The sequence below is a fragment of the Massilia psychrophila genome (assembly GCF_002760665.1).
GTDB lineage: Bacteria > Pseudomonadota > Gammaproteobacteria > Burkholderiales > Burkholderiaceae_D > JAFCUW01.
The window spans coordinates 1-56,615 of sequence record NZ_PDOB01000027.1; the positions used below are offsets into that span (position 1 = coordinate 1).

General features: G+C 60.6%; 53 protein-coding genes and 3 pseudogenes (1 of these 56 running past the window's edge). 29 read left to right on the top strand and 27 right to left on the bottom strand.

What is annotated here, in order from left to right; all coding sequences use genetic code 11:
* Positions 1–154: 154 nt before the first annotated feature.
* From CR103_RS15600 to CR103_RS22770, 3 genes are all read right to left on the bottom strand, one after another.
* The gene (locus CR103_RS15600; protein WP_218968492.1) at positions 155–577 is read right to left on the bottom strand and encodes a very short patch repair endonuclease; all 423 of its coding nucleotides are present in this window, start codon (positions 575–577) and stop codon (positions 155–157) included.
* Positions 578–619: 42 nt separating this feature from the next.
* A complete protein-coding gene (gene dcm / locus CR103_RS15605; protein ID WP_099916880.1) occupies positions 620–1,984 on the bottom strand; it encodes a DNA (cytosine-5-)-methyltransferase in 1,365 nt (454 codons plus the stop codon).
* Between the two features lie 258 nt (positions 1,985–2,242).
* Entirely contained in the window at positions 2,243–2,446 is a 204-nt protein-coding gene (locus tag CR103_RS22770) for a hypothetical protein (RefSeq protein WP_180279414.1), read from the bottom strand.
* Between the two features lie 73 nt (positions 2,447–2,519).
* Here CR103_RS22770 and CR103_RS15610 point away from each other — a divergent pair, with 73 nt between their 5' ends.
* Positions 2,520–3,212 carry an IS6 family transposase gene (locus tag CR103_RS15610; RefSeq protein ID WP_099916881.1) on the top strand — a complete coding sequence of 231 codons (693 nt, stop codon included), beginning with the start codon at positions 2,520–2,522 and terminating at the stop codon, positions 3,210–3,212.
* A gap of 56 nt (positions 3,213–3,268) precedes the next feature.
* On the opposite strand, the pseudogene ssb reads toward CR103_RS15610, so the two are convergent.
* The 8 genes and pseudogenes from ssb to traJ form a co-directional block, all read right to left on the bottom strand.
* Positions 3,269–3,469, bottom strand: a pseudogene (gene ssb / locus CR103_RS15615) (single-stranded DNA-binding protein); the annotation flags it as partial.
* A gap of 57 nt (positions 3,470–3,526) precedes the next feature.
* Entirely contained in the window at positions 3,527–7,723 is a 4,197-nt protein-coding gene (locus CR103_RS23495) for a zincin-like metallopeptidase domain-containing protein (RefSeq protein WP_307719713.1), read from the bottom strand.
* 46 nt (positions 7,724–7,769) lie between these two features.
* Positions 7,770–8,036, bottom strand: a complete 267-nt coding sequence (locus CR103_RS23500; protein ID WP_229443170.1) for a protein TraD — start codon at positions 8,034–8,036, stop codon at positions 7,770–7,772.
* A 21-nt stretch (positions 8,037–8,057) separates the two neighbouring features.
* Positions 8,058–10,256 carry a DNA topoisomerase 3 gene (locus tag CR103_RS15630; RefSeq protein ID WP_099916882.1) on the bottom strand — a complete coding sequence of 733 codons (2,199 nt, stop codon included), beginning with the start codon at positions 10,254–10,256 and terminating at the stop codon, positions 8,058–8,060.
* Between the two features lie 9 nt (positions 10,257–10,265).
* Positions 10,266–10,802, bottom strand: coding sequence for a conjugative transfer signal peptidase TraF (traF, locus tag CR103_RS15635; RefSeq protein WP_099916883.1), 537 nt, complete (start codon positions 10,800–10,802; stop codon positions 10,266–10,268).
* On the bottom strand, positions 10,799–12,778 hold the full coding sequence (locus CR103_RS15640; protein ID WP_099916884.1) for a type IV secretory system conjugative DNA transfer family protein: 1,980 nt from the start codon (positions 12,776–12,778) through the stop codon (positions 10,799–10,801). Before CR103_RS15640 ends, traF begins: the two co-directional genes overlap by 4 nt.
* Positions 12,775–15,219, bottom strand: coding sequence for a TraI/MobA(P) family conjugative relaxase (gene traI, locus CR103_RS15645; RefSeq protein WP_099916885.1), 2,445 nt, complete (start codon positions 15,217–15,219; stop codon positions 12,775–12,777). Before traI ends, CR103_RS15640 begins: the two co-directional genes overlap by 4 nt.
* 33 nt (positions 15,220–15,252) lie before the next feature.
* Positions 15,253–15,630, bottom strand: coding sequence for a conjugal transfer transcriptional regulator TraJ (gene traJ / locus CR103_RS15650; protein ID WP_099916886.1), 378 nt, complete (start codon positions 15,628–15,630; stop codon positions 15,253–15,255).
* Positions 15,631–15,923: 293 nt separating this feature from the next.
* On the opposite strand from traJ, the gene CR103_RS15655 reads away from it, so the two are divergent.
* Genes CR103_RS15655 through traM form a run of 3 tightly spaced genes read left to right on the top strand, consistent with a single transcriptional unit; the run spans position 15,924 to position 17,568 of the window.
* On the top strand, positions 15,924–16,409 hold the full coding sequence (locus CR103_RS15655) for a TraK family protein (RefSeq protein ID WP_229443183.1): 486 nt from the start codon (positions 15,924–15,926) through the stop codon (positions 16,407–16,409).
* Complete coding sequence (locus CR103_RS15660; RefSeq protein ID WP_099916887.1) at positions 16,409–17,134, top strand: PRK13886 family protein; 726 nt, start codon at positions 16,409–16,411, stop codon at positions 17,132–17,134. The genes CR103_RS15655 and CR103_RS15660 overlap by 1 nt, the downstream gene beginning before the upstream one ends.
* Positions 17,134–17,568, top strand: coding sequence for a conjugal transfer transcriptional regulator TraM (traM, locus tag CR103_RS15665; protein WP_099916888.1), 435 nt, complete (start codon positions 17,134–17,136; stop codon positions 17,566–17,568). The genes CR103_RS15660 and traM overlap by 1 nt, the downstream gene beginning before the upstream one ends.
* Before the next feature lie 36 nt (positions 17,569–17,604).
* Here the strand turns inward: traM and CR103_RS15670 are convergent, their stop codons facing one another.
* The 7 genes from CR103_RS15670 to trfA all read right to left on the bottom strand — a co-directional run bounded on the left by CR103_RS15670 (position 17,605) and on the right by trfA (position 23,842).
* Positions 17,605–18,249, bottom strand: coding sequence for an IncP plasmid survival protein KfrC family protein (locus tag CR103_RS15670; protein WP_099916889.1), 645 nt, complete (start codon positions 18,247–18,249; stop codon positions 17,605–17,607).
* A 31-nt stretch (positions 18,250–18,280) separates the two neighbouring features.
* Positions 18,281–18,625, bottom strand: a complete 345-nt coding sequence (locus CR103_RS15675; RefSeq protein ID WP_099916924.1) for a KfrB domain-containing protein — start codon at positions 18,623–18,625, stop codon at positions 18,281–18,283.
* Positions 18,626–19,062: 437 nt separating this feature from the next.
* Complete coding sequence (locus CR103_RS15680; RefSeq protein ID WP_099916890.1) at positions 19,063–20,067, bottom strand: ParB/RepB/Spo0J family partition protein; 1,005 nt, start codon at positions 20,065–20,067, stop codon at positions 19,063–19,065.
* Positions 20,064–20,834, bottom strand: a complete 771-nt coding sequence (locus CR103_RS15685; RefSeq protein WP_099916891.1) for a ParA family protein — start codon at positions 20,832–20,834, stop codon at positions 20,064–20,066. Before CR103_RS15685 ends, CR103_RS15680 begins: the two co-directional genes overlap by 4 nt.
* Positions 20,831–21,136: a TrfB-related DNA-binding protein gene (locus CR103_RS15690; protein WP_099916892.1), complete on the bottom strand. Its 306-nt coding sequence runs from the start codon at positions 21,134–21,136 to the stop codon at positions 20,831–20,833. The genes CR103_RS15685 and CR103_RS15690 overlap by 4 nt, the downstream gene beginning before the upstream one ends.
* A gap of 109 nt (positions 21,137–21,245) precedes the next feature.
* On the bottom strand, positions 21,246–21,449 hold the full coding sequence (kleE, locus tag CR103_RS24180; protein WP_180279415.1) for a KleE stable inheritance protein: 204 nt from the start codon (positions 21,447–21,449) through the stop codon (positions 21,246–21,248).
* Positions 21,450–22,870: 1,421 nt separating this feature from the next.
* Positions 22,871–23,842, bottom strand: a complete 972-nt coding sequence (gene trfA, locus CR103_RS15695) for a plasmid replication initiator TrfA (RefSeq protein WP_180279416.1) — start codon at positions 23,840–23,842, stop codon at positions 22,871–22,873.
* Positions 23,843–24,461: 619 nt separating this feature from the next.
* On the opposite strand from trfA, the gene CR103_RS15700 reads away from it, so the two are divergent.
* From CR103_RS15700 to CR103_RS15760, 13 genes and pseudogenes are all read left to right on the top strand, one after another.
* A complete protein-coding gene (locus CR103_RS15700; RefSeq protein WP_099916894.1) occupies positions 24,462–24,860 on the top strand; it encodes a transcriptional regulator in 399 nt (132 codons plus the stop codon).
* A gap of 241 nt (positions 24,861–25,101) precedes the next feature.
* Positions 25,102–26,064, top strand: coding sequence for a P-type conjugative transfer ATPase TrbB (gene trbB, locus CR103_RS15705; protein WP_099916895.1), 963 nt, complete (start codon positions 25,102–25,104; stop codon positions 26,062–26,064).
* A gap of 9 nt (positions 26,065–26,073) precedes the next feature.
* A complete protein-coding gene (trbC, locus tag CR103_RS15710; RefSeq protein ID WP_099916896.1) occupies positions 26,074–26,502 on the top strand; it encodes a conjugal transfer system pilin TrbC in 429 nt (142 codons plus the stop codon).
* Positions 26,503–26,504: 2 nt separating this feature from the next.
* Positions 26,505–26,816 carry a conjugal transfer protein TrbD gene (locus tag CR103_RS15715; protein ID WP_099916897.1) on the top strand — a complete coding sequence of 104 codons (312 nt, stop codon included), beginning with the start codon at positions 26,505–26,507 and terminating at the stop codon, positions 26,814–26,816.
* Positions 26,813–29,395 carry a VirB4 family type IV secretion/conjugal transfer ATPase gene (locus CR103_RS15720; RefSeq protein WP_099916898.1) on the top strand — a complete coding sequence of 861 codons (2,583 nt, stop codon included), beginning with the start codon at positions 26,813–26,815 and terminating at the stop codon, positions 29,393–29,395. The genes CR103_RS15715 and CR103_RS15720 overlap by 4 nt, the downstream gene beginning before the upstream one ends.
* Positions 29,392–30,174: a VirB8/TrbF family protein gene (locus CR103_RS15725; RefSeq protein WP_229443192.1), complete on the top strand. Its 783-nt coding sequence runs from the start codon at positions 29,392–29,394 to the stop codon at positions 30,172–30,174. The genes CR103_RS15720 and CR103_RS15725 overlap by 4 nt, the downstream gene beginning before the upstream one ends.
* 313 nt (positions 30,175–30,487) lie before the next feature.
* A pseudogene (trbG, locus tag CR103_RS15730) lies at positions 30,488–31,174 on the top strand (P-type conjugative transfer protein TrbG).
* A gap of 1 nt (position 31,175) precedes the next feature.
* Complete coding sequence (locus CR103_RS15735; protein WP_099916899.1) at positions 31,176–31,628, top strand: conjugal transfer lipoprotein TrbH; 453 nt, start codon at positions 31,176–31,178, stop codon at positions 31,626–31,628.
* A gap of 6 nt (positions 31,629–31,634) precedes the next feature.
* Positions 31,635–33,080, top strand: coding sequence for a TrbI/VirB10 family protein (locus CR103_RS15740; RefSeq protein WP_229443205.1), 1,446 nt, complete (start codon positions 31,635–31,637; stop codon positions 33,078–33,080).
* Between the two features lie 17 nt (positions 33,081–33,097).
* A complete protein-coding gene (gene trbJ, locus CR103_RS15745; RefSeq protein ID WP_099916900.1) occupies positions 33,098–33,877 on the top strand; it encodes a P-type conjugative transfer protein TrbJ in 780 nt (259 codons plus the stop codon).
* Between the two features lie 223 nt (positions 33,878–34,100).
* Positions 34,101–35,735 (top strand): P-type conjugative transfer protein TrbL, encoded by a 1,635-nt coding sequence (gene trbL, locus CR103_RS15750; RefSeq protein WP_099916901.1) that lies wholly within the window; start codon positions 34,101–34,103, stop codon positions 35,733–35,735.
* Positions 35,736–35,753: 18 nt separating this feature from the next.
* Positions 35,754–36,347, top strand: coding sequence for a lysozyme family protein (locus CR103_RS15755; protein WP_099916902.1), 594 nt, complete (start codon positions 35,754–35,756; stop codon positions 36,345–36,347).
* A 182-nt stretch (positions 36,348–36,529) separates the two neighbouring features.
* Positions 36,530–36,889: a hypothetical protein gene (locus CR103_RS15760; RefSeq protein ID WP_143752641.1), complete on the top strand. Its 360-nt coding sequence runs from the start codon at positions 36,530–36,532 to the stop codon at positions 36,887–36,889.
* Positions 36,890–36,971: 82 nt separating this feature from the next.
* Here the strand turns inward: CR103_RS15760 and CR103_RS15765 are convergent.
* From CR103_RS15765 to CR103_RS15775, 3 genes and pseudogenes are all read right to left on the bottom strand, one after another.
* A pseudogene (locus CR103_RS15765) lies at positions 36,972–37,394 on the bottom strand (IS6 family transposase); the annotation flags it as partial.
* Positions 37,395–37,454: 60 nt separating this feature from the next.
* Entirely contained in the window at positions 37,455–37,856 is a 402-nt protein-coding gene (locus CR103_RS15770) for a type II toxin-antitoxin system MqsA family antitoxin (protein WP_099916904.1), read from the bottom strand.
* Positions 37,857–37,858: 2 nt separating this feature from the next.
* Positions 37,859–38,161, bottom strand: coding sequence for a type II toxin-antitoxin system MqsR family toxin (locus CR103_RS15775; protein ID WP_099916905.1), 303 nt, complete (start codon positions 38,159–38,161; stop codon positions 37,859–37,861).
* 350 nt (positions 38,162–38,511) lie between these two features.
* Here CR103_RS15775 and CR103_RS15780 point away from each other — a divergent pair, with 350 nt between their 5' ends.
* The 6 genes from CR103_RS15780 (at position 38,512) to CR103_RS15805 (ending at position 43,546) form a co-directional block, all read left to right on the top strand.
* Positions 38,512–38,766: a hypothetical protein gene (locus CR103_RS15780; protein ID WP_099916906.1), complete on the top strand. Its 255-nt coding sequence runs from the start codon at positions 38,512–38,514 to the stop codon at positions 38,764–38,766.
* Positions 38,748–39,464, top strand: coding sequence for a DUF6969 family protein (locus CR103_RS15785; protein WP_180279417.1), 717 nt, complete (start codon positions 38,748–38,750; stop codon positions 39,462–39,464). Before CR103_RS15780 ends, CR103_RS15785 begins: the two co-directional genes overlap by 19 nt.
* A gap of 478 nt (positions 39,465–39,942) precedes the next feature.
* Entirely contained in the window at positions 39,943–40,851 is a 909-nt protein-coding gene (locus tag CR103_RS15790; protein WP_099916908.1) for an NAD(P)-dependent oxidoreductase, read from the top strand.
* 129 nt (positions 40,852–40,980) lie between these two features.
* Positions 40,981–41,853: a glutathione-dependent disulfide-bond oxidoreductase gene (yghU, locus tag CR103_RS15795; protein ID WP_099916909.1), complete on the top strand. Its 873-nt coding sequence runs from the start codon at positions 40,981–40,983 to the stop codon at positions 41,851–41,853.
* Positions 41,854–42,196: 343 nt separating this feature from the next.
* Positions 42,197–42,823, top strand: a complete 627-nt coding sequence (locus CR103_RS15800; protein ID WP_099916910.1) for a glutathione S-transferase — start codon at positions 42,197–42,199, stop codon at positions 42,821–42,823.
* 42 nt (positions 42,824–42,865) lie between these two features.
* Complete coding sequence (locus tag CR103_RS15805) at positions 42,866–43,546, top strand: cupin domain-containing protein (protein ID WP_099916911.1); 681 nt, start codon at positions 42,866–42,868, stop codon at positions 43,544–43,546.
* 20 nt (positions 43,547–43,566) lie between these two features.
* Here the strand turns inward: CR103_RS15805 and CR103_RS23505 are convergent, their stop codons facing one another.
* The gene (locus tag CR103_RS23505; protein WP_370659451.1) at positions 43,567–43,878 is read right to left on the bottom strand and encodes a hypothetical protein; all 312 of its coding nucleotides are present in this window, start codon (positions 43,876–43,878) and stop codon (positions 43,567–43,569) included.
* Positions 43,879–43,894: 16 nt separating this feature from the next.
* On the opposite strand from CR103_RS23505, the gene CR103_RS24185 reads away from it, so the two are divergent.
* Positions 43,895–44,233: a tyrosine-type recombinase/integrase gene (locus CR103_RS24185; RefSeq protein ID WP_370659450.1), complete on the top strand. Its 339-nt coding sequence runs from the start codon at positions 43,895–43,897 to the stop codon at positions 44,231–44,233.
* A gap of 136 nt (positions 44,234–44,369) precedes the next feature.
* On the opposite strand, the gene CR103_RS15815 is transcribed toward CR103_RS24185, so the two are convergent.
* From CR103_RS15815 to CR103_RS15835, 5 genes are read right to left on the bottom strand one after another with little or no spacing between them, the layout of a single operon-like run.
* The gene (locus tag CR103_RS15815; protein WP_099916927.1) at positions 44,370–44,936 is read right to left on the bottom strand and encodes an HD domain-containing protein; all 567 of its coding nucleotides are present in this window, start codon (positions 44,934–44,936) and stop codon (positions 44,370–44,372) included.
* 18 nt (positions 44,937–44,954) lie between these two features.
* Positions 44,955–45,713, bottom strand: coding sequence for an SDR family NAD(P)-dependent oxidoreductase (locus tag CR103_RS15820; RefSeq protein ID WP_099916912.1), 759 nt, complete (start codon positions 45,711–45,713; stop codon positions 44,955–44,957).
* A gap of 10 nt (positions 45,714–45,723) precedes the next feature.
* Positions 45,724–47,445 carry an acetolactate synthase catalytic subunit gene (locus CR103_RS15825; protein ID WP_099916913.1) on the bottom strand — a complete coding sequence of 574 codons (1,722 nt, stop codon included), beginning with the start codon at positions 47,443–47,445 and terminating at the stop codon, positions 45,724–45,726.
* A 19-nt stretch (positions 47,446–47,464) separates the two neighbouring features.
* Positions 47,465–48,484, bottom strand: a complete 1,020-nt coding sequence (locus CR103_RS15830) for an alcohol dehydrogenase catalytic domain-containing protein (protein ID WP_099916914.1) — start codon at positions 48,482–48,484, stop codon at positions 47,465–47,467.
* Positions 48,485–48,535: 51 nt separating this feature from the next.
* A complete protein-coding gene (locus CR103_RS15835; protein ID WP_099916915.1) occupies positions 48,536–49,186 on the bottom strand; it encodes a TetR/AcrR family transcriptional regulator in 651 nt (216 codons plus the stop codon).
* Positions 49,187–49,344: 158 nt separating this feature from the next.
* Between CR103_RS15835 and CR103_RS15840 the strand changes: the two genes are divergently transcribed.
* The 5 genes from CR103_RS15840 to CR103_RS15860 all read left to right on the top strand — a co-directional run.
* Positions 49,345–51,852, top strand: coding sequence for a TonB-dependent receptor (locus CR103_RS15840; protein WP_099916916.1), 2,508 nt, complete (start codon positions 49,345–49,347; stop codon positions 51,850–51,852).
* 9 nt (positions 51,853–51,861) lie between these two features.
* Entirely contained in the window at positions 51,862–53,280 is a 1,419-nt protein-coding gene (locus tag CR103_RS15845) for an MFS transporter (protein WP_099916917.1), read from the top strand.
* 12 nt (positions 53,281–53,292) lie between these two features.
* Positions 53,293–54,786: a flavin-containing monooxygenase gene (locus tag CR103_RS15850; RefSeq protein WP_099916918.1), complete on the top strand. Its 1,494-nt coding sequence runs from the start codon at positions 53,293–53,295 to the stop codon at positions 54,784–54,786.
* An 11-nt stretch (positions 54,787–54,797) separates the two neighbouring features.
* Complete coding sequence (locus CR103_RS15855) at positions 54,798–56,243, top strand: aldehyde dehydrogenase family protein (RefSeq protein ID WP_099916919.1); 1,446 nt, start codon at positions 54,798–54,800, stop codon at positions 56,241–56,243.
* Positions 56,244–56,595: 352 nt separating this feature from the next.
* A protein-coding gene (locus CR103_RS15860; RefSeq protein WP_099916920.1) for a hypothetical protein crosses the window boundary here: on the top strand, positions 56,596–56,615 show its start. The gene runs 1,285 nt beyond the window's last position; the window shows 20 of its 1,305 coding nt (coding positions 1–20); its start codon is at positions 56,596–56,598; the stop codon falls past the right edge of the window.

Sequence of the window (56,615 nt, forward strand, 5' to 3'; positions counted from 1 at the left end):
TGGGTTGATTGCCGGGAGGACCTACCGACATCGAGAGAATCGTTTGAAGCCCCGAAAGCCAGGCGCAAAACCACACAAGAAGATGACTCAGAAAAACTGCTGAAATGTCTTAACTTGGGTGGATTGACTGCACACCGCCCCCCATTGATGGGAACTACCGATGACGTATTTCGGCGCGGAAGACATCGGGGTAATTATGACGAATCAGACTGGTGAGCTGGTGAGCAAGCTCGTCCGGCTCCTGCTTCAGCCGGCCTTTAAGCGCGCATTCCCACACAGACAGCACGTGCCAGCCGGCGCTTATCAACATGTCTTCGCTGCGCAGGTCACGCTGACGGTTGGCGTCAATTTTGGCCTGCCAGAAATCGCGCCGGGTCTGAGGGAGTGTGAAAAGATGACAGTCGTGCCCGTGCCAGAAGCAGCCATGAACAAAAATAGCTGTACGGTACTTCGGGAGAACAATATCGGGCGTGCCGGGAAGACTTTTGACGTGCAGACGGAAGCGGAATCCGAGAGAAAAAAGCAGTTTGCGTATCAATAACTCGGGGACAGTATTTTTACTCCGGATCGCACGCATGTTCTTGCTACGGCGCTCCGGATTATGTACATCAGTCACGGATTATGCCGCCAGTTTTCGTTTTTGCACTGCAGCATCAAGACGCCTGGCTTCAATAATCCGACTCTTCATCAGCGTGGCTACTGCCGCAAATACCTGCACGACAACCGAATTTCCGAACTGCCTGTAAGCCTGGGTATCAGATACCGGGATGCGGAAATCAGACTCCCCCGGACCATCATAGCCCATCAGCCTCGCACATTCGCGCGGCGTCAGGCGCCGTGGCCGGTTCTCCATGTTCTGCTTGTTGTGCAAATCAAGGTCAGGATCAAAGCCGCGGTCAATTAGTATTTCCGAACCATCCTTATGGTATCGCGCAGACAGGGTGCGCGCTACATCTGTTGCCTTTACCAGTCCGTACCCGAAACCATTACCCTTGGCTTTGTGTTTAAGCGCGTAGTTAAACAGGTACTGCCAGAGATGGGGCGTCAGGATATAGGCCGGATCAGGATTTTTTTCCAGAATATCGCCCAGCGTCGGTTTGTGCTTCGGATAAAGCTGATCAACATCTTTCAGCGTAAAGCCATCATGAACATTGAGATCCTTGCGGAAACCGACAAGCACAATGCGCTCACGGTGCTGCGGAACAAAGTGACGACCATCGATGACTTTGTAGTCCTTCCTGCCGGCCTGTTCTGCGTCAGCAACCCAGTAGCCCAGTTCATCCAGCGCGTCCATGATGACGCGGAAGGTCTTGCCCTTGTCATGGCTTTTAAGATTTTTCACATTCTCCAGCACGAACGCAGCCGGGCGCTTGGCGGCGATGATACGGGCCACATCAAAAAAAAGCGTCCCCTGAGTATCGCACTCAAAACCATGTTTCCGGCCCAGCGAATTTTTCTTTGAAACCCCTGCAATCGAAAACGGCTGACACGGGAACCCGGCAAGCAGCACATCATGATCCGGCACTGCATTGTCAATGTGCCTGTAAGCCTCGTCCTCTGTCACATCCTCCTGCTCACTTAGTGTAACCTTGCGGATGTCGTCGTTAAATACGTGATGCTCAGGGTCTGAATAGTGATTTGCCTTGTATGTGCGCACAGAGTAAGGGTTCCACTCGCTGGTAAATACGCAGCGTCCGCCGATGCCTTCAAAACCTTTCCTGATGCCGCCGATACCGGCAAACAGGTCAACAAAATCAAAGTCGTGCTTCTGATGCGTTGACGGTGCCTTCGGCATGAGGCCAAGAAGATGGACGTACTCCGCATAGCTGAGTCTGGGACTTGCCTTCCCGCTGAGCCAGCGGTTAATTTTTTCGCGGTTCCAGGATTCGGGCGATATCTCATTCAGATATCCCGCAATATATTTTTGGTCGTAGCTTTCAAGCGTCTGTTTCAGAAGCGTCAGGCCGTCATTGTCTGGTGCCATAATTATTATCTGGGTGAAATTAGTGCAGCATTATCACACATTTGACCCAGATAGAATTCAAAAATTCTGCATGACTCATCGCAAAAATTGGCAAATAGATACTAAGTACCGTCGCCGCAAGGTCAATCGCGCGATGACCACCCGAGGGCGGCCGGACGACCACTCTGCCGGGCAACGACCGCAGGCGCATTGAATGCGCGAGCGGCAGCGTACAGCCAGCCAAATTGTGTGCTGCATCAGTGATCGTGACTTGGCGGATTACGGGGTCAACGAGTGCGGCATTCTGCGCACTTTGAGGACGCTACCATTGCCGACGTCATTCTGGATCGCATCATGCAGCGCAACCATCGCTTTACGCTGACCGGCGATTCGCTGCGTGCCGAACGACCAAAAACGGCTAAAAAAAGGAAAAAAAGATGGCCCCATCGTGACCGCAGGCATTAGAATTTGACCGCGTAACATGGTTCTGTCGCGTTAGCCAGACCATGGTGGCTGATCAGGTAGACTATGACGCCCGGATATTGGACGAATCGAGATGCTCAACTTCAAAGGGATGCGGTTCCCGATCGACGTGATCCTGGTTTGCATCCGCTGGTACGTGGCTTACCCGTTGAGCTACCGGCACCTCGAAGAGATGATGCAAGAGCGCGGTGTGTCGGTCGATCATTCGTCGATCAACCGTTGGGCAATCCGCTTCTTGCCGCTTGTCGAGAAGATGGCCCGCAAACACAAGCGCCCGGTTGGGACCAGCTGGCGCATGGATGAAACCTACATCAAGGTCAAGGGCATCTGGAAATACCTCTACCGCGCTGTCGACAAGCAGGGCAAGACCGTCGACTTCCTGCTGACGGCCAAGCGCGACATGGCCGCAGCCAAGCGCTTCTTCGACAAGGCCATGGCCGCACAGGGCGCGCCTGAAAAAGTCGCGATGGACAAGAGCGGCGCCAACAAGGCAGCGATCGACGAGATAAACGCCGGCCGCGCCGTGCTGATCACGGTACGCCAAGTCAAATACCTCAACAATATTGTTGAGCAGGACCATCGCGCGATCAAGCGCGTGACCAGGCTTATGCTGGGCTTCAAGTCATTCCGCTCTGCCAGCAATGTGCTTGCCGGCGTCGAGCTCATGCACATGATCCGCAAGGGCCAGTTTGCCATTAATGGCGCCGCTGTCACGTCGTTCGCTGACCGGTTTTATGCGTTGGCAGGGCAAGTCCGTCCAGTGTAAGCCGGGGTCATGCTCGGCACGGAAAACTCCGTCCTGCGCTCAACAACGCGACAGAACCCGACGATCTCGGCCAGGCGGCCGAAAAACGAGATGCGGTGCCACTCGGTCAGCTCTTTCTGCTCGCCGGTGTTCTTGTCTTTCGACTTGTACGAGGTGGCGACAGCGATGTTCGCGATCGCGTCGCCACTCGGCATGTAGCGGATTTCCGGATCGCGGCCCAGATTACCGACGATGATTACCTTGTTGACAGATGCCATGATTTTCTCCAGGTGAGTTAGCCTGGCGGGATACGGTACCGCCGCCAGGCGACGGACTTACGCAACCTTCGCAACCTTGCGTTGGCGCTTTGGCTTTTCCTGCTGCAACGACTGCACTTTCGTTTGCTCCTGTTCCTGCTGGTCGGACTGCTCATGCACCTGGTCGACCTGTGCGCTTTGGTGCTTCCTGATCGCCGCGTCGACGATCGTTCGTACCTGGCGATCAAGGCCTGCCTGACCAAGGGCGCTGCGCGTGGCCAGGTCGTTGAAGTCGGTGTACTGCTTCATCTTCTCGAGAGCGGCAAGCTGCTCGGCGCTGAGGGTGGTGCCGGTGCCCTGGTGTTTGCGGTAGGCCTGCGGCGTGACCGGATCCAGCCCCGCCGGATAGCTGGCCTCGCCAAGTGCGAAAATTGGCAGCAGCACCTTGCCGTCGACAAGAGCGGCCGCCTCCTCCGCCTTGGTGCGGCCCGGGTTGACGCCGAGGGTAATTTCAAGATGCCGGTCGTCGTCGCCGGCAATCACGATCGGCTTGTCCGGGAATTTCTGATGCAAGGCCTGCGCCACCTGGAGAACGTTGCCAGAGTCAAACGCCGAGACAGTGGGGAATCCCAGCGACTGTTTCAGGCTGGCCGACGTGGCGTACCCCTCGCCGATGACGATCGCCGGCGCCTTCGCCAGATCGTCCATGCCGCCGCCGACGACATGGAAGCATCCCTCTTTCCGGCTGTCCTTCGCGAAGCGCTTGGTGCCATCCTCCTGGATGTACTGTAGGGACCACTGTTTGCCGTCGACATCGATTGCCGGGATGTACGTTTTCTTTCCGTCCTTGTCGGTGAAAGCGCCGGGCTGCGGCTCGATCCCCTTGGCCAGCATGTAGGGTGTCGCCTGTTCGACCGGCCGCAGTTTTTTTAACTGCGTTGCCACACGCTTTGCCGCCTGGTCCTGCAGCTTGCCGTGCTCAGCCTCGCGCTGCTGCAGATTTTGCGCCGCCTCGGCCGCCAACCGCGCCTTCTGTTCAGGGTCGAGCGTATAGCCTTTTGCCTTCCAGGTCAGCTCGGCGCCGGTCTTGTTGTTTTTCATGTAGCCGGCCGGGGTGCCGTCCAGGTGTCCAACATAGAAGCCGGAGCCTGAATTTTTGCTGAATTTTTCACCTTCAACCGTGATCCGGTGCTTCGAGCCGTCCATGATCGGGTGCTCACCGCTGATGACGCAGCCGATCGATTTCAGAGCGTCGGCGAATTCGTCCCTTGGAGTCATCGCCGGGCTCTGCTCCACCGTCACGTTCTCCGGCTTCCATTTTTCGAGCTTCGCCATGTCGGCGCCAGACCCGGCGTACCAGGACTTCGCCACCTTGTCCCATGCAGCGCCGGCGGCCCTTGCCTCGGCGCGCTCGGAATACGGCACGGCGAGGTAGAAACGGCCCTCCACGGCGCTGTCGCAGAAGGCTGTTTCAGGCGCTCCGGTCGCTTGGGCGTCGCTGGCAGCCGTTTTGGCGGTTTGCGGAAGCCATTTTGCAAATAACGCCGCGTCGACGCCGGCCGGGATATACCAGGACTGCTGCTGCCGGTCCCATTTTGCGCCCAGATCCTTTACCTGGCTCTTTTCCTTGTAGGGGACGTCGATGAAGATCCTGTCGGTGTCGCCGGCATGCACAGCGGCCTGTGCCAGCAATGCGGCCGACACAGCGCGCGCCTGCTCCTTGAACTCGGCCTTTTGCTGCAGCTCCCCGGCCGTCGCGGCCAGCTCGGCACTCTTGCGCGCTTCTTTAGCGGCTGAAATATCCTCGTCCGTGCTGTCGGGATCGCGGCGTACGCGCATTTCATGTACGCGGGCGAGCTTGGCCGCCTTGGCCTGCTCGCTGATGGTTGAATGGGCGTCCACCAGTGCCAGGCGCTCTGCCAGCCGATCGGCATCCTGCTCGGTTGGCCTGTGCGTCAGCCATTCTTGAGTGCTGTCGCGCAGCTGTGCATAGACGCCCCAGAATTCCGGCTCCACGCCCTTCTCGAGGGCCGACTTCGGAACCAGCTTGCCGTCCACCTCTTCTGCCACCGCACCTTGCACCAGGACGCCACCGTTCCAGTCCTGCGGCAAAGTAAAATCGAACGCCGCGGCTGTTTCCCGACCGAAGTGCTCGATGGCGGCGGCGCGCACGTGGCCAAAGGCCTGGCCTGTTACAAGCTCGAGCCGGGCCGCGGCCACGTGGGAGTCGGTCTGGCGCACCGGCAGCTGTTGGCCCGCGTCGTACAGCTGCTGCTTGAACGCCGGGACGTCTTTCGGCAGGGGATGCCGCTGCCAGAACGCATTTTCAGGACTCACAGGCTCCATCGCGGCCAGCACGTCTTGCACACGGTTGAGCTGCGCCAGGTTGGCGTGGTCCAGGGCGCGGGTCAGCGTGTCTTTCTCCATACGCGCAAGGGTCCAGGCCTCGGCGCGGCCAATACGCATTGCCTCCTGATCGACCGCCTGGGGAGTGGTGGATATCGGAGCCGACATCACGGCCTGAACCTCCCTGGCAGCTTTTTGAAGCGCCCGCTCGTAGAGAGCATGCACATCTCCGTTGTCAAACATCAGCTGACCGATGTCGCCTGGTTGCTCATTTAGCTGCAGCATCACTTTATTGCCTTGCATTACACGCGGATTGACCTGGTCGACGATAGTGAACGTCTCGTTCATGACGACAAAGGCGTCGATCACCGCTTCAAGCGAGTTGTGAGGAATGTCGCGGTCGCCGCCGAGATCGGCATCGAAAACCCGCAGGGCAAAACCGGGAAAGTCCTGGGCGTCTGAAAACCGGGTTGCAGTATTCATCGCTTCCTCCGATTCAAGCTGTAGCTGGAGCTGGTCCATGATGCGTTCAGCCGTACTGGCGAACTCCTGCGCTAATCCCTTGCGCTCAAGATACGCATTATCCGCTCCGGTATGGCCGGGTTCCAAGCCGAACACGGAGGAAAGCCGGTTCTCGGCCTTTTCGTAGAACACCGCCGGCTCGCTGCCGGTGACGCTGCCGACCGTGGTCAAGCCGCGGCTGCGCAGCGCATCTTCAAGATCGGTGCCCTGATACGCCCTGAAATGGCTGAACGACACCTCGGGATTGTTGAGTACTGCCCCAATGTCTACCGCCAGCGCCTTGACCCGTTGTGCCTCGGCCTGGGCATCCTTGAACGTTGTCGCCGCCAGCACGGTAAATGAACGTTCGCCGGTTTCCCGGCCGACGTGCCAGTAGGCGCCTTCGTTTTTGATGACGCCTTGCCAGTCCTGCGACATCGGATCTGCCGTCGTCCAGTCGCGCAACCGGCCCTGCGTGTCGACGAACGCCTGTGGGTGCTCGATCGCGCCCGCTTGCGTGCTGGCTTGTTCCTGAACTTGCGTCTGGTCCAGACTCAGCACGTAATCCTGGATCTTTTCGGCGTCGGCCGCGGCGCGGAAAATTTCTAGCGGATCGTCCTGCAGCGCCTTGATCCAGGAACCGACATAGGCGGCGTGCTGCTCCGGATCGTGGCCAATGCCCAGCTCGTCGCCGAGGATCATGCTGGCAATCTCGGCGCGCAATTCTTCTTTGGCGTAGCCCTCGCTGCCGAACGGGTGGATCAAATCGCGGTCCAGCCTCGAAGAATGGCCGGTCCAGTGTCCCAGCTCGTGCAGCGCGGTCGCGTAATAGGCGTCGGCGGTCGCGAACTGGGCCTTGTCCGGAAGATGGATGCTGTCGCTAGCCAGGCGATAGTAGGCGCGGTCGTGTTCGCCATGCCTGATCGTGGAGCCGGAGGACTGCAGGATTTGCTCGGCACGGTCCGCGGCGTTCCAGCCCTGCTCCCTGCGCGCCACCGGCGGCGGCAGACCGTCGATCTGCTCGGCATTAAACACGGTGGCGATGAACACCCGAGGGCGTTCCAGCTTCACGGTTTCCTTCACCGGATCGCCCAGGTTGTCGAGAACCGGCTTGCCGTCCACCATTCTGGTATGTTCGTCGGTAAATTTCCAGTACTGGATCGGCGTACCCTTCTCGCCTTTGCGCACCTGGGCGTCCACCGCGCCGGCCTGCTTGTACGTCATCCAGCGCTGATCCGTGCGGCCTTCGCTCATGAGCTGCAGGGCATTGATGCCACGGTAGCGCTTGCCCGTGGTCGGGTTGATCGGCATGACGGCGCCGGCTTCGCCCGGCTCCCACGGCTTCTGCCACGGCGCCGTGCCCTCTCGCAGTTGCTCGATCAGCTTCTCGGCGACTGCCTCGTGAAATGGTTTCTGATCGCTTTTCATCTCGTTTCCCTTCCCAATGGTTCCGATGAACTGGATTGCCGGCGTATTAGTCGTGGGTACTGTCGATCGCGTCCGCTTCGCTCAGCGCGTCCTCATGGAAGGCGCCTGCCGCTTCGGCTTCTGCTGGATCGAACTCGGCCTGGAAGCCGGGCGTCATGGTGTCCGCCAGCTTGCCGCGGGCGCTCTCGAGCGTTGCGGCAGCGACATCCTTGACGATGATGAAATCGCGTTCCGCATCGGTGACGGCCAGCTCGCGCAGGGCGTCGTCAGACTCGGTGGCAGCAGCTGGGAAATTTATGCTTTGGTTGTTCATGATTGCGCTCTTGGTCGTGGGTTAAGCTGCAGTCTTGGCTTTGCTGTAGTCGGGTTGGCCCTTGCGGTCGGGGTACGTCTGTTTACACTCCGGGTAGCCGCTGCAGCTCCACCAGAAGGCGCCCTTCTTTTTCGGGTTCGGCCGGCGAGCCAGGCCGCGCTCGCACGCGCCACACTTGTGCTGCGCCGAAACCTCAAGTGCTGTTTTCGGGACCGGCTTGCCGGCCTTGTCCTCGCACGCATACTTGCAGCCACCGCCAAACCCGCTGCAGCCCCAAAAGAAATCCTGTGTGCCCTTTTTTCGCAGCCGCAGCAGCGGCTTGGTGCAGGTCGGGCACGGATGCAGATCCACCTGGATGGCAAGACCCTGCTCCTTGACCCGGTCCACCTCGCCGGCAACATAGCCCATCAGTTCGGTCACGAATGAGAGCGTGTCACGCTCGCCGGCCTGGATCGCTTTCTGCTGTTCGTGCCAGAGCGCAGTCATGTCAGGGAACTTGGCCTGGTCAGGCAAGGCGTCGTAAAAATCTTCAGCGGTCTTGGTCGGGACGATGTTCTTGCCCTGCTCGATCAGGTACAAGCGGTCGAACAGGGTAGCGATAATACTGTCTCTGGTGGCCGGCGTACCAATTCCGCCATGCTCGCCTTCCTTGCCTTTATCCTTCTCGAGCAGCAGCTTGCGCAGGCGCTCGTCCCGGATGTACTTGGCGACACGGGTCAGGTCACTGAGCAGGGTGGCCATTGTGTACAGCGGCGGCGGCTTCGTTTCCTGCTTCTCGGCTACGGCACCGGTGCACGAACCCGCCTGCCCGTCCTGCAGGCTGCGCACATCGATCGCCACGGCGCCTTCATCACCATCCAGATCGTCGTTGCCGGCGTCGTTCTTGTACAGAACCCGCCAGCCTGGCTGCGTCGTGATGTTGGCGCGCAGAGCGAAACGGTGGCCGCCCGCTTCCACCACCACATCGGTCTGGTCGTACAGGTGCTGCGGCCAGAACTGCGCGATGTAGGCACGGGCGATCAGCAGGTAGATCTTCTGCTCGCCGTCGCTCAGGTTTGCCAGATCGGCCGTTGTCTCGGTCGGAATGATGCCGTGGTGAGCCGAGACTTTGGCTGAATTGAATGCCCGGCTCCTGATGGCCGGGTCGCCCCGCTGCGCGGCCGGCGCAAGGACCGGCGCCGTCTTGCCGATCGCGGCCAGTACGGCCGGCGCCTCCGGGTGCAGCTCGTCGCTCAGGTACTCGCAGTCGCTGCGGTTGTACGTGATCAGCTTGTGTCGTTCGCGCAGCGCCTGGGTGATGTCCTTGGTCTGGTCGGGCTTGAATCCGTACTTTCGCGAAGCGTCCGTCTGCAGTTTCAACAGACTGTAGGGCAACGGCGGGTGCTGCTCTTTCGACCTGGTGACGGCACTGACGATGCGGGCCGGCCTATCCCGGGCAGCTTCGGCCACCCCCTTGGCGTGCCGTTCGTCCACCAGACGGCCCTTCTCGTCCACCGGATCATTCTCCGCAACCTGATACCGTCCCGGGAACGTGACGCCCTGCACGTCGAACTGGCCGGTCACGTTGTAGTAGCAGGCCTTGGTGTGGGCATTGAACGCGCGGGTCCTGCGCACCACCAGTCCGAGGATCGGGGTTTGTACCCGGCCAACGCTCATGAGTCCCTGGTACCCCTTCGAGCGCGCCGCCAGCGTGTATGCCCGTGTCAGGTTGTAGCCGTACAGCTGGTCGCCGACGCTGCGCGCCTCGGCCGCTGCCGACAACCCGGCGAACTCGGCGTTGTCGCGCATCGCGGCCAGCGCCTTCCTGACCGCGGCGGTGGTGTTGTTGTTGATGAGGATGCGTTTGACCGGCAAGCGGCATCCCGTATATTCCAATATCTCATCGACAAGCAACTGGCCTTCCTCGTCCGGGTCGTCAGCATGGACCACGCTGGCGGCCTTTTTCAACAGGCCCGTAATCGTCTTGAGCTGGTCCTGGCTCCGGTCGTCGCCGCCGGGTTTCTTGCGCCACGGGATGTGCGACATGGGCAGGTCGTCCATGCACCAGTTCTTGTAGCGCTCGTCGTAGTCCTCCGGGTCAAGCAGCTGCAGCATGTGCCCGAAGCACCATGTAACGTAATCTTCTCCACAATCGTAGTAGCCGTCCTTCCGGCTGCCGCCGCCCAGGCCCTGGACGATCGCTTTCGCCAAGTCGGGCTTTTCCGCAATGAACAGTCGCATACATGCCTCCTACCAGGTAACAACCGGGACTATGACGCTCCGGATTTGGGAACGCCCCACCGGGCCAAAATAGCGCGCGTCGAACGACGTGCCGCTGACAGTTGACATCAGCAGCACGTCGTTACTGCCAAGGGTGGAACGATCGGACTGAAAACGCGGCAGCGCTCGGCCGACGCGATCATGCGCGAGCGGCGCACTGAGGGGCAGCAGCGCGCCGTTTACTCTTACGCCCTCCCCGGCGATGGTTACGCGGTCGCCTTTAGCGGCTAAAATTTTCTTCATCATGTAGCCGTAATCGCCGGGACAGAAACCGGCGGACAGGTAACCTCGCCGCTTCGCTTCCGCGATCACCCCAACTTGCGGGGGGCAAAAAATGACGTAGGCGCCCTTCTCCGCCGGCCCGTTGCTGGTCCAGTACAGGCCCAGGGGGATGCTCTTGCTCGTATTGATCCGGGCGCCCACCACATGGCACAGCAGGCCCAGGGCGATCACGCCGGCGCCAACCAGGCTCACTGCGACGGCGGCCCTTACGAGCAACGGCTTCATATCGTTATCCCGTCCTCGCTCTGGCGGGTCTTTACAGAGCGCAGCGCATCACTTTTCTGCGGCGCCGGCACGGCCGCGCGGGCGGTAAACGTCGGATCCTGGAAATACAGCGGCTGGCGGCCATAGATGGCCGGGTAGCCGGCCACATACACCACCATGTCGCCCGCTTCCTCAATCACATCGCCGCTCTTCTTGGGACCGGGCATCCGCAGGCATTCGTCCGGGGTCAGCAACGGTCGTTGAACTTCCTGGATGGTGCGCGAGACCTGACCGAGCATCGCACTGGTGCGCCGGCCGCTGGTCGTGATCTGCTCTTTTGCGACGGTTGTCGTGCCCGTCAGCTTCGACAGGTGTTCGGCCGTTTCCACGCGGTTGGGCGGATAGGCGTTTTGCACGTGGCAGTTCGATGTAATCGTCTCGTCCGGGCCGTAGCCGGTTTCTCGGCTCTTGAGCTGGTTGATGTCCTGGCAGATCAGATAAAACTTGATGCCATAGCCGGCCACGGATGCCAGCGACTCCTGCAGGATCTCCAGTTTGCCCAGGCTTGGGAACTCGTCGATCATGCCGAGAAGGCGATGCTTGTAGTTCTTCCTGGTTTGAACATAGGTCGTCGCCGCCTGCGCAATACCGATCCTGGCGAGCATGCGCCGCCACCACGGCATGGCGGCGACGACCCTTTCGAACTCCATCTTGTCAGCCAGCAGCCGCACGACCTGGTTCAGAATCACCCGCACCAGGGGGCGCAGCCTCGCCTTGTCGTTTGGCTGGGTGACGATGTACAGGCTGACCGGGCTGTCGTGGTTCATCAGGTCCTTGATGCGAAAGCTCGACCGGCTGACGTTGCGCGCCACGACGGGGTCGCGGTACAGCGCGAGGTACGACTTGGCCGTCGACAGGACCGACCCTGCTTCTTCTTCCGGCCGGTCCATCATGTCGCGCGCCGCCGACCCTACGGCCGGGTGGTTCTGTCCGTTGACGTGGCCATACGTGACCATTTCCATCCACAGCTCGGCCACGCTGCGGTTCGGATCGGCCAGCAGAAAATCGATGTGCGGAAGATTTGCCGGCGTGCCTTCGTTTTTGGCTTTGTACAAGGCGTGCAGGATCACGCCGACGAGCAGCGCCTGGCTGGTTTTTTGCCAGTGCGTTTCCAGGCCCTTGCCGTCCGGGTCGACCAGCAGGGTTGCCAGGTTCTGCACGTCGCCAACCTCGTGCCCGGTCCCGAGCCGTATTTCGTCCATCGGATTGATGCTGACGTCGCAATCCGGATCCGCCGGTTCAAAGCGCAACACCTTGTTTTTCGCGTACTTCTGACGCCAGCCCGCCGTCATCGCCCACAGCTCCCCTTTCAAGTCGGTGATCAGCGCGCTGCCGGGCCACGACAGCAGCGTCGGCACAACCAGGCCGACGCCCTTGCCGGATCGGGTCGGGGCGTAGGTCAGAACATGTTCAGGCCCGTCGTGGCGCAGGTAATGCAGCTTGCCATGCTTGTCCACCCAGGCGCCAACGTACACGCCGCTGCTCTTCGCCGCCTGAACACCGCGTATGATCTCGTGCCACTTGCGCGCTGACGGCAACAGACCTGCGTTCTCAATGTCCTGCATGTTCGCCCAGCGTGCCGAACCGTGCAGATATTCGTTGGCCTTCGATGTGTTCGCCAGGACCATCCTGGCGACGACCAGTCCGATCAGGCCAACGCCGGCCAGGGCAAGACCGACGCTCCCGGCGCGCATGATGGCGTCCGGGTAGTTGCCGTACCACTTCGCCCCCCATTGGAGAATGCCCCACGGCGGGTAGATGTGGTCCACATTCCAGCCCAGCGCCGCCTGGTAGCGCATGTCGTGAGCGAAGAACTGGGTCGCCGCCTGCAGAGCTCCCCCCAGGGTGAGCGTTGCCAGCGCCGGGATGACCTTGCCAGGCCCCTTCTTCCTGGCCCGTACCTGCGGGCCAACGGCATTGTTGAACCGGTCGTTCATCTGCTCCGTCCCTTCTTTTTGATTGCTTCGTTGCTGGTCACGCTTATTGGCGTTCCCAGCGCGATCCGCTTCAGGCGTCGTGCCGTGGCTTCGTCAACTGGCAATACCTGGACTTCTTCACCATGCTTGAGCAGGGCCAGCGCCTGCCCGTCGATCTGGCGCAGACCGGCATACAGCAAGGTCCTGTCCTTGTCTGGAGTATATCGTACGTGCTTCGGTATATCGAATTTAATGGAACGTTTTTGTTCTCGCTCAGCTATGTATCGGTCGGCCGCGCGCGTTTGAGCGGCGCCGTTTGCATACTGGCCGGTGTGCAGGCCGGCCGGCGTGCCTGGCGTGAAAGCCGGGGCCGCTGGTGTGACGCGCTCGCCAATGACGATCGCGCCAAGCTGGGACAGCCGTTGCAGCCGGTCCTTGCTCGCCGGTGACGGCGAAGTGCCAAGGCGGCCGACGCCGGGCTTGCCGCCAGTTGCTGCCGGCGCCCGAGCTACTCTTGCTGGCCGATATAGATCCCGTCGCACCCCGTTATCTGGTTGGCCTCCTTTGTGCTCCATGTGACCAGGTACATCACCCGGCAGTAGCACTTGACCTCGGTCGGGCTGCTGAACCACACCGAGTTCGGACATTGCTCGCACACGGTTTTGTGCAGCGGGCGGCGGGTAACTGCCAGTTTTTCGAGCGTCGGACTTGTGACCGAAGGCGTGTCCGGGTCCTGGCCTGGCGGCGCCGGCTGCGTTCGCTGCTGTTGCTCCTGCTGCTGCTCCTGCTCCTGCTGCTGCTGCTCCTGCTGCCGCTGCCCGGCCGGCTGCGGCCTGTCGAGCTGGGCCATCGCGGCTGCGATCAGGTCGTCGTCTGCTGCTCTCGTTTCCATTCCGGTTTCCATTCTGATTCTCCCTGGTAGTGAGTGGTTTGATCAACTCCTGGCGACGGCGCTCAATGGCGTCGTCGGTGAACGTGACGGGCAAGTCGGCCGCGGCGGCAGCCTTTGCGATCTGTTCCTTGAACGCTGCCGAACCGTCGACTGTGATCCGGCTGCCATAGCGCTCCATCGCCAGGCGCAAAGCCGCCTGCAGGCCGGCCTGGTCGGCCCCTGTTGAAACCTTCAGTTTGTTGCCGTCGTCGCGTACGGCGCTGGCGCCGACGCTGTAGATGATCGTGCCCTTCTTCGTTACGCTGTCGTGCTTGAACCGGCCAGTAGCGGCCCCCGGAGCGCCCTCCCCGGCCACGGTGTCGCCCGTCAGTTTTGCCGCCGCGGCGCGTCCGCGCAGCGCCTCGAGCGCTTCCTGATCGCCCCCAATCGCCTGCTCGCGCAGCCAGTCGGCCCACGCCACGCGCGTCGTTTTTGCGTAGATCTCCTGGCGCTCCTTGAGGTACTGCCTGTTGATGCGGTCGATCTCGGCGATGAGGGTTTTGCTGGTCGCTGCATACATCAGCTTTTTACCGATCCCCGGTGCCCCGCTGATCTTGATCGCGGCCCGTTTCAACCGACCGGCCCGTTTCGCGTCCTCGATCAGCCGGTTCTTGCGGGCGATGGCCCTGCCCCATTCAATCGCCCTGGCGGACGTTGCCGACTGCTGTACGTGTTTGTACCTGGCGTGCAGTTCGACCGTATTAACTTTCGAACGCATCGGTTTCTTCTCGTAGCGCTTGTTCGGCGCGCCCTTGGTTGGCGCCTGCGACTTGGCGAAGCTGCCCAGGCGCCCTTCCAGGTTCTTTTTGGAAAACTCCCGGTGGACGGCGCTGGCCTTGACGCTGATGCCGTTCCCGGCGCTGATAATCAGGCCGTTGGCATGCTCGCGGATTTCAAGGCCATGATCGTGCATGACCTGGTGCAGCTGCGACCAGGACTGCGCGCTGCGTATCTGGTCCTGGCATTCGCGCTTGATCCAGCCCAGCAGGCTTTCCACGTCCGAATGCCGCTCCATGTCGGCGGCGCGGTTTTCGCTGCCATTCTTGTTCGCCTGGTGGTTCACCCTTTGCAGGCCATATTCGACTTCCAGCCTGTCGCAGAGCTGGCCCAGCACATGGTATGCATTGAACGGCTCGTGGATGGTATAGCGGGTCGGATGAATCTTGTTGATCGCGATGTGTATGTGCAGGTTGTCGGTGTCGTGATGAACGGCACTGACGCGTTGGTGCTCGCCCAGTCCGATGACGGCGCATATACGTTCTTCAATGGTTTTCAAAGTCGCTGCGTCGGGTTCTTCGCCGGCTGGGAAGGCAACGATCAAATGATAGGTCTTGTCGGAAGCCGAGCGCGTGTTTTGGATTTGCGTATTCAATACTTCGAGCATGGCGACTGCTGCTTGCTCGCAATGGCAGTTGGTGACGCTGACGGTGCCGACCCGTTCCTGCTTAGCCTGGGGATCGATCAGGTATTTGACCAGCTGCGCGAAACTGCTCTTCTGGACCGATTCCATGGGGACATGCCGGACGATCATGCTATTCGTCCGAAACTTTAGCCGCTAAAGTTTTCACCGCTGCCCCTTGGTCGCCTTTAGTATGAGTACCTCGCGCATGACGCCATACATCCGGTCCTGGGTCGCCTCGATTTTTGCGAGCAGGGCGCGTATGGTGGCCTCGCCAAACGCGACCGTTCTCTCGTCGTTGGTGAGCCAGAGTTTCAACAATCCCCCCAAACGCCCGAGGTCGCCGTTGATGCGCGCCAGTTCCTCGACGCGGCGGTTGTCAAGGATGCTGCGGGCTTCGTAGCCTTGTCCGATGTTGCGCAGGAAGACCGCCACCGGCAGGTTGGCGGCCCGCGCGTTCCGCGCGATCTGCTCTTCCTCTTCCGGCAGCACCGGCACCCGCAGGTGCTTGTGTTTCCGGGTCACTTTTGTCGCCTTGTTCATCGTGCACGTATCCGTGTTCGCGTGTTCGCCGGCAGGCGATGATTTTTTGGCGGCGGCAGCCGCCTGCCTCGCAGAGCAAGATTCCCGTTGAGCGACGCAGGCGCGAATAAGGGAGAGTGAAGAGAGAGATATCCGGCTTGCCGGATAGCTATCTTCACCTATCTTGCCCGACTCTCCGAGTCCATTACGCCAAGAAAATGATAGCACTGCGCTTTCGATTTATCCACGAAATATTCAACAGAAAACTACGTTTTTTGACGATATAGCGGAAATTTTTAGAACCCGGCCTATAATTGGAACAGTGGAAAGCTGCTCGCCCGAACCTGGTACTCGACAAGGCGGCGCTCATCAGGAAGAAGGGAGCCATGGCCAAGTCTTATTCAGAAGAGCTTGCCAAGTGGGTGAAGCAACGGCCAGCAAAAACGAAGCGCGAGAAGAACGTGGTCGCGTTCCTGGCCGTGCGCGACGACGTCAGGGAAGCGCTGGGTCAGGGTTATCCGGTTTCGACCATCTGGGCGCACATGCACGAGATGAAACGGGTCGAATTCAGATACGAAATGTTCCTTCATTACGTCAACCGGCACATTCGAAGGCCGCAGCAGGAAAAGCAGCCGTCGCTCCATGTCGTCCAGGTGCCAGATTTGCCGGCAAAAAAGGCCCAGGCAAGACAGCCTCCGCCAGCCAGGGAAAAGCCGGCGCCCACGGGCAAGCCGTCAACGTCGACCGCGCCGGCCGGGTTTACATTCAACGCCGCACCTAACAAAGAGGAGCTACTGTGATGTCGAAAGTCCATATCATCTTGCAAGGCAAGGGTGGGGTAGGGAAGTCGGTAGTGGCCGCTCTGCTTTCGCAATATTTGGCAAGCAAGGGATCGCCGCCTGCAAACATCGATACCGACCCCGTCAACGCTTCTTTTTCCGGATACAAGGGTCTGGCGGTTCATCACCTCAAAATCATGGAAGACGACGAGATCAACCCGCGCAGCTTTGACACGCTGGTTGAAATGATCGCCGCAGCCAGGGGCGATGTGATCATCGACAACGGGGCGTCGTCGTTCGTGCCGTTGTCGCACTTTCTCATCAGCAACCAAGTGCCGGCGTTGCTCGCCGAAATGGACCGTCAACTTGTCGTCCACACGGTAATTACCGGTAGCCAGGCGCTGCTCGATACCGTCAGTGGATTTGCCCAGCTCGCATCGCAGTTTCCCGGCGAGGCGCTGTTCGTCGTATGGCTCAATCCGTACTGGGGCCCGATCGAGCATGAAGGGAAGGGCTTCGAGCAGATGAAGGCTTACCAGGCGAACAAGGCCAGGGTTGCCGCGATCGTGCGGCTGCCGGCCCTCAAGGAAGAAACCTACGGCCGGGACCTGGCCGACATGCTCAAGGATCGCCTGACGTTCGACGAAGCAATCGCACTCGATACGCTGACCATCATGACCAGGCAGCGGCTCAAGATCATCAAAAGCCAGGTATTCGGGCAACTCGACAATGCAATGGTGATCTGATGGACCCGTTTGACGATCTGATCCGTGAAATTGGCGCCAAGCACGGCATCGCGGTTGGCCGCGACGATCCGATCCTGGTTCTGCAGACGATCAACCTGCGGCTGATGCACGACAGCGCCAAGGCCCAGCAGGTCCAGCTCGATCAGTACAAGGAAGAACTGGAAGGACTGTCCCAGCGCTGGGGAAATGACGCCAGGGACAAGGCAGAACGCATCCTGAACGCGTCACTGGCCGCCAGCAAGGATGCGATGCAGAAAGTGATGGAGGAGGGCGCCAGGCGGGCTGCGGCGGCCCTGGTGGGCGAAGTCAATGCCTTGCTGGGGGCAGCTGCCGCGCGCGCCGGCGACGCCAGGAAGCTCGCCTGGTTAAACGTGTTTGCGTCCTGTGTCACCCTGTGCGCAGCTGCGATCGTGCTGTGGTCCGTCGTCCGCTGATCGGCAGTGGTATCGTCCCCCTTGGGCGGCGAAGTTTCAGGTCGGTCGCTGGGCAAGAACGAGGACATGCGACAGGCCGGCTCGGCCCATCTGCCGTTCCAGTTGCTCTTTTTCCTGCTTTAACCGGCGCTGGTGCGCCAGGTTCATGCGCTGGGCTTCCTGCAGCTGGTCCCACTCGCAGGCCAGGCCTAGTTCCTGATGGCGCAGCTTGCGCGTGGCCAGCTCTTCCATGCGGGGCCCGTGCGTCCCCATGCCTTCCTTAATTTCGCGCACGGTTTCGAGTCGGCCCTGCAGTCGCTGCAGCGTGCCTTGCTGCTGCTCGAGCTGCTGCTGCCAGCGCGAACGCGCACCTGGCAGGGCGATCAGGCTTGGTTGTTGCGATCTGCACTGTTGCAGCCTGGACGACTGCTGCTCGATGAGGTTTTCCAGCTTGTCCTCGATCCGTTCGGCCTGGTCGTATTTCGCTTCGACCTGCACCGCCAGGGCCGCACTGTATGTTGTTGCGAGGGTTGTTGCGAGCGTCGTTTCGATGCGGCCTGCATCGGGCAGGCTGGCTTGCTGGGCTTGCAGCTCACGTGCCCGCTCTGTCAGGCTGTCGGCTTGCAAGTCGGCGTCCTGCACTGGCAAGATCGCTTGCGTCACCCTGTTTTGCTGCCCGGGTTGGCCCCGTTTCTGATCCATGACTTCCTCCGATTTTAGCGGCTAAAGTCGGTCAAGAAATTCCACGTCCCAGTTTTATTGATGCCGCCAGCGATGGCTGGGCGGCGCCCTGGACATACTTGACGCTGGAATTGCTCCCGATTTCAGGTACTTTACCGAAATCCGCGAGATCATGCCTTACGAATGATGCACCTACCTGCTGATACACGTGGGTGCGGTCCTGGTAGACAATGACGCCCACATGGACCTTGGCTTTGTCGGCCTGAAGGGCCAGGTGAATGTTGTAAATCCCAGGCTTGACCAGCCCGGCCTTCTCGACTTTGTCGGTAGCCCATTGGCCTTCGATTTCGCTCTGAACGAGGCGCTGCCCATTCATGACAAGAAGGCGTTGCTTCATTGAAGTCTCCGTGCGGTTCTGAATCAGGGCAGATGTCATCAGTTTTAGTTGTGAGATAGTAGACATGCAACCCGTTATTCTAGCCCATTCTGTTTCGATTTATCATCGTTACTGGAAGCACCGTTTACAATTTAATCATACTTGTGAGAATTCGTGATTTTTATAGATTGGCGGACACCGGCGGCGGGGCCGGCCCCGCTGTGCATGATTGATTGGAAACCTGTTTGCTGATATTCGGCTTGAGCGTTTGCAGCAACTGTCAATTTTGCTCCGCGATGCCTTCCGCGCTTCCATCTGGCCGCGCAGCGCGGATAACGGTGCCTGGGCTTTCGCGCGAGCAGGCGCGTTTCATTGCGCCTGCTCGCGCCGGCCGCGTGCAGCCGTCAGCACGCGGCCGGCCAAGTCAAATCATTCGCCCGGCAGGCTTGCTGTTGAGACTAGCCTTCGAGGACGGCGACAAGCCGTACGTCCGCCAGGCTGGCCTCAAACTCCTTGCCGTCGTCCCCATATTTCAACCAGGCATACCCTTCCGCCGGGGGGCGCCTGGTGAGCATGAGCCGGGCAGGGCGGCCGTCGTGCTCAACCTGGACGATCGCCTTTTTCAGCTTCGACGAATCGGCCTCCTTTCCCGTCTTCGGACCTGGTTCTTGCTCGCCCGCCTCACCATCGGTATCGGTCTGTCCGGACCCGAGATCAACCGTCACCGGGTCGTGTTGACCTCCGTCCTTGTTCTTCTCGGAGAGGAATTCGCGCAACAGCTTGACTTCGCCACGGGTAATCTCCTGGGTTGGGACGCTCAGCCAACCCTCGACTGCCTTGGGATTTTCCTTGTAGGCAGTCGCCAGCTCATTGACGACCGTTACATCATTCGCCCGGCCGTTGTTAAACACGACAGCGATTGGCTCTGGCAGATCAAGCAGCGTGACATACTGCGTCACCCAGGAGGCCGACTTGCCCCAGCGCTCGGCAATTGCCTTCTTTTTTTTCCCGCCGGCGAGCTTGCGGCCGATTGCGTTGGCGATTTCCCGCGGCGCCTGGCCTTCGCGCTGGATGTTCTCGATGATCTGGTCGTCGTCATCGTGTTCGTTATCGATAAACGCCGGCAGCACGGACAGCCCCTTGAACTTGCCGGCACGATAGCGGCGGTGGCCGTGATTGATGATGTAACGGCCTGGCACCGCCTCGTTATCGCGCAGCGAAAGTGGTGTCTTCGGACCCTTTGGACCGAAGCTGCCTGCCAGCTCGGCGATGCTTTCAGGCCGAAAACCGGGATTGTCCTGGGTGCGTGGCTGGTTCGGGTCTTCGTCGATCAGGTCGGTGGCGATCATGAGAGGCCCGCGATCGCGCGGTTCCTGCGTGGGCTCGTCCAGCAGCGACGACAAGTCGCCCATGCTGTCAAGTCCGAGGCCGGAAACGCCTTTTTTGGGAATAGGTGCGTTCATGCTGCGATCTCCATCTTTTCAAATACATATGCGGCCACAGCCCGCACTTCCTGGCTCGCCTTGCGTGCCGTGGTCTTCTTGATTTTCCACACTGGCACACCCGTCGCCATGGCGTCAGCGATGCTGCCACGCCGGCCGATCTCCAGAGGAATCATCAGCTGGGGGTAAGCGGCTTTCAGCTCGGCCAGGTTGCGGACCTGGCGCGGATCGCGCGCATCGACCATGTTCGGCAGCATGCCAAGGAACTTGAGCTTCGGATTGAGCTTGCGAATGTTCCCGATCACGGTCAGCATCTTCCTGATGCCCTGGATGCTGTAGGCTTCCATCTGGATCGGCGACAACACGCAATCGGACGCGTTCAGGGCGCTGGCCAGACTGACATTAAGTGACGGCGCGGTATCGATCAGCAGTACGTCGAAGTACGCGGCCAAAGCCTCGACGTTCTGCTTGAACGCGCCGGCAACCTGGTCAAACTTGCGCATGTTGACGTCGGCCATTGCATTGTCGGCTGCGATCACCCGCACGAGGGGCCCGTCGGGCAGCCCTGCTAACGCAGCGTGAAGGCTGTCAGTACTGCTTGGCTCGAACATTTTACTGGCTGTGCAGAAGGTCTCGAACTGCCGCAGCGTGGAAGCGACGTTTCCTTGAGGGTCGAGTTCGCAGACAGCCACGCGTAATCCGCGCTCCAGAAAGTCAAACGTCAGATGCGCGATGTTGGTCGACTTGCCGTCGCCGCCCTTTTGCTGTGCGACCGTAACCACTTTCATTGTTTTGCTTCCCGTTTTCTGGCCGCGTCCTGCGCCCATTTCTTCACTATGAAGGCCTGATGCTCCGGCAGCACGGCTGATACCCGCTCGTATCCCTCGGGCAGGCTCTTCGCTTCGAATGCGGCCCAGACCCGCTGCACCGCCTGCGACACCGCCCCCCTGGTCAGAGAGAGCGATTTCACGAAGCTCGATTGCTGCTGGCCTTCCACCAGCACCCCGCGGGCTATCTCGATCGTCTGCTGGCCAACGTCCAAGCTTTTGATCGCGGCCTGGAACTGTGCCTCGGTTAATTGCTTTTTCATCCATTTCACCCATAGTCATCACCCCGCGCCTTTGGTTGAACAAAGCCGGTGTCAGCCAGCCACGCAGATAGTTTAGCTAAACTTATTGATAAAGTCAATAATTTAGCGGCTAAAGCGCACAGGTGTTCAATAAAGCAGCCATCACTGACCAAGCGACGAAGTAAGCCATGAAGGTAAAGCTGGCAAATGTACCTGGCATATCCCATAACCACAGCACGAGGAAGAACTGAAACACGCGGTCTAGGGTTACTACATATCTAAGCAACGGCCATACAGAGACCGTACCCAGATACCCGTAAAGCAGAACTGCCACGCGCCTCCTTCGACGCAGGCCACGAAGCTGCAGGGGAAAGACGGTCGGTCTTCGGCGTCGGGAACTCGAATATTTTCAGCTTGGCTTGACCCTTTCTCGATTTCGAGTTTCAATGCTGGTCACAGGTCTCCGCGCCTGGGTCTGAGTATGTCAGTGCTCAGACCAAGCCCCCGGAGCGATCCGGGGAGCTTCAACTCCAACACTTGCAGCTTCCGCCGGCTCAACTTGAACCTGCCACCACCGACTATGCTTCTGCCACGCGTCGCCTCCGTCTTCAAATGGTATCGAAACACCTTACCGCGCTCCCGCTTGGTTCCGTCCCGATTTGCTTCGCAAATCTGAACGGCTGCTTCAAGTTGGGCCGGATGAATCCGACCCCTAAAACCCAAACAAACCCTGTCAACGCTAACAATGAAGTCTGCAACGTGCAAACGCCTGACCGATGGCGTTTGTCCTCGTTCGCCCGCATAAAACGCCTTGTGCGTCGTTCTGAACCGTTTCGTCATTTTTGCCAATAGCGACCTCACCAGGCTGTCTGCGTGAAGCAGTTCGCGCGGGCAGCCACCGGCAGGCGCGCCACATGGCTTCTTCCTGGCGTAAACCAGTAGCATCTGAAACCGGTCGGCTTCCGATCGGGCCTCGGCCCGCTTGCAGCTCGGATGTCCTGTTATCCGCCCTGAGCAGGTGCCTTTTTTCGTGTGCCTGTCATTCTGATGTTTTTATCTTGTTTTCTTGGAGCGCTTAGCGCGATCTGTTGTGCTTGGTTGTTTTCGAAATTTGAGCAGCTAAAAACGCGTAATTTCTCCTGTAGCGGTTGCGCGGGGCAGTATTCCCTTGTGCGCGAAGCGCAGTCTGGATTTCCCCTCACGGGGTGCCCGCAACGCGGGCGGGGTGGTGGATTAAAATGCCACGGTCACGTGCATATTAAAAAAAGGATTAAAAAACGATTAGGGCCGCCCTGCTTCCCTATGAAAAACAGCCACTTTGCGGGAGTCAGATGCCGCTACTGCGGGAACCGGATGCCGTAGGAGCGGGTGTCAGATGCCGTTTGCCGGGAACCAGATGCCGCACCCTAATCGGGTGTCAGATGCCGTGGCTGCGGGTGGGAGTCAGATGCCGCAGCGGTCCGGCCGCTGAAAACGGTGCGCCGGCAGCTGGCAAGGCGGTACGCCGGCCATTTTGAGCTTGATTCACGTGGGTGGGAGTCAGATGACGTCAGATATGTCGGCGCAGAATGACCATGAAATGCCACAAGCGGGAGTCAGATGCCGTGGTTTTGCACTTTCAACGGCCAGACGACCGGCAATGAAGCTTCTCGCCAGGTCGATCGCACCAATGAAAAGCCTCACAGGGGTCAATGAACGACGCCAGCCACCGCAATCTGCGCCTAGGTGGGAGTCAGATGCCGCAGGGTGCGAACGTCAAAATTGCTCGAAACCGACTTGCGGAGCGTTGAAGGCTGCATTGTTTTCGCGCTCCTTACGCTTTTCGAGGTGGCGCGCCTGGCTGGCCGAGGGCTTCTTGCGCACTGACACGAGATCGGATTTCGGATCGATCTTCCACTCGAGCAGGGCGCCGATGCTTTTGAGCTTTTCCACGGCAACGCGCAGCTGCTTGCGAAAGTCCGTCAGCCGCTGGTCCGATTTGCTGCCGCACAGGTCACGGATCGTCTCGACCTTGTAGTCGAACGGCTCTGCATGGGATGAATAAAACGCATGCAGCCATTTCGCGAGATTGTTCGATTTGAGGCGCTTGCGCTGTTCCCAGTCGACCCGCGTATATCCCTCCGAAAACAGCTTGAGCATTTTCTCGCTGAAAACAACCACGTATGCCTGCAAGTTTTCGTCGTAGAAGTATTCGCTGATCAGGCCGCCGGCAAACCTCTTGCCTTCCTTGACCCAGCGGATCTCGACGCTTGTGCTTCGCAATCGCATGATGTCCTCGGCCAGCTGCTCATGCTGCGTGCCGCCGGTGCCGCGATCGAGCGCTTTTAATAACGCATTCGACGAGAACTGGACACGGTCGCCGAGCGCCTTGCCGCGCGCCAGGTGAATCAGCTCTTCCCATACGTCCAGGTCGCTCTGATTGAAGCGCTCGCCTTTGACGCGCACCTCGATGCCGTCGACGGCAGCGATGAGTTCGCGCTTTTTTGCGGTAGGCCTGATCTGGCTGATCGAAAACAGCGAGCCGCGCAGTGCGGCATTCGGGATGCCGCGCACGGTGTCGGGCCACAGGTCCAGACCCATTTGAGGCGAATTGTCGGTCTTGACGGCGCGCGATTTTGCCGCTTGCACCGCCGGCGTGCTTTTCACCACCGTGGGCGCGCGGCGGCGCCGCGGTACCGGTGTCACAGGCGAAATATCGGATGGGATACCGGCGTTTGTTGCAGTCATATCTGTTTCATTCATGAACGTCATCCTCTGCCGCTACGATATCATTGGGAAACTTTGGTGTCCATGTATATCAGAATAGGATATACCGAAAATAGTTCCTGCCGCTGAGGGATGCTGGCTGTGAGCGAGGCGCGCAGCGCCGGACGGATCGTTGACGCTGCATCCAGCCGTGCGCGCAGGTGCCGGGCTGGCAGTGCCATGCGGGGTCAGGCAAGCGGGTGGCCTGAAAAGTGGCCGCCAGGCGGCCAGTCGCGCAGCGACCGAGCACGGCGCTCGGGCAAGCTTCGACGGGGCATCCCCGGTTTTCGTGAATGCGCTTAACGGTCACGAAAATGCCCCGTGCGCCCTTGACGTTGCCCTGCCTCTTGCCTTGTGTGGCAAGTTCGTCTGCGCACACCCGCCTGGTGTCTCCAGGCGTATTCGCTACTGTCGTTGTCCTTTTTACACGTGGCATTCTTGTGTACTCTGATCGGGCTATCCTGAAAGGGGCGATCACGGTTAATATTGTCGAGATATTGAAGCGATAACATGGTTGACTGATATGCCGGGCTGACTGGATGAAGGCAATTTAGCTGAATATTCCCCATAAAACTTTAGCGGCTAAAATCGTTCGCCCCACATGACCACACCTTCTGTCTACAACCTGATCTTCTTTACCAACATTCTCAGCAGTCTCGACGAGCTGGGGCTGACGAAGTCCGACCTGGCCACCCGCGCCGGCATCTCCGTGTCGTTTCTCTCCGATCTGACGACAGGGCAGGGCAATCCTTCGCTGCGGATCATGGAGCAGATCGCCGATGCACTTGAAAAACCGCTTGCGACATTATTGGAATCGACCGATCTCGACAAGGAATCGCTGGACGCCCTCGCCGGCGGCCACGCGCGCCTGAGCCTGCCCCCCGGGCTGGAACGCGTGTCAGCCGTTCTCACGGAATTCCAGGCCTTCCAGGTTCGCCAATGGGATGCCGATAACCGGTCGAAATTAAGCAAAACGAAAAGCAGGCGTTCAAAGACGTGACGCCAGGGTAAAACCTTTGGCAGCGAAATAAGCCTGACGAGCGCGCAAAGTGCTCGCCTTACCCGCCTCTCCAGCGGGCAACAAAACTCAGTTTCGGCAATAAATTTTAAACGCTCCTTATTGCGCCGGGACAAACCTTCCGCACGTCGGCACGATACAACATCTCCGCTCTTTGTCCCAAGTCGAATTTCGGTATATCCTCTGATCGTAAAATCAAGGCATCGAAGTGACGGGAAGTAATATGCATGAGACGGAAGACAACTTTTCGAGCGTGAAAGAACGGGCGAAAGCAAAGTTGGTGCGCGACATGGGCGAACTGCTCATGACCGCATTCAATCACCCTAAAACGGTCGAGATCATGTGCAACAGCGACGGCCGCCTGTGGCTGGAACGCCTCGGCGAGGGCATGACGTGCATCGGCACGCTGCGCGCCGCCCAGGCCGAAGCGATCATCAAAACCGTAGCCGCCTGTCACGGCAAGGAAGCGAGGCACCTCAAGCCGCTCATCGAAGGCGAGTTTCCGCTGGACGGATCGCGTTTCGCCGGCCAGCTGCCGCCGATCGTGCCCGGGCCGACCTTCGCCATTAGGAAACGGGCGATCGCCGTTTTCACACTGCAGCAGTACGTCGATAGCGACATCATGGCGCCGCAGCACTGCGCGGCAATCAAGTCAGCCGTAAAAAATCACCGCAATATCCTGGTGACAGGCGGGACCGGATCCGGCAAGACAACGCTGATCAACGCCATCATCCGCGACATGGTCGACAGCAATCCGCACGAGCGAGTTTTCATCCTCGAGGACACCGGAGAAATCCAGTGCTGCGCAGAAAACTTCGTCCAGTACCACACGTCGCCCGAAGTGCCCATGACGGTGCTGCTCAGAACAACCCTGCGCATGCGTCCCGACCGCATCTTGGTCGGCGAAGTGCGCGGCGCCGAAGCGCTCGATCTGCTCGACGCCTGGAACACCGGGCATGAAGGCGGCGCAGCCACGCTGCACGCCAACGATGCGCACGCCGGGCTGACGCGGCTCAAATCGCTCATCACCCGTAACGAATCGGCACCCGCCGACATTGAACCGCTCATTGGCGAGGCGGTTCATGTTGTCGTCCACATCGCCCGCACCACGACCGGCCGCCGCGTACAGGAAGTTGTCGAGATTTCCGGCTATGCAAACGGACAGTACATCACCAAAACCCTTTAGGAGCTTTTCATGCACGTACTGCCCATCCGCCAGCCTGATGCTGTTAACCGAACCCTGACGTTCTACGCCTGCGCCGCACTGTTGTTCGCCGTCATCCTGCTTGCTCCGCACGCGGCTTTTGCTTCTGAAGGCACCGGCGGCTCGTTGCCGTACGAGAGCTGGCTGACCAACCTGCGCAATTCCGCGACCGGTCCGGTCGCGTTCTCGCTGTCGCTGCTCGGTCTCGTCGTCGCCGGCGGCACGTTGATCTTCGGTGGTGACCTGAACGGTTTTTTTCGTACCTTTATCTTCGTGGTACTGGTGATGGCCCTGCTGGTCGGCGCGCAGAACGTGATGGCCACCTTCTTCGGCCGCGGCGCTGAAATCGCCGCCCTGGACGGTGCTGCCGTGACCGGAATGAAGGTGATGGCAATGGCCGCCGCGGGCAGGGTGGCATAGCCATGGCGCTGCGCACGATACCCATTCGTCGGGCCGGAAATCGACACAACCTGTTCATGGGTGGGGATCGTGAACTGGTGATGTTCGCCGGCTTGCTGGCGTTCGCGCTGATTTTCAACGCCCAGGAGGTGCGGGCGACGGTCATCGGGCTCCTGCTGTGGTTCGGCGCCCTGTTTGCGACCCGGCTGATGGCGAAGTCCGATCCTCAGCTGCGCTTCGTGTACCTGCGGCACCGCAAGTACAAGCCGTACTACGCGCCGCGCAGCACGCCGTTCCGTTTGAACACGGGCAGTCAGGGAAGGCAATACAAATGACCATCGCCACCATTGCAATCGTCCTCGCGGTCCTGGGCGCGCTCATGCTGCTGCTCTTGTACGCGCGCATGCGCGCCGTCAACGACGAGGCAAAGCTGAAAAAACACCGCTCCAGGGCGGCAGGCTTCGCCGACCTGCTCAACTATGCGGCCATGGTCGATGACGGCGTGATCGTCGGCAAAAATGGCTCGTTCATGGCCTCCTGGCTCTATCAGGGCGACGACAACGGCAGCAGCACCGACGAGCAGCGCGAAATGGTGTCGTTCAGGATCAACCAGGCGTTGTCAAACCTTGGTAACGGCTGGATGGTGCACGTCGACGCCGTGCGCCGGCCGGCTCCCGGTTATTCGGATCCGGGCCTGTCGCATTTTCCCGATCCGGTGTCAAAGGCAATCGATGAAGAGCGGCGGCGCCTCTTCGAGGGCCTGGGAACGATGTACGAAGGTTATTTCGTCCTGACATTGACGTACTTCCCGCCCTTGCTGGCGCAGCGCAAGTTCGTCGAACTGATGTTTCACGACGAGGCGGCAGCGCTAGACCACAAGGCGCGCACGCATTCCCTGATCAACGCCTTCAACCGTGACTGCAGGACGATCGAATCGCGCCTGACCGCGGCGGTAAAAGTCACGCGCCTGCGCGCACAAAAGGTGATGCAGGAAGACGGCACCACCGTCAGCCACGACGATTTTTTGCGCTGGCTGCAGTTTTGCGTGACGGGCATCAGTCAACCGATCCAGTTGCCCGGCAATCCGATGTACCTTGACGTGCTGATCGGCGGCCAGGAGCTGCGCGGCGGCGTGGTCCCGAAGATCGGCCGCAAGTTCGTCCAGACGGTGGCGATCGACGGCTTTCCGCTCGAGTCCTCGCCCGGCATCCTGACGGCCTTGGGGGAGCAGCCGTGCGAGTATCGCTGGTCCTCGCGCTTCATCTTCATGGATCCGCACGAAGCCGTCGCGCACCTCGACAAATACCGCAAGAAGTGGCGGCAAAAAATCCGCGGCTTTTTTGATCAGGTGTTCAACACCAATACCGGCTCGATCGACCAGGACGCCCTGTCGATGGTGGCCGACGCCGAATCGGCGATTGCGGAAGTGAACAGCGGCCTGGTCGCGCAAGGCTACTACACCAGCGTCGTCGTGCTGATGGACGAGAGCCGCGAACGCGCGGAAGCGGCGGCGCTATCGCTGGCAAAAGCGATTCGCCGGCTCGGCTTTGGTGCGCGGATCGAAACGATCAACACGCTCGACGCCTACCTGGGAAGCCTGCCGGGCCATGGCGTCGAGAACGTGCGCCGGCCACTGATCAACACGATGAACCTGGCGGACCTGCTGCCGACCAGTACGATCTGGACCGGCCTCAATTACGCACCGTGCCCGATGTACCCGCCGCAGGCGCCGCCGCTGATGCATTGCGTCACGCACGGCTCGACGCCGTTCCGCTTCAACCTGCACGTGCGCGACCTTGGCCACGCACTCATGCTGGGCCCGACGCGCGCCGGCAAGTCGACGCACTTGGCCATGATCGCCCTGCAGTTCCTGCGCTACCAGGGCATGTCGGTCTACAGCTTCGACAAGGGCATGTCGATGTACCCGACCACTAGGGCAGTCAAAGGCAACCATTTTATTGTCGCGGCCGACGACAGCCGGCTCGCTTTCTGCCCGCTGCAGTTCCTCGGCACCAAGGGCGACCGCGCCTGGGCGATGGAGTGGATCGACACCATTCTTGCGCTCAATGGCGTCCACACGACGCCAGCGCAGCGCAACGAGATCGGCACCGCGATCGTGAACATGCATGAAAGCGGCGCCCGTACCATGTCCGAATTCAGCCTGACGATCCAGGATGAGCCGATCCGTGAAGCGCTAAAACAGTACACGGTCGACGGCATGATGGGGCAGCTGCTCGACGCCGAGCTGGACGGACTGGAACTGTCCAGGTTCACGACTTTTGAAATCGAGGACCTGATGAATTTGGGCGAGAAGTTCGCGCTGCCGGTGTTGCTATACCTGTTCCGCCGCATCGAGCGCAGCCTGCATGGCCAGCCCGCGGCGATCCTGCTCGACGAAGCCTGGATCATGCTCGGGCACCCGGTGTTTCGCGACCGGATCCGCGAGTGGCTCAAGTCGTTTGCCAAGAAAAACTGCGTTGTCGTTCTGTCGACGCAGAGCCTTACCGACGCCGCCAACAGCGGCATTCTCGACGTGATCGTGGAGTCGACCGCCACCAAAATCTTCCTGCCCAACGTGTACGCCCGGGATGACGACACGGCGGCCCTGTACCGCCGCATGGGGCTCAACGAGCGCCAGATCGACATCATTGCCAGTGCCATACCGAAGCGGCAGTACTACTGCGTGTCCGAAGGCGGCCGCCGCCTGTACGACCTGGCGCTGGGGCCGCTGGCCCTCGCGTTCGCCGGGTCGACCGACAAGGAGTCGATCGCCGAGATCGGGCGGCTCGAAGCGAAGTTTGGCGACGCCTGGGTGCATCAGTGGCTGGCCTCGAAAGGGCTCAGGCTTGGCGACTACGCGGCGGTGGCACCACCGAAGGACCAACAACATAACAATCAAGGGGTAACGGCATGAACATGAATATCGCAGAAGCGATCAGGAACCTGATGGTCAAGCGGCCCGCGGGCGATCAGCGCGAACAACGCGGCGATTCGGCGCCGGTTGTAGGCGGGCGCCGTGAAGCGGAAAGCGAAAACCCGTACGTGTCCGCGCGCCGGACCTGGAACGACCTGACCGCGGCCAGCGCCGCGAGTCGCCAGATGTGGCAGCTCATGGGGTTGCTGGCGATGCTGATCTCTCTTGCCGGCGTGGGCGGCATGATCTATATCGGCAGCCAATCAAAATTCGTGCCCTACGTCGTCCAGGTAGACAAGCTTGGCCAGGCAGCGGCCGTGGCGCCGGCGGAGCGTGCCGCCGTGGCCGATCCTGCCGTCGTGCGGGCTAGTGTTGCGGCATGGATCGGCGACGTGCGGATGGTGACGCCGGACGTGGCGTTGCAGCGCAAGGCCGTGTTCCGCGCGTACTCGATGTTGGCGCCGAACGACCCGGCAACCGCCAAGGCCAACGAATGGCTCAACGGGACTGCGGACAGCAGCCCGTTCAAGCGCGCCGAGAAGGAAACGGTCAGTGTCGAGATCGACACCGTCCTCGCGCAGACACCCGACACCTGGCAGGTCGACTGGATCGAGACGGCGCGGGACCGGCAAGGCGTCCTGAAAGGCCAGCCCCAGCGCTGGCGCGGCCTGGTGACGGTCTACACCGTGCCGGCAGCAGCCGACACAACCGAACAGCAGATGCGCGACAACCCGCTGGGAATCCACGTGCGCAACTTCGCCTGGTCGAAACAAATTTAAGGGGAGCAATTTCATGAGCAAGCACGTGATGGCGATGATTCTGGCCGCCGCGCCGCTATTTGCGCTGACGGCCACTGATACTGCCGCTGCCGGCGCGCAGCAAACCACGGCGGCCGGCGATACTACCGCTGCGGGAGCTAAGCAAACGAAGAATGGCGCCAGACCTGCGGCGCCGCAAAGGGATCCGGCCGACGCCTATTTTTCCAAAAAGACGCCGAAGCTGACAGCCCAGGAAAAATCGGCTCTGGCGATCGCGCAGAAGTGGCAGGCGGCCAGCAGGACCGGCATGAAGCCGGTGGCCGGCAATGACGGCATGGTGCGCTTCGTCTACGGCTCGCAGCAGGTCAGCATCGTGTGCGCGGTGCTTCAAGCCTGCGACGTCGAGCTGCAACCGGGCGAACAGGTGAACAACCTGAACGTCGGCGATCAGCGTTTCATCGTCGAGCCGGCATTGAGCGGTTCGGGAGCGACTGAAGTGCAGCATCTGATTCTCAAGCCGCAGGACGTCGGCCTCGATACGACCCTCGTCGTCACTACCAACCGCCGCGCGTATCACATGAAGCTGCGTTCGCACCGGAGCGAATACATGGCGCGGATCGGTTTCATCTTTCCCGAAGATGCGCTGGCCAAGTGGGATGCAGTCAAGCTGCGCGAGGCGAAGCTGCAACAGGATCAGACCATCCCGCAAACGAAGGAGAACATCGGCGACATGAGTTTCGCGTACGACGTCAAGGGCTCCGCTTCCTAAAAACCGGTTCGGGTTTACAACGATGGCGTCAAGACGGTCATCCAGATGCCGGCCGCAATGGCCCAGACCGAGGCGCCGACCTTGCTTGTAGTGCGCAAGGACGGCGGGCTGTTCAGCGATGACGAGACAGTCATGGTGAACTACCGCGTCCATGGCGACCGCTACATCGTCGACACCGTTTTCCAGAAAGCGATCCTGATTGCCGGCGTCGGCAAAGGGCAGGACCGCGTGACGATCACCAGGGAGAAATGAGATGCGCACATTCATTTTCCCGATTCTGCTGCTGGCCGGCGTCGCAGGCTGTGCGACGACGTCGACGCCGGAAAAATACGGCAGCTTCGTCACTGGCACCAGCCCGGCGAATGAAAAGATTGTCGTCGACGATGTCATGAAAAGACTGGTGACGACGTACCCGCCAGCGCACACGAGACTCGATCTGCAGCATGTCGCCAGCGACGCGTTCGGTACTGTCTTAGTGGCCTCGATGCGCGCCAAAGGCTATGCGCTGGGCGAGTACAAAGCTCAAGCGGCGGTGGCGGTGGCGATGCCGGCTGGCGCCTACACCTTCGCCTACGTTTTCGATCAGCCGGCCGGCACCGACCTGTACCGCGTTACTCTGCTCGTCAACAATCAGGCGTTGTCCCGGGTGTACGAAACCAAGGGCGGGGCGATCGTCCCGGCCGGCTATTGGGTGCGAAAGGAGTAACGGGCCATGGGCGCGATTTCAGAAGACCAGATGCTGCCGGATGCCTCGCCGGGCATACCGTCCGGCGGGATTCGCCGGGTGAACAATATGCCGGTCTACATTGTGGGTACCCTGATTGCTGTCTTTCTGCTCATTATGGTTTTGGTGGCAATGGACCGGGCGAAAAACCAGAACCGGTCGGCCGAACAGCAGCAAGTCAAGGCCGGCACCACAACGATGTTCGCCAAGGAACTGGCGGGTGATCGAAAGGACGGCATCATCCAGGCGCAGGCGGGCGCGGCGCCTGCCGGGCCGGATCTGGCAGCAGCTGGCCAGCCGGGCAGCATTCCGATTGCCAGACCGGTGAACCTCGATCTGCCGCCGGCGCCGCCGACATCGCAGGGTAATTTTGTACAAGGACAAGGGCAGGGGCAGGGGTCGCGCAGTGCCGGCGACGAAGAGGCTGCCCGCCTGCACATGATGAAGCTGCAGAAGTTCGATGAGGCCGCAAAGGCCAGGACCAGTATCCAGGTCGGCGTAGCGCGCAGCCCCGGTTCGGCTCCTGGTGCCGGCGCCGCGCCAAGCAGGGCGCCGGCGAGCAACGACGAGACGCTGGCACGTCTGGCGGCCGTGCGGCAGCAGATAGAGGCGGCAACCCGGGATGACCCGACGGCCGCCTACCAGGCTCGCGTGCAGCAGCTGCAGCAGCTTCAACTTTTGCAGGCTGGTGCGGCGGGAAGTGCTGGCGGGGCTGGGGTTGGCCGGGGCGGCGGCGCCGCGCCGCAGCTCGTCCAGGCCAACGCTGCTCGCAACGATGTAAGCAACTATGCCGGCGCCGGCCAGGGCGACCGGTGGCGCCTGGAATCCCAGCCGGAAGCGCCGCGCACGCCATACGAGTTGCGCTCCGGCTTCGTCATACCCGCGCTGCTCATATCGGGAATCAATTCGGAGCTGCCAGGCACGATCATGGCCCAGGTCAGCCAGGATGTCTACGACACGCCGACCGGGAAGTGGAAGCTCATACCGCAAGGCTCCCGACTCCAGGGCAGCTATGCCAGCGAGGTCGTTTATGGCCAGTCGCGCGTTCTTGTGGCGTGGCAGCGCATCATCTTCCCCGATGGGAAGGCAATGGATATCGGCGCTATGCCAGGCGCTGACAGCGCCGGCTACTCCGGCTTCAGAGACCAGGTCAACAACCATTACCTGCGTACCTTCGGTTCGGCTTTTCTCATGTCGGCGGTGACGGCCGGGATCGCCAAAAGCCAGCCGCAAAGTACGCCGTTCGGCAGCCCGAGCTTCGAGAGCGCGCTCAGTCAGGCTGTAGGCCAGCAGCTGGGGCAAGTAACAGCCCAGCTCATCGCCAAAAACCTGAACATCTCACCGACGCTGGAAATACGGCCGGGCTACCGTTTCAATGTCATCGTTACCAAGGACATGACGTTTTCCAAGCCGTACCAGCCCTTCGATTATTGACGCCAAGGAGAGAAATCATGAAAACGAGAGGTTGTCCTGTTTTAGCCGCTAAAGCCGCGGCGATTGTAGCGTTGGCTGCCGGGATCGGAGCCGTCGCGCCGGCATCGGCGCAGCTGGCGGTAATTGATATAGCAACCGTCAAGCAAACTACCGTTTCGGCTTTGGAAAACGTCGCGCAGACTGCCAAACAGATCCAGCAGTATCAGACGCAGTTGCAGCAGTACGAAAACATGCTGCGTAATACGGCCGCGCCGGCGGCGCACATCTGGGACCAGGCCCAAACGACGATGAACGCGCTGCGCGGCTCGATCGACACGCTGAACTACTACAAGGGCAGCCTGGGCAGTGTCGACGCCTACCTTCGCCAATTCAAGGATGCGAGCGGCTACCGGGCATCGCCATGCTTTTCGGTGAACGGCTGCACCCAGGTCCAGTGGGACGCCATGATGGCGTCAGAACGACTGGGATCGGAAGCACAGAAGCGGGCGAACGATGCCCTGTTCAGGGGCCTCGATCAGCAGCAGGAAGCGATGGTGGTGGACGCACGGCAGCTGGAGCGGTTGCAGTCCTCGGCGCAGGGCGCCACCGGCCAGGTGCAGGCCATCGGCTACGCCAATCAGCTCGCAAGCCATCAATCGAACCAGCTTCTCCAGATCCGGGCGCTTCTAATTGCGCAGCAGAGCGAGATTGCAACGCGCAACCAGGTCATGGCGGATCGCGAGGCCAAAGAGGCGGCTGCAGCCGAGTCCATCCGTAGAGGTACTTTTACCCGTACGCCTGTTACACGGGCTTTCTAAGGACTAAATGATGAATACGAACAGCGTAACCGTGCTTGTCATGTTGATTGCAGCGGTACTCCTTCACGGCTGCAATCGGCCCGTGGAAGTTACGACCAGGCCTTGCGACCAGTTGGGAAGGACTACCGACCCAAAACTTGAAGCCGAGCTAAAAGACAAGTGCGGTCATGGTGGGCCGGCATTTAAACCGACTCCAAAAACCAGGACGTATTAAGGAGCTGACATGAATAAGCCAGCCACTGCAATACAACTCCTTCCGTGGTTGCTGTTCCTATGGCTGGCGTTTTTTTCAGATCAAGCCTTTGCTGCAGTCGATAGTGTAGGGGTTTTGAACAACGTTCTGCTTAAATTCGAGACGGCATCGGACACTTGGAAAACGATCCTGATTACCAGGGCCACGTGGTTGTTTTGGCTCTTGGTTGTAATCAGCATGGTGTGGACATTCGGATTCATGGCCTTGCGCAAGGCCGATCTTGGCGAGTTCTTTGCCGAATTTATCCGGTTCACCATATTTACCGGTTTCTTCTGGTGGTTGCTTCTCAATGGTCCACAATTTGGGGTTGATATCATCAAATCACTCCGAATGATCGGTGCCCAAGCATCAGGATTGCCGAACGATTTGACGCCTTCCGGCATTGTTGACATAGGCTTCGATATATTCTTCAAGGTGCTAGATCAATCGACAGTCTGGAAGCCGATGGACAGCTTGTTCGGAATGCTGCTCGGCGTGACCATTTTGCTCCTGTTCGCTTTAATCGGAGTCAACATGCTGTTGCTGCTCGTAAGCGGATATTTCTTCGCTTATGCCGGGATTTTCATCCTCGGTTTTGGCGGCTCAAAATGGACTTCGGAAATGGCTATCGGCTATTACAAGTCGATCCTAAACATAGCCCTTCAATTGATGGTGATGGTACTTATTATCGGCGTCGGCAGATCATTCATAGATGAATACTACGCGGCCATGAGTGCGGGCATTTCATTGAAGGAAATGGGTGTGATGGTAGTTGTAGCAGCAAGTATGTTGTTTCTGGTTGCGAAAGTCCCGCCCCAGGTCGGCGCGCTTGCGGGCGGCACGACCGGCAATCTTGGTTCGAACTTTGGGGTAGGCGCGGCCGTGGGTGCCGCGGCCATGGGTGCTGCGGCCATTGCATCGGCCGGAGCTGCGATAGCGGCCGGCGCTGCCGGTGCTGCGGGCGGCGTACAAGCGCTCATGGCCGCTTACTCGAAGGCCAGCGCTGCCGAGAGTGCCGGCGGTGGCGCCAGCTCCTTGCTGGCCGCGGCCGGTGGAGGGGCCGGTGGTGATGCAGGCGGCGGCGGTAGCGCGCTCGCGGCGGCAATGGGAGACTCAGGGGCCAACTCGTCTGGGGCCGGGACGTCCGGCGCCGGCAGCTCTGGCACTGATTCGACCGGTTCAGGCAGCGGCGGCATAAGGGCAGGCGCAGACAGTGGCGGCACTTCGGGAAGTAGCAGCACAACTCCAGGGGCGCAAGGTACGGGCGGGCCAGGCAGCAGCGCTGGTGAGGGATCTCCGAAGGAAGTCAAGAGAGGTGGGAAGCTGGCTGCAGCAGGCACGATGGCGGCACGAGCTGGCAAAGTAGCAGCGGGTACGGCCGCGAATCTGGCGGTCGGTTCATGGGATGTAGCCAAAGGCAAGGCTGCGGATTTGAAGGTCGGGGCGATTGAACGAATCGGCGAGACAACAGGCGGCAAAATAGCTGCAGCAATAGAAGCCCGGGGTGCTATGGCAAAGGCGGCGAAATTCGGCGAGGACAGCCTCTCGGCGGCGGCCGATGACAAAGCGGTGGATGCAGAGGCGGAAGTAGCGGCGTTCCGAGACCGCGGGTCCAGGTCGTCGTAGTCGGTCAACAAAAGTGTTATGCCTTTTCTCGATCTTCCGCCCCAAATGCAAGAGCGAGTCGTCTGTTCAATCTCTGCAGCGGGCAAGTACGAGGTGCCGGCGAACATAGTTCTGGCAGTAGCGGAGAAAGAGGGTGGCAGGCCTGGCCAGTGGGTGCGCAATACCAACGGAACGGATGACGTTGGTGCCTTACAGTTCAATACGGGATATTTGCGCGGGCTGGGGCAGTATGGGATTACTGCCCAGCACGTTGCGGCGGCCGGGTGTTATCCATACGACCTAGCGGCGTGGCGACTCCGAATGCACATCAAGAACGACACCGGAGATATATGGACGCGCGCGGCGAACTATCACTCGCGTACAAGTCGGTTCAATTCCACATACCGGGTCGACTTGATCCGCCGGGCGCTAAAATGGGCGGACTGGCTCGAGGCCAGGTTTCCAACACATGATGTGCTCGCGTCTGCAATGCCGCCTCGCTTTGCACGGTCGACGTCGGCCACTGTCGCTGTACTACCTGAGAAGACACGCCACACAGCAAGCCCAACAAGCCCAACTGTGCCGACCTCCAGTTATGTCCCGCGCAAGCTGCTCATCAGCGGCCAACCATAAGACCAGAATCGGCATTGGCTAATGCTGGGACTATGGCCGGGCTCACATCATCGATAATTTAGCGGCTAAAAAATCTTGTTTGATCGATTCGATATAAGCGTCATTACCCGTTTCCAAAGTTGCGGCAATAGCAGCATACTTAAAACATTTTCATTATATCGAAATTTTTCTGGGAGATTAAGATGAGTAACCGTATGTTGCACATGATTTCGCCGGGGCGTTACGACGACGTTGCGGCAATTGTTGGCGATGTCGAAGCGCTCCTGAAGCTTCGTAACGCCCTTGACGATGCGATATTGACTGGGACAGGCGGCACCTTCTTGTTCCAGTCAGACGGGGAGGGCTATTCCTTTGCGATCGTGCGAGTCGAAGACATGTACCCAGTACACACGACTTATGCGGGCGAAATCAACCCCGTGCGCTCGGGGCGAGAAACGGTCAGCCTGCGCGGCGTGCCGAATTTTTTGCAAGCGCTATGCAAAGCGGCGCTGCTCAGTGCGCTGCCAATACCGCGATTTCTTGAACCGAAGCAAAGCACCTAGCCTGTCGTAGTGGAAAGCAAATTTGGGTTTTGTCGCGTTGTTCGGCAAAAGGCGGAATTTTCTAGAAACGCCACTGTGCCCTTCAAACTGGACGGACTTGTCCTGCCAACGCATAAAATTGGTCGGCGAATGACGTTTCATTGGCGCCATTGGTAGCGAACTGGCCCTTGCGGATCATGTGCATGAGCTCGATGCCGGCGAGCACGCCGCCGGCAGAGCGGAACGATTTGAAGTTGAGCATCGGCCTGGTCACCCGCTTGATGGCGCGATGGTCTTGCTCGACAATGTTGTTGAGGTATTTGACCTGGCGCACCACGATCGGCACGCCGCGGCCGGCGTTGATCGCGTCGATGGCCGCCTTGTTGGCGCCGCTCTTGTCCATCGCGATCTTCTTGGGCTCGCCGTTCATTTGCATGGCCTTGTCGAAAAAGCGCTTTGCCGCAGCCATGTCGCGCTTTGCGGTCAGCAGAAAGTCGGCGGTCTTTCCCTGCTTGTCGACAGCGCGACCCGCCATTGAGCCATTCAAATTGGCCAATCGGGGGGCGTCTCAGAATTTTCGAGAAGATCAGGCGGTTTTAACCTCGCTCAACAGATCGGGGTGACGATCCAGTAGCTTGAATAATTTGACCAGTGCCAGCGACGGCTTGGTCTTGCCGTTCTCATACCGCGAGAAGGCATTGACGCCGCCGCCAAAGAGTTCAGCGGCTTGCCGCTGATCGAGGTCGAGCTTTCTCCGCACCCTGGCTATGTAGTCGGGATCGACGTAGGCGGCATTCACCTGCCGTTGAAATACACCGATCATTTCGCTGTAACGGTCGCCATGCTCACGGTTCAAGACGATCTCACCGCAAGCAGGGCAAAAATCGCCCGTCACCGCTGGGATGGTGGTGTTTTCGCCCTTATAGGTGTAGGGCGTGTCGCGCGTGTCGTGGATCAGTTCCGCCGCGCCGCAGCATGGGCATTTCATAGTCATAGCTCCTTGAAGGAAACGATCAACACTTCATCAATGACGGTTAGTTTTAGGTACACCTCATCGCCGCGAGCAGTCTTGGTGCTGTACACGTCCTGCCAGACACGATGGTCGGCATGGGTCGTCATGCTCTTGTAGAAGTCGGTGGATCTGAGCGACAAGACAACAGCGCACATCCCGGCCAGGTCGTTGATGCCAAGCTCGCGCGCTCCATTGAAGGCGCTGGCTGTGGCTCTGACCTGACCGGCCTCTATTAAGGCTTTGACGATGGGCAGCTTGCAGTGTGGGGCACCTTTTTCCATGCACCCATGGTAACCTAATCAGTTAATTTGTCAAGTAGGTTAATGACTGGATTTTTGGCGGTTCCAGCATAGTCTTTAAATTCCGTTTTCTGTGACGCCCCCAAGGGCTCGCCAAAAGGGCTTAACCGTGTTTTACGTTCCACTGCACCTCAAACCCCAATTTCTGGCGTTCATAGGGGCTGAACAGTCACTGCCTCCTTTCACAGTAGTTACTGACTAAGAGGCGGTGAAAGAGCAGAACGATTCGCGGCCCACGAAAAATTTTTCGCCGTCCGCGAACCCAAATGCAGCGATATCGCCTCTTAGCTGGTGAGGATATTCCTCAACCATTCATCTTTTAGGAGAACCGCATGAAGACCCAACTGAAACTGGCCACACTGGCCGCTTTAACCGCCGCAACCCTCGCCTTGCCCGCAGCGGGCCAAAACACTACCACAGCGCCGGCCAAGTGCGCACCCAACGCCATGATGAAATGTGGTGCCAAGTGCGCGCCGAAATGCCATGCGAAAAAGCACACTGTCAAAAAGGCCGCCAAGTGCGGGGCCAGCAATTGCGCCCCCAAACGTGGTCCAAAGTGCGGCCCCAAGTGCACACCCAAGAACTGACCTTCATGACGGTAGCGCGGCCACGTTTGCTCCAGCCCGACGCCCGTCTGGCGGCGGCCAGACTGCGCCTATTGGATACCTACGCGGGCCTGGCCGAGCGTGGCGCGCACCTGTTGGGTCGGTTGCTGGCTGGCCAAGCCCCGCAGCAGTGGGCGCACTACCCGGAAGATGATGCCATCGACAAATCCAGCGGCTACCAATGGTTTTATCACTCGCACAGTCCCGAGGATCGACATGGTGCGGTGGAGCATGGTCACATTCACCTATTTGCCAGAAGACCCTTATGGGGAAGAAGGCTGCAATCAAGGCCGGAACGCGCCTTCGCCGAGCTGTGCGACAACCCGTCTGCCAATTCGACGACGCGACATCTGCTCACTATCGGGTTCGACCCGAAGGGATTACCCATCTCGCTGTTCACTGTTAACAGTTGGGTGACGGGCGACTTGATGCTGGGGGGAGACTTGAGCCTGGAACTGCTCTCGTCAATGAAGCTCGACACCGGGCATCCCGAAATCGATGCTGTCATCGAGTCGGTCACCCGGCTATGCGAGCCGGAGTTGCGGGAATTGATGTGGCGGCGAGACGACGCCCTGCGGTCGCATCCTGCTGCCGACAAGCTGCAAGACGAAGCGCTGGAACTGCTTTCGGAAGTCCGCATTGATCTGGACGCGAAGTTATCTGCTTTCATGACGGATTAGGTACTCGGAAGGGCGTGGTTCAAAAAGGCCCATTTTTGGGTAACACCGACGAACGAATTACTTTCAATTAATCAATGGAATTTTAGTTTTCCGGCAGTGATTCCTGGCGGCGAAATGCTTCCGGTTGCTCAGGCTCGCAGCGGCTGAGCAACCGGAAGCAGAGGAGCGTGAACCCTGCTGGGAAGCGTAGAGCACTCGCCGCCGCCTGGGGCCGCGCATGCTTTGTGGCAGGCAAGCGAGATACCCGGTATTTCGACTATGATGAAAAGCATGCGTCAGTTGCACGATGTCTCCTCTCGGCACGGAAGATAACGGCAGGCGCCGCCGTGGCAATGCGAACGTTGCTGCTGCCGGCTGGGCATCGGAGTTGAGTTCGTTTTGGCAGGGTGTACGCATGATTGATACACGACGAAAAAGTACCGCCGCCGGTATATACGCTGCGGCAGCACCAACAGATAAACGGATTTAGGAGAACCGGATGATCGCGGAAAAAATTGGTTTTCTCGGATTGGGCAGCATGGGTGCACCGATGGCGCGCAACCTGCTCAACAGTGGCCTTGCAGTCACTGTCTATAACCGTACCCGGACCCATGCCGAGACCTTGAGCTTGGACGGCGCCGAGATCGCCGATACGCCGGCCGGCGCTATCGTCGAAGGCGGTATCGCCATCACGATGCTGGCCCACGACGCCGCACTCGAAGCGGTCACGCTGGGCCCTGACGGCATCCTGGAAAAGCTTGGCAAGGGAGGATTGCATATCTCGATGAGCACGGTCTCGCCCGAAACATCGAAAAAGCTCGCTGCGCTGCATGCTGCGAACGGCAGCCTGTTCCTGAGTGCCCCGGTGTTTGGCCGTCCCGAAGCGGCGGCGGCAAAAAAGCTCTGGATTTGTCAGTCCGGCAGCGGCGAGGCCAAGCAAAGGGCGGAGGCCATTCTCGACATACTGGGCCAGGGCATCCATGATTTTGGCGACGACCCGGGAGCGGCGAACGTAGTCAAGCTGTCAGGCAATTTCATGATCCTGGCCGCCATTGAAAGCATGGCCGAAGCGCAGGCGCTGGCTGAAAAGAATGGCATCGACCGCGCCGCGCTGGCCAGTTTTTTCGGGCAAACCATTTTTTCCTGTCCGATCTATCAAAACTACGGTCGCACCTTGGCCGAGCGCGCGTATGAGCCAGCTGGCTTCAAGCTCGCACTGGGCATGAAAGATGTCCGTCTGGTGCGCGACGTGGCCGAAGCGGCCATGGTCGCGATGCCGTTGGCCGACCTGCTGCATGCCCGCCTGCTCACCAGTCTGGCGAAAAAACGCGGCAACCTGGACTGGACCGCGATCGAACTGGTCACGGCCGAGGATGCGGCGCTACGCTCAATGACTGCTGCAAATTGACCCTGGCCGGCATCGGTGGCACGTTTGATGGCCGAAGGCATCACATCACAAGTGCCAACGAGGCGCCGCTGACCCGGAGCCTTCCATTTGGTGCTATCGCGTTTTCTTCACATTTTTGAGACTTTGGCCATGAATGATTCATCGACCTACACGCCACCCAGGATATGGACAGCCGACAAGGAGAGCGGCGGTCGCTTCGCCAGCATCAACCGTCCAATCGCCGGCCCGACCCGTGAACAGGCACTGCCGACAGGAGTTCATCCGCTGCAACTCTATTCGCTAGGCACGCCCAATGGTGTCAAGGTGACGGTAATGCTGGAAGAGCTGCTGGCCGCCGGACACAGCGGTGCCGAGTACGACGCCTGGCTGATCCGGATCAACGAAGGCGATCAGTTCGGCAGTGGTTTCGTTGACGTCAACCCGAACTCCAAGATACCGGCGCTGCTCGACTGCAGCGGAGCAGCGCCGGTCCGTGTGTTCGAGTCCGGCGCGATTCTAGTGTATCTGGCCGAAAAGTTTGGTGCGTTTCTGCCCTCGAATGGCGCAAGACGTGCCGAGTGCATGTCGTGGCTGTTCTGGCAGATCGGCAGTGCCCCCTTTCTCGGCGGCGGTTTCGGCCACTTTTACGCGTACGCCCCGACGAAGATTGAATACGCAATCGATCGCTACGCCATGGAAGTCAAACGCCAGCTGGACGTACTGGAGCGGCGCCTTGCTGACAGTGCCTATGTCGCGGGCGATGAATACAGCATCGCCGACATGGCGATCTGGTCCTGGTATGGCAGTCTGGCCAAAGGTGAGCTGTATGACGCGGGAGAGTTCCTGCAAGTTCAGCAGTACCGTCACGTACAACGCTGGACTGAGCAGATTGCCGAGCGCCCGGCCGTGCAGCGAGGACGCATGGTCAACCGGACCACGGGCGATCCGTCCAGCCAATTGCACGAACGCCATGACGCGAGCGATTTCGACACCAGGACGCAGGACAAAATGCCGCGCGAATGATCCCAGCGGGCGAAATGGCCTTTTCTTCCGACCCCGCTGCAGCACATCCGGTCTGGCGCCAGTCTGGCAGGCGTAGATGAGCGCGTGCAAAACCTGGGGAGATGATACGTGAAAACACTCAGCGGAGTTCTTTGCGGTTTCTCATGTGGCCGATTTCCGTCGCTTCGCGACAGCCTTGTAGCAATACAATCGCATTTGAACAGCACGGATGATCAGTCAGCCTCCCCAGGTCTTGCACACTTTCCACTACTTGTGGGGGTCGCGGACGACCTTCTTGGCGCCTCCGTAGAGCATCTTTTTGCAATTTATTTTTTTAATTTATCCAACGACGAAAGTATCCAACATGAAAATTTACGACTACGAAGGCTTTCCCAATCCGGCCCGGGTCCGCATCGCGCTGGCCGAAAAAGGTGCGACCGAAAAAGTACAGTTCGTGCATGTGGACGTGATGAAAGGCGAGCATCGCCTACCCGCGTTCGTCAGCAAGAATCCGAGTGCGTCGGTACCTGCGCTGGAGCTCGACGATGGAACCTTCATCAGCGAGTGCTCTGCCATTACCGAGTACATCGACCACGCGTTCGAGGGCATTTCGCTGACCGGCAAGACTGCCAAGGAGCGTGCCGTGATCCACATGATGCAGCGTCGCGCGGAACAAGGTGTGATGGACGCAGTGGGCGCGTATTTTCATCACGCCACGCCGGGCCTTGGCGCACTCGAGCTGTACCAGAACAAGGAATGGGGCATGAAGCAACATGAACGTGCACTGTCGGGCATGCAATACTTCAATGGCGTGCTGGCCACCCAACCGTTCGCCGCCGGTGAGAATTTCTCGGTTACCGACATCACGCTGTTTGTCGGTCTGTCGTTCGCGGATTTCGCCAAAATCGCCATTCCGGCCGACTGCACCGCACTGCTCGCCTGGCGCGCCCGCATGGCCAAGCGTACCAGCATGGGTGGCACCGGCAGTTGATCGACCGGTTCGTACAACGCAAGACAACGACGGAATCCACACATGAACATCAATGCCGATTTCAGTCAGCGCGTCGTCATGCACGGCGCGACCATGCCCTGGATGGATTCTCCGGTCGCGGGCGTGCAGCGCCGGATGCTCGATCGCATCGGCGACGAAGTTGCGCGTGCGACCACGATCGTCCGCTACGCACCGGGTAGTCAGTTCACGGCGCACACGCATGGAGGTGGCGAAGAATTCATCGTGCTCGACGGGGTGTTCCAAGATGAACACGGCGACTACCCGGTTGGCTCCTACATCCGTAATCCCCCCACCAGCCGACATACGCCGGGTTCTGCACCGGGCTGCTCCATTTTTGTCAAGCTCTGGCAATTCGCGCCGGAAGACCGTACCCATGTCATCGTCGACATGAACAAGATGGGAAAGCTCGACGTCCCGACGCGTCCCGGCGTCGCGGTCACGCCGCTGTTCGAGGATGAACGCGAAACCGTCCAGCTCGAGCATTGGCAACCCGGCGCCCAAGTGCAACGGACCTACACCGACGGTGCCGAAATACTCGTTCTGGCCGGCGACTTCACCGATACCGGCGACCGTCTGGACGGCATATCCTGGATGCGCCTGCCACGTGGTGGCCAGCTTGATGCAAGAGCCGGGGACCAAGGCGCCCAGGTGTGGATCAAGCAACGCCACTTGCGCTTCGTCGGCCCCCCGATAATTTCCTGAGCTTTCAGGCAACGGTACTGTCAACGTACTGAATCGAAAAGATGAGCTCTGAGAATCGAGGCTGAACTGCCTGGATCTGGAGAAATAAGCGGGGAAGATTGCAGGATGTTGTCTACACCGGTGACCTCATTCCAGAGTAAAAATGCGTGAGTCCGGACGTGCCGGTACTGCTGTGCCAAGAGGCGGTTGCGCTGACACCGGAAGACATTGTTGATCGGGCCGTGTGCCGACAAAAAGCGCTGTGCATGGCCGGGTGATTTGAAGCGGCGCATCTGTTTTTCTCGTTGCCGCGTCGGTTGGTGCGAGAGTTCGGCCCGGTTGTTCAGGCCCATCGCGTTTGTCCATCCTTTGCGCGGACCCGAGCTGCACGCCCTGCGCCGCATACAGCGAGACTACCCGGCTACGGCCTACGTATTTGTTAGCGAGCGCAAAGCGCCACTCACGACCGATACGGTGCGCAAGATCGTCGCGCGCGCCGGACGCGAAGCCGGCACCACGTTCCAAGTCCATCCGCACATGCTGCGCCATGCCACCGGTTACAAACTGGCCAATGACGGCCAGGACACACGGGGGCGATCCAGCAGTACCTTGGCCACCGGAACATCCAGAACACCACACGCTACACCAATTTGGCGGCGGATCGGTTCAAGGATTTCTGGCGCGATTAACCCACGGCGAAGGGCTTAAATTTTAGATTCGCTCCCATCAGGTGGCCCCGGCGGAATTTTCTGGGGTTTGGGCTTACAACCCCGACTTGCACTGTGCTACTTGTACGCCCTCACGGACGCACGGTTCCCGCCTACGCGGAAACGACGGGGTTGGGCTACCTGGAATAGATACTTCTGCGCGGCGCAGCCATAACCCTGCGCAGCATCGGTTCAAACACTTCCAGCGGCAAGGTCTCCGCATGCGCATCAAACGCCGGGCTATCATACAGCGCGCAGAATTTCGCCGTCTGCTCGTAAAATGGGTGCCCCAGAAAGCGCTCGCGCATATTCCGGTCCAGCCCCAGATGATGGAAGAAATAATACCCCTGGAAAATCCCGTGGTGCTCAACCATCCATAGATTGGCCTCGCTGACAAACGGCTTGAGAATGGCGGCGGCGATATCCGGATGGTTGTTGGACGCCAGCGTGTCGCCAATATCATGCAGCAGCGCGCACACCACATACTCCTCATCCTCGCCGCCACGCAGCGCGCGTGTCGCGGTCTGCCGCGAATGGGTGTAGCGATCCACTGGAAAGCCACCGAAGTCGCCTTCCAGCAGCTGCAAATGGGCCATCACCCGGTCCGGCAAGCCCTTAGTAAACGCCGAAAATTCCGCTGAAATCGCATTCCAGTCATCAGCGGTACTGTCCTGCATGGTGGTGAACGTTGCACGTTGGTTCATCATGACTCCTGTTCGTGTTCAATCGGCCAGCCGCGCCAGCACGGCCTGGCGGAACCCGGTCAGGCGCCCTCCATCGACCACCATGGTATGGCCGGTCACGTAGCGGCTCTCATCGCTGGCAAGGAAATGGTACACCCCCACCAGATCATCCACTTGGGCGATGCGTCCCAGCGCGGACAGCTGCTTGGCCAGTGTGTTGAGCACGTGCGTGGGCGGCAGCATCGGCGTTTTCACCGGGCCGGGCGCCACGGTATTGCAGCGGATCCCGCGCAGGCCCAGTTCCACCGCCGCCGTCTTGGTCATGCTGATGGTGGCGGCCTTGGTGGCGCTGTAGTCGAAGAAGCCTTCGTTCTGCTGCAGCCCGGCGACCGAGGCGGTAGTGATGATGGAGCCGCCGTCGCGCATGTGGCGCGGTCCGTACTTGAGCATATAGTAGGTGCCGTAAAAATTGAGCGCCACCAGTTCGTCGAGCACGGCTTCGTCCGACTCGGTCAGGTGCTTGCCCCTGCCGGGCCGGCCGGCGTTATGGATGATCACGTCGAGTAGGCCAAATTGTTCCTCGGCCTGCGCAAAGGCGGCGATAACATCCTCGCGCTTGCTCACGTCCACGTGCTGAAACACGGCGCCGGCGTCGAGCACCGCTTGCGGCGGCGCCTGAATGTCGGCGATGAACACGCGCGCGCCTTCCCGCAGGAAGCGTTCGCACGTGCCCAGGCCGATGCCCGATGCGCCACCGGTGATAAAGACGGTTTTTCCGTCCAGGCTGAATGCTGGCATGGCGATCCTCTTAATAGTGGGGCAAACGGGTGAACACGGTCACGGGGGGCACGGCGTTGGGGTCGGCGATGATGTCGATGACCACGGACCCCGGCGCGGCCAGCGCACTGGCAATGGCGGCGGCGATATCCGCGGCGCGTTCAACCCGGATGCCCTTCACGCCACAGGCTTCGGCAATCGCGGCATGGTCTACCGGCGCGAAATCGCACACGCCGGTATGGCGCCCGAGTCCGGCGTCTTCGGCGTGCTTCTGGTAGCCGAGGACGGCGTTGTTCATCACCGCAACCACCACCTTGATGCCGTGCCGGCGCGCGGTTTCCAGTTCCGACCAGACGTGGCCGAAGCCGCCGTCACCGACCACGCAGCACACTGGCCGCTCCGGCTGGCCGATGCGCGCGCCCATCGCCATCGGGAAGCCCCAGCCCAGGCCGGCCTGGCCGCGCGGCGTGAGGAAGCGTCGGGTACCCGTGGCGGCGAGGAAGTTGGTCACCCAGATCGACGAGAAGCTGGCGTCGGCGGCGATGATGTGGTCATCGGCAAGCTGCTTTTCCAGCTCCGCCATGAAGCGCTCGGGCCGGATCGGCGCGGCGTCCGAGGTGGTTACAGCCGCGACTTCCTCGCGATGGCTGGCGCGCGCGGCCTGCAGCGTGTTTTCCAGGCCGGCGCGGGCGGCCTTGCGCTGATCCAGGTTGTGAGTCGCCAGTGCCGTGTTGAGCGCCGCCAGCGTCAGTTTGGCGTCGCCTTGCAGCCGCACCGCTTCGTAGTTGCGACCAATTTCCAGCGGGTCCACGTCGATATGGATGTAGGTCGCGCCGCGCGGCAGAAGGGTCCAGGAATCGGTGCCGTTCTGGTTGGTGCGGTTGCCGATCAGGAGTACCACGTCGGCCTCGGTGACCAGTGGCCTGGCGAACTTTGCCATCCCGCGCGTGGCCATGAAATAGCCGATCACGCCCACCGACAGAGGATGGGTTTCATCCACGCTGCCTTTGCCCATGGTACTGGTGGCCACCGGCAGGTGCGCCAGTTCCTGCAGCGCGCGCAGTTCCTGCTGGGCGCCGGAACCGATCACGCCGCCGCCCGCGTACACGATCGGTGCGCGCGCATTGGCCAGCAGCGCGGCGGCCGTGGCGATGTTGATCGGGTCGGCCTGGGTGCGGTCCAGCGGGTAGTGGCCCAGGCAGGCGAAACGCGCCGGCACCGGTTTTTCCTCGCGTTCGTTGAGCAGCGCCATCGACACCAGCAGCACGGCCGGGCCGGGGCGACCGCTGGCTGCGGCGGTAAATGCCATGTCGACGTAATCCTCGATGCGTTCGGCGGTGGTGACCCGGCGTATCCACTTGGCCACGCCCTTGAACAGCTCCATCTGGTCCAGTTCCTGGAAGGCGTTGCGGTCCTGGTTGTCCGGCCCCACGTCCTGCACGATGGCCAAGATGGGCACCGAGGCCGACAGGCACTCGGCAAGGCCAGGCACCAGAAGGGTGGCGGCAGGGCCGTTCTGGGCCGTCACCACGGGCACCTTGCCAGTGGCGCGGGCGTAGCCGTCGGCCATGTAGGTGCCGGAATTCTCCTGGCGGTAGCCGATCTGGCGGATACCCAGGTCCTCGGCGGCCAGGGTCAGGCCGGGCGGATTGCTTTGTCCGAACAGGTACTCTACGCCATGCCTGCGCAGGGCATGGGCGAAGCGCTGCGGCGGCCGCAGCTTCAGCTGTGGCACGTTGGTTGGTTCACTCATGGTTTTCTCCGGCGGTAGGCTAGGGGGTGATCAGCACTTTGCAATGATCGTTGGATTTGCCGAGCAGTTCGAACATGGCTGAGGCCAGTTCCAGGCTGACGGTGGCGGTGACCAGGCCGTCGACGGCGATGCGGCCGTCGGCCAGCATGCGCTGCACGAACGGGAAGTCGGCCGCTTCATAGGCCATTGCAAAGGTGATGCGCAGGCGCTTCATGGCGGCCGAGACCACCGTGAAACTTTCCGGCTGCATACCGGTGCCCACCATGACCAGGTGCGTATGCGGCGGCGCCATGGCGATCAGCTGCGCCAGCATCGGACGGCCCACGCATTCGAAGATGACGCTTGGCTTGCGGCCGGTGCGGCGCTCGTATTCGGCCACCGGATCGGCATGCTGGGCGGCGTCGATGACGACCCCAACGCCGCACTCATGCGCGCGGGTCAGGCGGGCCGGCACCATTTCGCTCACGCCGATGTCGCTGGCGCCGAAAAACCTGGCCCACTTGGCCACCGACAGGCCGATGATGCCGGCGCCGATGATCAGCACACTGGCGCCGGGCGCCACCTGCGCGGTCTTCCACGCGTTCAGGCCGACGGCCAGCGGTTCGACGGTGGCGGCGTCGCGGTCGCTCAGGTTGGCCGGGATTTTCATGGCCAGGCGCGCCATGCAGCTGGAATATTCGGCGTAGGCGCCAGGCATGCGCGGATCGAACCCCTGCATGACGATCTGGCTGCACTGGTCGCCGCGGCCTTCCAGGCAGGCGGCGCAGGCGCCGCAGGCCTTGGCGGGCAGCGCCACCAGGCGGTCGCCGATCTGCCATCCTTCGACCCCAGCGCCAACTTCCACCACCTCGCCGGTGTATTCGTGCCCCAGCACCGTGCCGGCATACAGCAGGCCCGGGACTTCGGCGGCGTGTAGGTCCGAGGCGCAGATGCCGCAGGCCTTGACCTTGAATATCAGCGCGCCCGGCCCGGCGCTGGGCATGGCTACCTCGGCCAGCGCGAGCGGCTGGCCAACTTGCATAAACTGCAGTGCTTTCATGTTGTCTCCTGTTTTTATGTTTTTACAAATCGGGATGAAACGCAGGGATGGCTACTTGTCGAGTCCCCGGAATGCCACGGCGTCGATCGCCGTCATCAACCGGTCTACCGTCAGACCGGGTACGCCGGGCACCCATTTGCCCAGCCAGATCAGCATGCCGATCAGCAGATGCACCACCAGCTCGGGTTCACACTGGATGATGCTGCCATCCTTCATGCCTTCCTGCAGAAATTTGATCAAATGCTGGCGCATCCGCTCGCCCCACGCACCGATGACCTTGCGCTGCGGCGCGTGCAGGTAAGAGAAGTCGCCGAAGTACAACAGTGGTCCGTTGGCCTGCGAGTCGTCCAGCATGTCGCGGATCAGCTGGCGCAGCTTGTGGGCGCCGTTGCCACCGGCGGCGTCGGTGGCCAGCAGCAGGCGTTCAAAACGCTCGAGCGAGTGGCGGTGGCAGGCATACGCCAGCGACAGCTTGTCGGGAAAGTAGTGGTACAGCGTGGCGTCGCGCAGATTGAGCGCGGCGGCGATGTCGACCACGGTGGCTTGCGCATAGCTCCTGCTGTTGATGATTTCGATGGCCACGCGCACGATCTCGCCACGCTTCTGGTCCGACTTGGCGCTTTGCGACACGGCCTTGCTCTTTTTCTCGGTAGCCGGTGCCGGCAGCTTCTTGCTTGTGGTTTTTTTGGTTGTGGTGGTCATTGCTTTTGCTGTGTCTGGTTGTGGTGCGGTAGAAGGTTGTGTTTTCATCTTTATCGCACATTTCGAAAATCTAGTGTTGACTAGATTAGCAAAAGTGATTTTAAATAGCAACAACAGAACATCGATTCACGGTGTCTTAAAAAGAGGAGACAAAAGAAATGCGTAACTCAAAGTTCGTAGGCCTGTTTTCCATGGCGGTCCTCGCCGCCCCGTCGTATGCCCAGCAAGCCGCAGCGCCGGACGACGCCATCCAGAGCATCACCATCACCGCCACCAAGCGCGAAGCTACCCTGCAGGACGTGCCGATCTCGGTGTCGGTCACCAGCCAGGCGACCATCGAGCAGGCCCACATCACCGATCTGATCGACCTGCAATCGGTCGTGCCATCGCTGCAGGTGACCCAGTTCAACGCGGTGGGACAGACTAATTTCATCATCCGCGGCTTCGGTAACGGCTCCGGCAACGACGGTATCGAGAGCTCGGTCGGGGTGTTCGTCGATGGCGTTTACCGTTCAAGAACCTCGTCGGCACTAGACGATTTGCCGGAAGTGAGCCGCATCGAAGTACTGCGCGGACCGCAATCGACCCTGTTCGGCAAAAACGTCTCCAGCGGCGCCATCAACATCGTCACCGTCAAGCCCCAGTTCACGTTCGCCGGCAAGGCCGAAATCGGTATCGGCAGCGACAGCCTGAAGCAGGTCAAGGCATCGATTACCGGGCCGTTCAGCGAGACCATGGCCTACCGCCTGTCGGTCAGCGGCACCCAGCGCGACGGCTACCTGAACAACGAAACCACCGGCACCGGCGTCAATGATCGCGACCGTTCCTCCGTACGCGCCGATTTTTTGTGGAAGCCTGACAACGCCTTGAGCGTGCGGGTGATTGCCGATTACAACCGCATCGCCGAGGTTTGCTGCGGTGCGGTATCGCTCCTGAACGGCCCCGCCACCCAGTTTGTCGGCGCCGCCGCACCGAACGGCCTGGGCGCGAAAGTCAGCAACCCGGCCAACAAATTCGACGACACCATCGTCTTCAATACCGACCCGGTCAACCGCCTGGCCGGCAAGGGCATCTCGGCGCAAGCTGACTGGAAAACCGGCGGCATGACAGTGACCTCGATCACAGCCTACCGCAACCAGACCAACCAGTCCTACCAGGATGTCGACTTCACCGGCGCCGATCTGGCCAACAAGAACCAGGCCAACAAGATTTCGACCTTCACCCAGGAACTGCGGCTCGCCTCCAGCAAGCACAGTGCGCTGGACTGGATGGTCGGTGCGTTCTACCAGAAGGAAAAGCTCGATACCGGCACGGACATCAGCTACGGCACTCAACTGCGCAGCTTTGCCAATGGCCTGAGCGGCGCGGTACCGGCCGCCTTGCTGGGCGCCTTGCCAGCGTCGCTGCGCACTGCGCTGACTGGAAAAACCAATATGTACGCGCTGGAGTTCCTGCAAAGCCTGGTCACCCCGTCTATCGTGCCGGGTTCGACCTACTTCAAGCCAGGGCAGGGCATCCTTGACCACTACAAGATGAACCAGGAATCGTTCTCCCTGTTCGGCAATGCCGACTGGGAAGCGGCCGAGAACCTGACCGTGAGCGCCGGCGTGGCCTTCATGAGCGACCGTAAAAAGGCCTCGTCGGACGTAACGCTGAACGATCCGTTTTCTAGTCTGAATTTGCAAAATGTGCCGCAGTTCCGCGCCATCGGCCTGCCGCCGGCGCTGTACGGCGCGCTGGGCGGCCTGCAGTTCTACTACGGCAATTCGCCGCTGCACGCGCCGGTCAACTTCCCCAACGCCAGCGAATCCGGCACCCTGTCCGGCAGCAAGCTGACCGGTGCCCTGCGGGTCAACTACGACATGGGTCCGTCGAGCATCTACGCCAGCTACTCGACCGGCTGGAAGGCCGGCGCCTTCAATCTGTCCTCGGACAGCCGCCCGTCTGACGCCAACGGCATCGGCCGCACCGCCGCACCGGAAAACGTGGTGCTGTACGAAGCCGGCTGGAAAACCGCCATGCGCAAGGGCTTCCTGACGGTGGCCGTGTTCGACCAGGCGATTAAGGGCTTCCAGTCGAATGACTACACCGGCACCGGCTACAACCTGACCAACGCCGGCAAGGAATCGACCCGCGGCGTGGAAATCGATGGCGCCTACACACCGGAAAAATGGGTCTCCCTGACCGCATCGGCCACTTACCTCGACGCCAAGTACAACTCGTTCCTGCAGGCTGGCTGCGTCAGCTACGATACCGTGCGCTGCGCGGTCAATCCGGCCACCGGCCTGATGCCGGCATCGCGCGACCTGTCCGGCGAGCGTCCGGCCAACATCCCGCGCTTGTCGCTGTCGACCTCCGCAACGTTCTCGCGCGAGTTTGGGGAAGGCTACAGCGGCTACGTGCGCGCGGAATACGACTACAGCAGCCCGACCCAGCTGAGCGCGACCGCGCCGCCATCGATTGCTACCTGGGGCAAGCGAAGCATCAACGCCAGCGTGGGCATGAGCAGCAAACCAGGCCAGTTCGACATCATGCTGTGGGTGCGCAATCTGGCCGATACCCGCACCATCATGGCAGCCTTCCCGACGGTGGCGCAGGCCGGCAGCTACAGCGCCTTCCCGAACCAGCCGCGCATGCTCGGCGCTACCTTGCGCAAGCGCTTTTAAGGAACTGAGATGAAACCTATCGAAACGAGTGCCATCCGGGAAGCGGAGCGCGGCGCGAAAATGTCGCGCAGCGCGCTGGCATGGTCGTGGTATCAGGGAGGACGCGACCCCTATATCACCCTGATCAGCATCTACATCTTCATGCCTTACGTCGCCACCGTCATGATCGGCAACGCGGTCAAGGGACAGGCCATGATCGCCGGCTTTTCGCTGCTGGGCGGTGTGATCGCCGCGCTGACGGCGCCGTTTCTGGGCGCCGCGGCGGACCGCATGGGGCGGCGCTTGCCGCCGCTGAAAATCATGTCGCTGCTGTTTGCCCCGCTGGTGGCAGTGCTGTGGTTTGCCAGGCCTGACGGTTCCGGACTGAGCGTGACGGCGGTGCTGGGCATAACAGTGCTGCTGTCGCTGCTGTTTACCTACAGTGAGGTGATGCACAACGCGCTGATGCCGTTCGCCGCGCAGAACCGGGCCGACGATGGGTCCATGTCCGGCCTCGCGCTTGCGCTGGGCAACGTGGTGTCGGTGGGCGCGCTGGTGTTCGTGCTGTGGGCCTTCGCTTTGCCGGGCAAGGTGCAGTGGTCGCTGGTGCCGGCGGCGCCGCTGTTCGGGCTCGATGTGGCGCTGTCGGAGCCCAGCCGCGTCGCCGCGCCGATCGCGGCCGCGCTGTTTGCATTTGGCGTGATTCCCATGTTCCTGTTCTGCCGCGACGCGCCACCTTCCAATGTCGGCTTCTGGCGCGCGTTGAAGGACGGCGCGCGTGACCTGAAGGTGCTGGTCAAGAGCGTGCGCCAGCACCGCGACGTGGCGGTGTTCCTCGGTGCGCGCATGCTGTACTCGGACGCGCAGATTGCCCTGATCCTGTTCAGCGGTATCTACGCGGCAGGGGTGATGCACTGGGGCGTGCTGCAGATGACCGCGTTCGGCGTGCTGATGAGTTTTTTTGCGGCGCTGGGCGGTTTGCTGGCGTCCGTGCTGGACCGCGTCCTCGGCCCCAAGCGCGCGGTGCAGCTGGAGATCATCGGCACCATTATCGGCCTGGTGACGCTGCTGGGCGTGTCGCCGGCCGGCATGAAGTATGTCTTTACAACCCAGGCCAACGCGGCGCCGCTTTGGAATGGCCCGGTGTTTACTACCTTGCCGGAGCTGGTGTTCCTCGGGCTGGGCGGCATCGTGGCGGTGTTCAATACGGCGATCTTTGCCTCCAGCCGTACCTTCATCATGCGGATGATGCCGGCCGGGCAGTCAGGCGCCTTCTTCGGCCTGTATGCCTTGTCCGCCACGGCCACCGTGTGGCTGGGGCCGCTGGTGGTGAAGACCACGGTCAGCACCTTCCAGAGCCAGCAGGCTGGCAATGTCGCCATCGCCATCCTGATGTTCATCGGCCTGCTGCTGGTCAGCCTGGTGCGCGATAACGGCCAGCGCCAATAAAGGAAACGCCTCATGGCCACCGAAAATGTAGATGTATTGATTGTCGGCGCCGGTGTATCCGGTATCGGCATGGCCTGCACGCTGGAGCGCGACTGTCCCGGCTTGCGCTATGCGGTGCTGGAACGGCGCCAGAACGTGGGCGGCACCTGGGATCTGTTCCGCTATCCCGGCGTGCGCTCGGATTCGGACATGTTCACCTATGGCTACCAGTTCCGCCCTTGGCGTAACTTCAAGGTGCTGGCCGAAGGGAGCACCATTCGCGACTACCTGGCCGATACTGCGCGCGAATACGGCGTCGACAAAAAAATTCGCTTCGGCGTCAAGACCGTGCGCGCCGACTGGTCCAGCGCCGACCAGCGCTGGACCGTGACGGCCCACGACGAAGCCGATCCCACCCGGCAGCGCATCTTTGTGTGCCGCCAAGTGGTGATGTCGACCGGCTACTACAACCACGACAACGGCCACACGCCGGCGTTTCCGGGGATCGAAAACTTCAAGGGCCAGATCATCCATCCGCAGCACTGGCCGCAGGACTTCGACAGCACCGGCAAGCATATCGTGGTGGTCGGCAGCGGCGCCACCGCGATCACGCTGATCCCGGCCATGGCGCCGACGGCTGCCCACATCACCATGCTGCAGCGTTCACCGACCTACATCATGTCGGTGCCGTCGCGCGACGGCATGACCGAGTCGCTCAGCCGCATCCTGCCGCGCAACTGGGCATTTGCGATTGCGCGCCGGCGCAACACCGCCATCGCCGGCTGGGTGTATCAGGCCTGCCGCAAGTGGCCCGAGAAGGCGCGCGCCTTCCTGCTCAAGAAGACCGCCGAACGGCTGGACGGCAAGTGCGACATCAGCCACTTCACGCCCAGCTACATGCCGTGGGACCAGCGCGTCTGCGTGGTTCCCGACGAAAACCTGTTCGCCGCCATCCGTAGCGGCAAGGCCTCGGTGGCGACCGACAGGATCAGCGGCTTTGGCGCCGGCGAAGTGCAGCTGGCGTCAGGCGCCGCGATCAAGGCCGATGTGCTGGTCAGCGCCACCGGCCTGGAACTTCAGGCTGTGGGCGGCATCCAGATCCATGTCGATGGTGTACCCTACAAGATCAGCGAGCATATGCTGTACAAGGGCGTGCTGCTGCAGGACCTGCCCAACTTCGCCTGGATCATTGGCTACACCAATGCCTCCTGGACGCTCAAGGCCGACCTGTCCACCAGCTATCTGGCGCGCCTGTACAAACACATGGACGCCAAGGGCATGAGCGTAGTCGTGGCGCGCGACCGCGAGAACTGCAAGGTCGACCAGTCGGTCATGGGCGGGCTCAGTTCCGGCTACGTGGTGCGCGCCAACGACCGCATGCCACGCCAGGGCAGCAGGGCGCCGTGGCAGTCGTCCAGCCACTACCCGAGCGACAAGATCACCATGCTGCAAGACCCCGTCGACGACGGGATAATTACTTTCGAAGCGCGCGCCACCCGCCGCGACCCCGAGCTGCAACCCTCGTAACAGGAAATCACATGCGCAACTATCATCAGTTCTATATCGACGGTCAATGGGTTGCACCAGTCAATGGTGGCCAGCTGTGTGAAGTGATCAACCCGGCCACGGAAGCGCCCTCGGGCAGCGTGCTGCTGGGCGACGCGGCCGACGTGGAGCGCGCCGTCAACGCGGCGCACCAGGCCTTCGCCAGCTATTCGCGCACCACGCTGGCCGAGCGCATCGAGCTGATCGGCGCCATCGCCAAGGAATACGAACGTCGCCTGGACGACATGGCCGCCGCCATCAGCGAGGAAATGGGTGCGCCGCTGAAAGCCCTGGCGCGGCCGGTGCAGGCGCCCATCGGCCTGTGGCATCTGCAAACCGTGCTGGGCGCGGCGCGCAGCTATCCGTTCGACCAGCAGCAAGGCAATACCCTGATCACCAAGGAGGCGGTCGGCGTGTGCGCGCTGATCACCCCGTGGAACTGGCCGATGAACCAGATCGTCTGCAAGGTGGCGCCGGCGTTGCTGACCGGCTGCACCATGGTCTTGAAACCGAGCGAGCTGGCGCCGTATTCCTCGCAGATTTTCGCCGAGATTCTGGCCGCTGCTGGCGTGCCGGCCGGTGTATTTAACATGATCCACGGCGACGGCGCCGAGATCGGGCCGTTGTTGTCGGCCCATCCGCTGGTCGACATGGTGTCGCTGACCGGCTCCACCCGCGCCGGCGCATCGGTGGCGCGCCACGCCGCCGAGACCATCAAGGTGGTGTCGCTGGAGCTGGGTGGCAAATCGGCCAACATCATTCTGGACGATGCGCCGCTGGAAGCTGCGGTGACCTCCGGCGTGATCGGCATGATGGCCAACACCGGGCAAAGCTGCAACGCGCCGTCGCGCATGCTCGTGCCGCGCGCCAGGCTGGCCGAAGCCGAAGTGATTGCCGTACAGGCGCTGGGCCGGCTGGTAGTGGGCGATCCGCAGGATGCCGCCACGACCACCGGCCCAATTGCCAATGGACGCCAGTACGGGCGCGTGCAGGCCATGATCGCCCAAGGTGTGGCCGAAGGCGCGCGGCTGGTGGCCGGCGGCACCGGCCGCGTCGATGGTATCGAGCGCGGCTACTTTGCCCGTCCGACCATTTTCAGCGGCGTTGAACGCAGCATGAGCATTGCCCGCGAAGAGATTTTCGGACCGGTGCTGGTGATGATCCCGTACGATTCGGAGGACGACGCCATCGCCATTGCCAACGACAGCGTGTACGGCCTGTCCGGCTTCGTTTACGGCGCGACGATCGAACGTGCACGCGGCGTGGCGCGGCGCCTGCGGACCGGCATGGTGCACCTGAACGGCGCCACGGTCGATCCGTCAGCGCCGTTCGGCGGCTACAAGCAGTCCGGACTCGGACGCGAATGGGGCGCGGCGGGCATCGACGAATTTGTCGAAACCAAGGCTATCATGGGCAGCCCAGCGGATGTGGCGCCATGATGAATGGTTTGATGATGGTACTGTCAACTTGCTTCCCCGGTTCAGCAAGTTGACAGTACCTCGACGACGGCGACCTATTTGCACAAGAGCGACAGCGAACGCCACGATGAGCTGATGACGTCGTTGGAAAATCCGGGATCGGCTTGAAGCAAGCAGGTTGAGGTTCCGGAAAGGTGGTTATCTTTCGAAACCATGGCCGCTATGGTTTTGCCATGGCGTCCACAGTGCAGTCAGGTTCACGCTCGAAGTCCACTCGTTCAAAGTCAGCTTTAAAATTCTAGTCATCGCATGTAATATTTTTACACAGGCAAAAAAGATGGTATTATTGAAACACTTCAATTGATTGAAAATTATGAAAGCAATTTTAATTGC

What these genes read in the sequence shown, in the direction of transcription:
- CR103_RS15600 (WP_218968492.1), bottom strand. Translation starts at nt 577, where the DNA reads ATGCGTGCGATCCGGAGTAAAAATACTGTCCCCGAGTTATTGATACGC.
- dcm (WP_099916880.1), bottom strand. Translation starts at nt 1,984, where the DNA reads ATGGCACCAGACAATGACGGCCTGACGCTTCTGAAACAGACGCTTGAA.
- CR103_RS22770 (WP_180279414.1), bottom strand. Translation starts at nt 2,446, where the DNA reads ATGTTACGCGGTCAAATTCTAATGCCTGCGGTCACGATGGGGCCATCT.
- CR103_RS15610 (WP_099916881.1), top strand. Translation starts at nt 2,520, where the DNA reads ATGCTCAACTTCAAAGGGATGCGGTTCCCGATCGACGTGATCCTGGTT.
- CR103_RS23495 (WP_307719713.1), bottom strand. Translation starts at nt 7,723, where the DNA reads ATGAAAAGCGATCAGAAACCATTTCACGAGGCAGTCGCCGAGAAGCTG.
- CR103_RS23500 (WP_229443170.1), bottom strand. Translation starts at nt 8,036, where the DNA reads ATGAACAACCAAAGCATAAATTTCCCAGCTGCTGCCACCGAGTCTGAC.
- CR103_RS15630 (WP_099916882.1), bottom strand. Translation starts at nt 10,256, where the DNA reads ATGCGACTGTTCATTGCGGAAAAGCCCGACTTGGCGAAAGCGATCGTC.
- traF (WP_099916883.1), bottom strand. Translation starts at nt 10,802, where the DNA reads ATGAAGCCGTTGCTCGTAAGGGCCGCCGTCGCAGTGAGCCTGGTTGGC.
- CR103_RS15640 (WP_099916884.1), bottom strand. Translation starts at nt 12,778, where the DNA reads ATGAACGACCGGTTCAACAATGCCGTTGGCCCGCAGGTACGGGCCAGG.
- traI (WP_099916885.1), bottom strand. Translation starts at nt 15,219, where the DNA reads ATGATCGTCCGGCATGTCCCCATGGAATCGGTCCAGAAGAGCAGTTTC.
- traJ (WP_099916886.1), bottom strand. Translation starts at nt 15,630, where the DNA reads ATGAACAAGGCGACAAAAGTGACCCGGAAACACAAGCACCTGCGGGTG.
- CR103_RS15660 (WP_099916887.1), top strand. Translation starts at nt 16,409, where the DNA reads ATGTCGAAAGTCCATATCATCTTGCAAGGCAAGGGTGGGGTAGGGAAG.
- traM (WP_099916888.1), top strand. Translation starts at nt 17,134, where the DNA reads ATGGACCCGTTTGACGATCTGATCCGTGAAATTGGCGCCAAGCACGGC.
- CR103_RS15670 (WP_099916889.1), bottom strand. Translation starts at nt 18,249, where the DNA reads ATGGATCAGAAACGGGGCCAACCCGGGCAGCAAAACAGGGTGACGCAA.
- CR103_RS15675 (WP_099916924.1), bottom strand. Translation starts at nt 18,625, where the DNA reads ATGAAGCAACGCCTTCTTGTCATGAATGGGCAGCGCCTCGTTCAGAGC.
- CR103_RS15680 (WP_099916890.1), bottom strand. Translation starts at nt 20,067, where the DNA reads ATGAACGCACCTATTCCCAAAAAAGGCGTTTCCGGCCTCGGACTTGAC.
- CR103_RS15685 (WP_099916891.1), bottom strand. Translation starts at nt 20,834, where the DNA reads ATGAAAGTGGTTACGGTCGCACAGCAAAAGGGCGGCGACGGCAAGTCG.
- CR103_RS15690 (WP_099916892.1), bottom strand. Translation starts at nt 21,136, where the DNA reads ATGAAAAAGCAATTAACCGAGGCACAGTTCCAGGCCGCGATCAAAAGC.
- trfA (WP_180279416.1), bottom strand. Translation starts at nt 23,842, where the DNA reads ATGACTGCAACAAACGCCGGTATCCCATCCGATATTTCGCCTGTGACA.
- CR103_RS15700 (WP_099916894.1), top strand. Translation starts at nt 24,462, where the DNA reads ATGACCACACCTTCTGTCTACAACCTGATCTTCTTTACCAACATTCTC.
- trbB (WP_099916895.1), top strand. Translation starts at nt 25,102, where the DNA reads ATGCATGAGACGGAAGACAACTTTTCGAGCGTGAAAGAACGGGCGAAA.
- trbC (WP_099916896.1), top strand. Translation starts at nt 26,074, where the DNA reads ATGCACGTACTGCCCATCCGCCAGCCTGATGCTGTTAACCGAACCCTG.
- CR103_RS15715 (WP_099916897.1), top strand. Translation starts at nt 26,505, where the DNA reads ATGGCGCTGCGCACGATACCCATTCGTCGGGCCGGAAATCGACACAAC.
- CR103_RS15720 (WP_099916898.1), top strand. Translation starts at nt 26,813, where the DNA reads ATGACCATCGCCACCATTGCAATCGTCCTCGCGGTCCTGGGCGCGCTC.
- CR103_RS15725 (WP_229443192.1), top strand. Translation starts at nt 29,392, where the DNA reads ATGAACATGAATATCGCAGAAGCGATCAGGAACCTGATGGTCAAGCGG.
- CR103_RS15735 (WP_099916899.1), top strand. Translation starts at nt 31,176, where the DNA reads ATGCGCACATTCATTTTCCCGATTCTGCTGCTGGCCGGCGTCGCAGGC.
- CR103_RS15740 (WP_229443205.1), top strand. Translation starts at nt 31,635, where the DNA reads ATGGGCGCGATTTCAGAAGACCAGATGCTGCCGGATGCCTCGCCGGGC.
- trbJ (WP_099916900.1), top strand. Translation starts at nt 33,098, where the DNA reads ATGAAAACGAGAGGTTGTCCTGTTTTAGCCGCTAAAGCCGCGGCGATT.
- trbL (WP_099916901.1), top strand. Translation starts at nt 34,101, where the DNA reads ATGAATAAGCCAGCCACTGCAATACAACTCCTTCCGTGGTTGCTGTTC.
- CR103_RS15755 (WP_099916902.1), top strand. Translation starts at nt 35,754, where the DNA reads ATGCCTTTTCTCGATCTTCCGCCCCAAATGCAAGAGCGAGTCGTCTGT.
- CR103_RS15760 (WP_143752641.1), top strand. Translation starts at nt 36,530, where the DNA reads ATGAGTAACCGTATGTTGCACATGATTTCGCCGGGGCGTTACGACGAC.
- CR103_RS15770 (WP_099916904.1), bottom strand. Translation starts at nt 37,856, where the DNA reads ATGAAATGCCCATGCTGCGGCGCGGCGGAACTGATCCACGACACGCGC.
- CR103_RS15775 (WP_099916905.1), bottom strand. Translation starts at nt 38,161, where the DNA reads ATGGAAAAAGGTGCCCCACACTGCAAGCTGCCCATCGTCAAAGCCTTA.
- CR103_RS15780 (WP_099916906.1), top strand. Translation starts at nt 38,512, where the DNA reads ATGAAGACCCAACTGAAACTGGCCACACTGGCCGCTTTAACCGCCGCA.
- CR103_RS15790 (WP_099916908.1), top strand. Translation starts at nt 39,943, where the DNA reads ATGATCGCGGAAAAAATTGGTTTTCTCGGATTGGGCAGCATGGGTGCA.
- yghU (WP_099916909.1), top strand. Translation starts at nt 40,981, where the DNA reads ATGAATGATTCATCGACCTACACGCCACCCAGGATATGGACAGCCGAC.
- CR103_RS15800 (WP_099916910.1), top strand. Translation starts at nt 42,197, where the DNA reads ATGAAAATTTACGACTACGAAGGCTTTCCCAATCCGGCCCGGGTCCGC.
- CR103_RS15805 (WP_099916911.1), top strand. Translation starts at nt 42,866, where the DNA reads ATGAACATCAATGCCGATTTCAGTCAGCGCGTCGTCATGCACGGCGCG.
- CR103_RS23505 (WP_370659451.1), bottom strand. Translation starts at nt 43,878, where the DNA reads ATGGGCCTGAACAACCGGGCCGAACTCTCGCACCAACCGACGCGGCAA.
- CR103_RS15815 (WP_099916927.1), bottom strand. Translation starts at nt 44,936, where the DNA reads ATGAACCAACGTGCAACGTTCACCACCATGCAGGACAGTACCGCTGAT.
- CR103_RS15820 (WP_099916912.1), bottom strand. Translation starts at nt 45,713, where the DNA reads ATGCCAGCATTCAGCCTGGACGGAAAAACCGTCTTTATCACCGGTGGC.
- CR103_RS15825 (WP_099916913.1), bottom strand. Translation starts at nt 47,445, where the DNA reads ATGAGTGAACCAACCAACGTGCCACAGCTGAAGCTGCGGCCGCCGCAG.
- CR103_RS15830 (WP_099916914.1), bottom strand. Translation starts at nt 48,484, where the DNA reads ATGAAAGCACTGCAGTTTATGCAAGTTGGCCAGCCGCTCGCGCTGGCC.
- CR103_RS15835 (WP_099916915.1), bottom strand. Translation starts at nt 49,186, where the DNA reads ATGACCACCACAACCAAAAAAACCACAAGCAAGAAGCTGCCGGCACCG.
- CR103_RS15840 (WP_099916916.1), top strand. Translation starts at nt 49,345, where the DNA reads ATGCGTAACTCAAAGTTCGTAGGCCTGTTTTCCATGGCGGTCCTCGCC.
- CR103_RS15845 (WP_099916917.1), top strand. Translation starts at nt 51,862, where the DNA reads ATGAAACCTATCGAAACGAGTGCCATCCGGGAAGCGGAGCGCGGCGCG.
- CR103_RS15850 (WP_099916918.1), top strand. Translation starts at nt 53,293, where the DNA reads ATGGCCACCGAAAATGTAGATGTATTGATTGTCGGCGCCGGTGTATCC.
- CR103_RS15855 (WP_099916919.1), top strand. Translation starts at nt 54,798, where the DNA reads ATGCGCAACTATCATCAGTTCTATATCGACGGTCAATGGGTTGCACCA.